General features: G+C 64.3%; 60 protein-coding genes, 1 tRNA gene and 1 pseudogene (2 of these 62 only partly in view). 24 read left to right on the forward strand and 38 right to left on the reverse strand.

Going from position 1 to position 56372, the window contains the following annotated elements; genetic code table 11:
• The 5 genes from AB0O58_RS09400 to AB0O58_RS09420 all read left to right on the forward strand — a co-directional run.
• Positions 1–508: the end of a histidine kinase gene (locus tag AB0O58_RS09400; RefSeq protein WP_032373017.1), read on the forward strand. Its footprint begins 692 nt before the window's first position; only the last 508 of its 1200 coding nucleotides appear in the window; its start codon lies off the left edge, out of view; it ends in the stop codon at positions 506–508.
• Positions 505–1164, forward strand: coding sequence for a response regulator transcription factor (locus tag AB0O58_RS09405; protein ID WP_094714911.1), 660 nt, complete (start codon positions 505–507; stop codon positions 1162–1164). Before AB0O58_RS09400 ends, AB0O58_RS09405 begins: the two co-directional genes overlap by 4 nt.
• A gap of 81 nt (positions 1165–1245) precedes the next feature.
• On the forward strand, positions 1246–2001 hold the full coding sequence (locus tag AB0O58_RS09410; protein ID WP_032371206.1) for an ABC transporter ATP-binding protein: 756 nt from the start codon (positions 1246–1248) through the stop codon (positions 1999–2001).
• Positions 1998–3380, forward strand: coding sequence for an ABC transporter permease (locus AB0O58_RS09415; RefSeq protein WP_027496095.1), 1383 nt, complete (start codon positions 1998–2000; stop codon positions 3378–3380). The genes AB0O58_RS09410 and AB0O58_RS09415 overlap by 4 nt, the downstream gene beginning before the upstream one ends.
• A gap of 197 nt (positions 3381–3577) precedes the next feature.
• Positions 3578–4435: a DUF559 domain-containing protein gene (locus AB0O58_RS09420; RefSeq protein ID WP_057473764.1), complete on the forward strand. Its 858-nt coding sequence runs from the start codon at positions 3578–3580 to the stop codon at positions 4433–4435.
• Positions 4436–4543: 108 nt separating this feature from the next.
• Here the strand turns inward: AB0O58_RS09420 and egtD are convergent, their stop codons facing one another.
• Genes egtD through egtA form a run of 4 tightly spaced genes read right to left on the reverse strand, consistent with a single transcriptional unit; the run spans position 4544 to position 8802 of the window.
• On the reverse strand, positions 4544–5509 hold the full coding sequence (gene egtD, locus AB0O58_RS09425; RefSeq protein WP_032371208.1) for an L-histidine N(alpha)-methyltransferase: 966 nt from the start codon (positions 5507–5509) through the stop codon (positions 4544–4546).
• Positions 5510–5518: 9 nt separating this feature from the next.
• The gene (gene egtC / locus AB0O58_RS09430; protein ID WP_032364113.1) at positions 5519–6259 is read right to left on the reverse strand and encodes an ergothioneine biosynthesis protein EgtC; all 741 of its coding nucleotides are present in this window, start codon (positions 6257–6259) and stop codon (positions 5519–5521) included.
• Positions 6260–7564 carry an ergothioneine biosynthesis protein EgtB gene (gene egtB / locus AB0O58_RS09435; RefSeq protein ID WP_197077494.1) on the reverse strand — a complete coding sequence of 435 codons (1305 nt, stop codon included), beginning with the start codon at positions 7562–7564 and terminating at the stop codon, positions 6260–6262. It abuts the gene before it with no gap.
• Positions 7561–8802, reverse strand: a complete 1242-nt coding sequence (egtA, locus tag AB0O58_RS09440; RefSeq protein WP_032364114.1) for an ergothioneine biosynthesis glutamate--cysteine ligase EgtA — start codon at positions 8800–8802, stop codon at positions 7561–7563. The genes egtB and egtA overlap by 4 nt, the downstream gene beginning before the upstream one ends.
• Before the next feature lie 143 nt (positions 8803–8945).
• On the opposite strand from egtA, the gene AB0O58_RS09445 reads away from it, so the two are divergent.
• Positions 8946–10115: an aminotransferase class V-fold PLP-dependent enzyme gene (locus tag AB0O58_RS09445; protein ID WP_045842128.1), complete on the forward strand. Its 1170-nt coding sequence runs from the start codon at positions 8946–8948 to the stop codon at positions 10113–10115.
• A gap of 45 nt (positions 10116–10160) precedes the next feature.
• On the opposite strand, the pseudogene AB0O58_RS09450 reads toward AB0O58_RS09445, so the two are convergent.
• A pseudogene (locus AB0O58_RS09450) lies at positions 10161–10991 on the reverse strand (DMT family transporter); the annotation flags it as partial.
• 74 nt (positions 10992–11065) lie between these two features.
• Here AB0O58_RS09450 and AB0O58_RS09455 point away from each other — a divergent pair.
• The 3 genes from AB0O58_RS09455 (at position 11066) to pth (ending at position 13197) form a co-directional block, all read left to right on the forward strand.
• On the forward strand, positions 11066–11674 hold the full coding sequence (locus tag AB0O58_RS09455) for a TetR/AcrR family transcriptional regulator (protein WP_167325287.1): 609 nt from the start codon (positions 11066–11068) through the stop codon (positions 11672–11674).
• A gap of 185 nt (positions 11675–11859) precedes the next feature.
• On the forward strand, positions 11860–12522 hold the full coding sequence (locus AB0O58_RS09460; protein WP_027496086.1) for a 50S ribosomal protein L25/general stress protein Ctc: 663 nt from the start codon (positions 11860–11862) through the stop codon (positions 12520–12522).
• Between the two features lie 81 nt (positions 12523–12603).
• On the forward strand, positions 12604–13197 hold the full coding sequence (pth, locus tag AB0O58_RS09465) for an aminoacyl-tRNA hydrolase (RefSeq protein WP_027496085.1): 594 nt from the start codon (positions 12604–12606) through the stop codon (positions 13195–13197).
• On the opposite strand, the gene AB0O58_RS09470 is transcribed toward pth, so the two are convergent.
• Positions 13198–14832, reverse strand: a complete 1635-nt coding sequence (locus AB0O58_RS09470) for a fatty acyl-AMP ligase (protein ID WP_032381751.1) — start codon at positions 14830–14832, stop codon at positions 13198–13200.
• Positions 14833–14961: 129 nt separating this feature from the next.
• Between AB0O58_RS09470 and AB0O58_RS09475 the strand changes: the two genes are divergently transcribed.
• The 3 genes from AB0O58_RS09475 (at position 14962) to AB0O58_RS09485 (ending at position 18066) form a co-directional block, all read left to right on the forward strand.
• Positions 14962–16644 (forward strand): peptide chain release factor 3, encoded by a 1683-nt coding sequence (locus AB0O58_RS09475; RefSeq protein ID WP_167329161.1) that lies wholly within the window; start codon positions 14962–14964, stop codon positions 16642–16644.
• A 9-nt stretch (positions 16645–16653) separates the two neighbouring features.
• The gene (locus AB0O58_RS09480; protein WP_366238139.1) at positions 16654–17307 is read left to right on the forward strand and encodes a nicotinamide mononucleotide transporter family protein; all 654 of its coding nucleotides are present in this window, start codon (positions 16654–16656) and stop codon (positions 17305–17307) included.
• A gap of 147 nt (positions 17308–17454) precedes the next feature.
• On the forward strand, positions 17455–18066 hold the full coding sequence (locus tag AB0O58_RS09485; RefSeq protein WP_027496081.1) for a hypothetical protein: 612 nt from the start codon (positions 17455–17457) through the stop codon (positions 18064–18066).
• An 11-nt stretch (positions 18067–18077) separates the two neighbouring features.
• Here AB0O58_RS09485 and AB0O58_RS09490 read toward each other — a convergent pair whose 3' ends face one another.
• The 4 genes from AB0O58_RS09490 to AB0O58_RS09505 all read right to left on the reverse strand — a co-directional run bounded on the left by AB0O58_RS09490 (position 18078) and on the right by AB0O58_RS09505 (position 22643).
• A complete protein-coding gene (locus AB0O58_RS09490) occupies positions 18078–19076 on the reverse strand; it encodes an enoyl-CoA hydratase/isomerase family protein (protein ID WP_366238140.1) in 999 nt (332 codons plus the stop codon).
• A 45-nt stretch (positions 19077–19121) separates the two neighbouring features.
• Entirely contained in the window at positions 19122–19805 is a 684-nt protein-coding gene (locus tag AB0O58_RS09495; RefSeq protein ID WP_366238141.1) for a DUF4166 domain-containing protein, read from the reverse strand.
• A 106-nt stretch (positions 19806–19911) separates the two neighbouring features.
• Positions 19912–21708 carry an ABC-F family ATP-binding cassette domain-containing protein gene (locus tag AB0O58_RS09500; RefSeq protein WP_366238142.1) on the reverse strand — a complete coding sequence of 599 codons (1797 nt, stop codon included), beginning with the start codon at positions 21706–21708 and terminating at the stop codon, positions 19912–19914.
• Complete coding sequence (locus AB0O58_RS09505) at positions 21708–22643, reverse strand: 4-(cytidine 5'-diphospho)-2-C-methyl-D-erythritol kinase (RefSeq protein WP_032371216.1); 936 nt, start codon at positions 22641–22643, stop codon at positions 21708–21710. Before AB0O58_RS09505 ends, AB0O58_RS09500 begins: the two co-directional genes overlap by 1 nt.
• A gap of 213 nt (positions 22644–22856) precedes the next feature.
• On the opposite strand from AB0O58_RS09505, the gene AB0O58_RS09510 reads away from it, so the two are divergent.
• Both AB0O58_RS09510 and AB0O58_RS09515 read left to right on the forward strand, forming a co-directional pair.
• Positions 22857–23846 carry a YafY family protein gene (locus tag AB0O58_RS09510; RefSeq protein ID WP_094650497.1) on the forward strand — a complete coding sequence of 330 codons (990 nt, stop codon included), beginning with the start codon at positions 22857–22859 and terminating at the stop codon, positions 23844–23846.
• A 12-nt stretch (positions 23847–23858) separates the two neighbouring features.
• Positions 23859–24674, forward strand: coding sequence for a DNA/RNA non-specific endonuclease (locus tag AB0O58_RS09515; protein ID WP_283542394.1), 816 nt, complete (start codon positions 23859–23861; stop codon positions 24672–24674).
• Between the two features lie 10 nt (positions 24675–24684).
• On the opposite strand, the gene rsmA is transcribed toward AB0O58_RS09515, so the two are convergent.
• From rsmA to AB0O58_RS09530, 3 genes are all read right to left on the reverse strand, one after another.
• Positions 24685–25560 (reverse strand): 16S rRNA (adenine(1518)-N(6)/adenine(1519)-N(6))-dimethyltransferase RsmA, encoded by an 876-nt coding sequence (gene rsmA / locus AB0O58_RS09520; RefSeq protein WP_283348318.1) that lies wholly within the window; start codon positions 25558–25560, stop codon positions 24685–24687.
• A 28-nt stretch (positions 25561–25588) separates the two neighbouring features.
• Positions 25589–26716 (reverse strand): resuscitation-promoting factor, encoded by a 1128-nt coding sequence (locus AB0O58_RS09525; protein ID WP_283348317.1) that lies wholly within the window; start codon positions 26714–26716, stop codon positions 25589–25591.
• 102 nt (positions 26717–26818) lie between these two features.
• The gene (locus tag AB0O58_RS09530) at positions 26819–27646 is read right to left on the reverse strand and encodes a TatD family hydrolase (RefSeq protein ID WP_032373031.1); all 828 of its coding nucleotides are present in this window, start codon (positions 27644–27646) and stop codon (positions 26819–26821) included.
• A 21-nt stretch (positions 27647–27667) separates the two neighbouring features.
• On the opposite strand from AB0O58_RS09530, the gene metG reads away from it, so the two are divergent.
• Positions 27668–29218 carry a methionine--tRNA ligase gene (metG, locus tag AB0O58_RS09535; RefSeq protein ID WP_222096090.1) on the forward strand — a complete coding sequence of 517 codons (1551 nt, stop codon included), beginning with the start codon at positions 27668–27670 and terminating at the stop codon, positions 29216–29218.
• A 53-nt stretch (positions 29219–29271) separates the two neighbouring features.
• On the opposite strand, the gene AB0O58_RS09540 is transcribed toward metG, so the two are convergent.
• Entirely contained in the window at positions 29272–30651 is a 1380-nt protein-coding gene (locus AB0O58_RS09540; protein ID WP_283550453.1) for a wax ester/triacylglycerol synthase family O-acyltransferase, read from the reverse strand.
• Positions 30652–30838: 187 nt separating this feature from the next.
• On the opposite strand from AB0O58_RS09540, the gene AB0O58_RS09545 reads away from it, so the two are divergent.
• Positions 30839–31843 (forward strand): alpha/beta hydrolase, encoded by a 1005-nt coding sequence (locus AB0O58_RS09545; protein ID WP_206498316.1) that lies wholly within the window; start codon positions 30839–30841, stop codon positions 31841–31843.
• 14 nt (positions 31844–31857) lie between these two features.
• Entirely contained in the window at positions 31858–32286 is a 429-nt protein-coding gene (locus AB0O58_RS09550) for an SRPBCC family protein (RefSeq protein WP_027496068.1), read from the forward strand.
• Between the two features lie 3 nt (positions 32287–32289).
• On the opposite strand, the gene rsmI is transcribed toward AB0O58_RS09550, so the two are convergent.
• Positions 32290–33114, reverse strand: coding sequence for a 16S rRNA (cytidine(1402)-2'-O)-methyltransferase (rsmI, locus tag AB0O58_RS09555; RefSeq protein ID WP_027496067.1), 825 nt, complete (start codon positions 33112–33114; stop codon positions 32290–32292).
• Positions 33115–33221: 107 nt separating this feature from the next.
• Between rsmI and AB0O58_RS09560 the strand changes: the two genes are divergently transcribed.
• Positions 33222–34733: a phospholipid carrier-dependent glycosyltransferase gene (locus AB0O58_RS09560; RefSeq protein ID WP_027496066.1), complete on the forward strand. Its 1512-nt coding sequence runs from the start codon at positions 33222–33224 to the stop codon at positions 34731–34733.
• 24 nt (positions 34734–34757) lie between these two features.
• Here AB0O58_RS09560 and AB0O58_RS09565 read toward each other — a convergent pair whose 3' ends face one another.
• The 3 genes from AB0O58_RS09565 to AB0O58_RS09575 form a co-directional block, all read right to left on the reverse strand.
• Positions 34758–35180 carry a DoxX family protein gene (locus AB0O58_RS09565; protein WP_027496065.1) on the reverse strand — a complete coding sequence of 141 codons (423 nt, stop codon included), beginning with the start codon at positions 35178–35180 and terminating at the stop codon, positions 34758–34760.
• 69 nt (positions 35181–35249) lie between these two features.
• Positions 35250–35618, reverse strand: coding sequence for a GntR family transcriptional regulator (locus tag AB0O58_RS09570; RefSeq protein ID WP_027496064.1), 369 nt, complete (start codon positions 35616–35618; stop codon positions 35250–35252).
• Between the two features lie 7 nt (positions 35619–35625).
• The gene (locus AB0O58_RS09575) at positions 35626–36294 is read right to left on the reverse strand and encodes an SDR family oxidoreductase (protein WP_032385673.1); all 669 of its coding nucleotides are present in this window, start codon (positions 36292–36294) and stop codon (positions 35626–35628) included.
• Positions 36295–36357: 63 nt separating this feature from the next.
• Between AB0O58_RS09575 and arsC the strand changes: the two genes are divergently transcribed.
• Entirely contained in the window at positions 36358–36705 is a 348-nt protein-coding gene (gene arsC / locus AB0O58_RS09580; RefSeq protein ID WP_201009725.1) for an arsenate reductase (glutaredoxin), read from the forward strand.
• A gap of 13 nt (positions 36706–36718) precedes the next feature.
• Here arsC and AB0O58_RS09585 read toward each other — a convergent pair whose 3' ends face one another.
• Entirely contained in the window at positions 36719–37957 is a 1239-nt protein-coding gene (locus AB0O58_RS09585; RefSeq protein WP_201009726.1) for an arginine deiminase, read from the reverse strand.
• Positions 37958–38021: 64 nt separating this feature from the next.
• On the opposite strand from AB0O58_RS09585, the gene soxR reads away from it, so the two are divergent.
• Positions 38022–38522, forward strand: a complete 501-nt coding sequence (soxR, locus tag AB0O58_RS09590; protein ID WP_135046493.1) for a redox-sensitive transcriptional activator SoxR — start codon at positions 38022–38024, stop codon at positions 38520–38522.
• Here soxR and AB0O58_RS09595 read toward each other — a convergent pair.
• The 15 genes from AB0O58_RS09595 to AB0O58_RS09665 all read right to left on the reverse strand — a co-directional run bounded on the left by AB0O58_RS09595 (position 38438) and on the right by AB0O58_RS09665 (position 50745).
• The gene (locus AB0O58_RS09595; RefSeq protein WP_201009727.1) at positions 38438–39340 is read right to left on the reverse strand and encodes an SDR family oxidoreductase; all 903 of its coding nucleotides are present in this window, start codon (positions 39338–39340) and stop codon (positions 38438–38440) included. The two genes, soxR and AB0O58_RS09595, sit on opposite strands and share 85 nt — an antisense overlap.
• Before the next feature lie 74 nt (positions 39341–39414).
• Positions 39415–39558: a hypothetical protein gene (locus AB0O58_RS09600; RefSeq protein ID WP_201010779.1), complete on the reverse strand. Its 144-nt coding sequence runs from the start codon at positions 39556–39558 to the stop codon at positions 39415–39417.
• Between the two features lie 70 nt (positions 39559–39628).
• Positions 39629–40303 (reverse strand): ScbR family autoregulator-binding transcription factor, encoded by a 675-nt coding sequence (locus AB0O58_RS09605; protein WP_201009728.1) that lies wholly within the window; start codon positions 40301–40303, stop codon positions 39629–39631.
• A 190-nt stretch (positions 40304–40493) separates the two neighbouring features.
• A complete protein-coding gene (locus AB0O58_RS09610; protein WP_228139163.1) occupies positions 40494–40811 on the reverse strand; it encodes a GyrI-like domain-containing protein in 318 nt (105 codons plus the stop codon).
• A 116-nt stretch (positions 40812–40927) separates the two neighbouring features.
• Positions 40928–41380, reverse strand: a complete 453-nt coding sequence (locus tag AB0O58_RS09615; protein WP_027496057.1) for a GyrI-like domain-containing protein — start codon at positions 41378–41380, stop codon at positions 40928–40930.
• A gap of 163 nt (positions 41381–41543) precedes the next feature.
• Entirely contained in the window at positions 41544–42416 is an 873-nt protein-coding gene (locus AB0O58_RS09620; protein WP_201009729.1) for an SGNH/GDSL hydrolase family protein, read from the reverse strand.
• Positions 42417–42638: 222 nt separating this feature from the next.
• The gene (locus tag AB0O58_RS09625) at positions 42639–43523 is read right to left on the reverse strand and encodes a glycosyltransferase family A protein (RefSeq protein ID WP_176458045.1); all 885 of its coding nucleotides are present in this window, start codon (positions 43521–43523) and stop codon (positions 42639–42641) included.
• A gap of 167 nt (positions 43524–43690) precedes the next feature.
• Positions 43691–44311, reverse strand: coding sequence for a DapH/DapD/GlmU-related protein (locus tag AB0O58_RS09630; RefSeq protein WP_235580006.1), 621 nt, complete (start codon positions 44309–44311; stop codon positions 43691–43693).
• Positions 44308–45150, reverse strand: a complete 843-nt coding sequence (locus AB0O58_RS09635) for a glycosyltransferase family 2 protein (protein WP_141214811.1) — start codon at positions 45148–45150, stop codon at positions 44308–44310. The genes AB0O58_RS09630 and AB0O58_RS09635 overlap by 4 nt, the downstream gene beginning before the upstream one ends.
• A 261-nt stretch (positions 45151–45411) precedes the next feature.
• On the reverse strand, positions 45412–46545 hold the full coding sequence (locus AB0O58_RS09640; protein ID WP_366238143.1) for a hypothetical protein: 1134 nt from the start codon (positions 46543–46545) through the stop codon (positions 45412–45414).
• Between the two features lie 111 nt (positions 46546–46656).
• A tRNA-Ala gene (locus AB0O58_RS09645) sits at positions 46657–46729 on the reverse strand.
• A 56-nt stretch (positions 46730–46785) separates the two neighbouring features.
• The gene (gene glpR / locus AB0O58_RS09650) at positions 46786–47658 is read right to left on the reverse strand and encodes a gephyrin-like molybdotransferase receptor GlpR (RefSeq protein WP_032373037.1); all 873 of its coding nucleotides are present in this window, start codon (positions 47656–47658) and stop codon (positions 46786–46788) included.
• 155 nt (positions 47659–47813) lie between these two features.
• Positions 47814–48461, reverse strand: coding sequence for a GNAT family protein (locus AB0O58_RS09655; RefSeq protein WP_032364078.1), 648 nt, complete (start codon positions 48459–48461; stop codon positions 47814–47816).
• A gap of 37 nt (positions 48462–48498) precedes the next feature.
• On the reverse strand, positions 48499–49758 hold the full coding sequence (glp, locus tag AB0O58_RS09660) for a gephyrin-like molybdotransferase Glp (protein ID WP_027496053.1): 1260 nt from the start codon (positions 49756–49758) through the stop codon (positions 48499–48501).
• A 33-nt stretch (positions 49759–49791) separates the two neighbouring features.
• Complete coding sequence (locus AB0O58_RS09665) at positions 49792–50745, reverse strand: UTP--glucose-1-phosphate uridylyltransferase (protein ID WP_027496052.1); 954 nt, start codon at positions 50743–50745, stop codon at positions 49792–49794.
• 106 nt (positions 50746–50851) lie between these two features.
• Here AB0O58_RS09665 and AB0O58_RS09670 point away from each other — a divergent pair, with 106 nt between their 5' ends.
• The 4 genes from AB0O58_RS09670 (at position 50852) to mscL (ending at position 53262) form a co-directional block, all read left to right on the forward strand.
• The gene (locus AB0O58_RS09670; protein WP_045842041.1) at positions 50852–51448 is read left to right on the forward strand and encodes a 5-formyltetrahydrofolate cyclo-ligase; all 597 of its coding nucleotides are present in this window, start codon (positions 50852–50854) and stop codon (positions 51446–51448) included.
• A 143-nt stretch (positions 51449–51591) separates the two neighbouring features.
• Positions 51592–51936: an FmdB family zinc ribbon protein gene (locus tag AB0O58_RS09675; RefSeq protein ID WP_032373126.1), complete on the forward strand. Its 345-nt coding sequence runs from the start codon at positions 51592–51594 to the stop codon at positions 51934–51936.
• Between the two features lie 89 nt (positions 51937–52025).
• A complete protein-coding gene (locus tag AB0O58_RS09680; protein ID WP_032373038.1) occupies positions 52026–52688 on the forward strand; it encodes an RcpC/CpaB family pilus assembly protein in 663 nt (220 codons plus the stop codon).
• Positions 52689–52782: 94 nt separating this feature from the next.
• The gene (gene mscL / locus AB0O58_RS09685) at positions 52783–53262 is read left to right on the forward strand and encodes a large conductance mechanosensitive channel protein MscL (RefSeq protein ID WP_032371230.1); all 480 of its coding nucleotides are present in this window, start codon (positions 52783–52785) and stop codon (positions 53260–53262) included.
• Between the two features lie 109 nt (positions 53263–53371).
• Here the strand turns inward: mscL and AB0O58_RS09690 are convergent, their stop codons facing one another.
• From AB0O58_RS09690 to AB0O58_RS09705, 4 genes are all read right to left on the reverse strand, one after another.
• Positions 53372–53821, reverse strand: coding sequence for a hypothetical protein (locus tag AB0O58_RS09690; protein WP_032373039.1), 450 nt, complete (start codon positions 53819–53821; stop codon positions 53372–53374).
• Positions 53822–53941: 120 nt separating this feature from the next.
• Positions 53942–54739 (reverse strand): MspA family porin, encoded by a 798-nt coding sequence (locus AB0O58_RS09695; RefSeq protein ID WP_032373040.1) that lies wholly within the window; start codon positions 54737–54739, stop codon positions 53942–53944.
• Between the two features lie 764 nt (positions 54740–55503).
• Positions 55504–56001 carry a MogA/MoaB family molybdenum cofactor biosynthesis protein gene (locus tag AB0O58_RS09700; RefSeq protein WP_197077495.1) on the reverse strand — a complete coding sequence of 166 codons (498 nt, stop codon included), beginning with the start codon at positions 55999–56001 and terminating at the stop codon, positions 55504–55506.
• Between the two features lie 89 nt (positions 56002–56090).
• Positions 56091–56372 carry the final stretch of a trypsin-like peptidase domain-containing protein gene (locus AB0O58_RS09705; protein WP_080733202.1) on the reverse strand. 1242 nt of this gene lie beyond the right edge of the window, so 282 of the gene's 1524 nt are visible here — the last part of the coding sequence; the start codon falls outside the window, past its right edge; the stop codon is at positions 56091–56093.

Here is a 56372-nt window from a genome sequence, read left to right on the forward strand (position 1 = left end):
GGACACCGCACTGACCACCATCTCCGATACCGCCCGCGCCGCGCTGTCCGATGTACGGGTGCTACTCGGCCAGCTGCGGCACAGCCAAGGCGACCTGCCGAACCCGACATCGGAGGATCTGGATCGACTGCTCGCCTCGATGCGGGCCACCGGTCTGCAGATCGACGCCACCATCGACACCACCGGCTCGTCGTTGGGGGCCGGAGCGCACCTGGCGCTGTACCGCATCGCACAGGAATCGTTGACCAATGCGCTGCGCCACGGCGACCCGGACGAGCCGGTGTCCGTCACCATCGAATCCGATTCTGCCGGCGTCGAACTGACGGTCCGCAACAGTGTCCGCCCCGGCCGTTCGGTCACCGAATCCTCCGGCCACGGTGTCGCCGGCATGAAGGAGCGTGCCGGCCTCTCGGGCGGTACGTGCATCGCGTCCGGTGACGACTCGTCGTGGACCGTCACTGCGTGGCTGCCTGCCGCGTCCGAAGCCAGCAAGGGAAAAGTGTCATGAGCGAACGCATCAGAGTGGCCCTGGTGGACGACCAGCAACTGTTCCGGGCGGGCATTCGTATGCTCATCTCCTCCCAGTCCGACCTCGAGTTCGTCGGGGAAGCGGGGAACGGCGTCGAGGCCGTTGCACTCGCTGCGTCCGCAACGCCGGACGTGATGCTCATGGACGTACGGATGCCGGTGCTCGACGGTATCGCCGCCACCGAGCAGATCCTGGCAGCATCCGACAATCCGCCGCGGATCCTGGTGTTGACGACGTTCGACCTCGACGAGAGCGCTGCACGTGCAATCCGTTCCGGTGCAAGCGGATTCGTACTCAAGGACGCCGACCCTGAGTTCCTGCTCGCGGCGATCCGCACGGTGCACGCGGGCAACTCGGTCATTGCCGCGTCGGCGACGACCGGCCTGCTCGCGCACTTCACCCCGACTCCCGCTGTACCGAAGGCACCGGCCGAATTCGCCACTCTCACGGCGCGGGAGAAGGAGCTGTTCAGGCTCACCGCACGCGGGTTGAGCAACTCCGAGATCGCCGAGCTGGAGTACCTCAGCGAAGCCACCGTGAAGACACACATCAGCCGCATCTTCGCCAAACTCCACCTGCGTGATCGGGTGCAGTTGGTGGTCTACGCCTTCGAGCACGGACTGACTGGAGACTGACACCGAAGTCATCCTGCAGATGTACGACGCGAAGACTCGCGCCTGATTACTTCGGTCCGGCGAATTCATAGCGTTGTTGCCATGACCATCACAGCAGGCCCTGTTGCACGGGCATTTCAAGTCAGCAAGCATTTCGGCGACTCGTCCAACCCGGTGAGCGCGCTCGACAACGTCTCTCTCGACATTCACGGCGGCCGGTTCACCGCCATCATGGGGCCATCGGGTTCCGGCAAGTCCACCCTCATGCATGTCATGGCAGGGTTGGACACCCCCAGTTCCGGGCAGCTCATGCTGGCCGGAGCCGACATCACGTCGGCGGGCGACGACGCTCTGACGACGTTGCGCCGCAAGCAGGTCGGCTTCATCTTCCAGTCGTTCAATCTCGTTCCGACGCTCGACGTCAGGGGCAACATTCTGCTGCCGTTCGAGCTGGACGGCCGCGCGCCCACCGCTGAGGAGTCGGCCTGGATCGAGCAACTCATCGACACCCTGGGGTTGCAGAGCCGCGTCGGGCACCGGCCCCATCAGCTCTCGGGTGGGCAGCAGCAACGCGTCGCGATCGCTCGCGCTCTGGGTACTCGGCCGCAGCTGATCTTCGCCGACGAGCCCACCGGCAACCTCGATTCCCGCACCGGGCGTGAGGTTCTCGGCCTCCTCGCTGCGGCGGTACATCAGTACGGTCAATCCATCGTGATGGTCACCCACGATCCAGTCGCGGCCAGTTACGCCGATCGCATCGTCTTCCTCGCCGACGGCCGCATCGTCGACGAACTGGGACGTTCGACGCCGGAACAGATCTCGAACTACATGCTGGGAATGGAAGGTGTTCTCCGATGAGCGTGTCCACATCTGCTCGGGCGTCTCGGGAACACGGTGCGAGCATTCTGGTGACGGCGCTCGCGTCGTTCTTCGGCGTCGTGCTGATCCAGGCCACTGCGTTTCTGGTCGACATCTTCGACGACGGCAGCGACAGCACCGGAATCGTGGCGTTGTACTGCGTAGCCCTGGTGTTCATCGGCCTTGCCCTGTATGTCGCGGCTGTCGTCACCTCCAACACGTTCGCGACGATCGTGGCCGGCCGCACCCGCACCATCGCGCTGCTCCGCCTACTGGGTGCCCGGGCTCGCGATCTGCGTCGATCGGTCGCCCGGGAAGGCTTCCTCGTCGGGTTGTTCGGTGGCGCAGTCGGTCTGGTGCTCGGTGTCGGTGTCAGTCACCTGGCCCGCGCCGTCGCGGTATCGGCCCGCCAATTGCCGGACGTGCAGTACACGTCCGTACAACCGCTCGTGGTCCTTCCCGTCGTCACCGTGGTTCTGACGACGACGCTGGCGTCGTACGTCGGATCACGGAAAGTTCTGGACGTCACTCCGATTCAGGCGACCGGCGGTGCCGTCGACACCGGAATCGAGACCCCACGGTCGAGGCGGGTACGGACGGTGTTGTCGATCGTGCTCATCGCGGGCGGTGTCGTGCTGCTCGGCCTCGGTGTGCTGATCGGGATGGTCAACCCCGGCGGAGTACTGGTCGCGTTCTTCGGCGGTGTGGCATCGTTCACCGGCATCATGGTGGGTGCGTACCGCATTCTGCCCGGCGTGCTCCGACTCGTCGGAAGGATGGCGGGCCGCGGGCCGGCCGCACGATTGGCGTCCGCCAACGCAATTCGCTATCCGGATCGCAGCACCCGCACTGCAGTGGGCCTGCTCATCGGGGTGACCTTGGTGGTCACCTTCGCAGTCGCGATGTACAGCTATCGATCGATGCTCGTCGACGAGTACGACGAGGAGACCATCGGTCAAGTGCTGACGGTAACCGTCGGAATCATGACCGGCCTCATCGGTTTCTCCGCCGTCATCGCCGCGGTCGGCATGGTGAACAACCTGCTGCTGAGCATTCTGCAACGTACCCGGGAAATCGGTCTGTTGCGCGCACTCGGATTCACCCGCAAGCAGATTCGTTCCATGATCGTCTCGGAGAGCACCCAGATGGTGGTCGCGTCGATGGGCTTCGGGCTGATCCTCGGAATCGGATACGGTTGGGCCGCAGCACAATCGCTGCTGGGTTCGCTGAGCGGCGGCGGCGTGTCTGCTCCGACACTCCCCTGGGCCGTCATCGCAGGCACGGTACTGTGCGGCGGGCTTCTGGCGCTCGGAGCATCGTTGGCACCGGCGCGGCGGGCGAACAAGATCTCGCCGGTACTCGCGTTGGCGGACACCTGACCTCGAGGCTTCCGGGTTGGCTACCAGGGGCATGGTTGCGCACTACCGACGCCGATCGACGGAAATCCGTCGATCGGCGACCGTAGCGTGCAACCGTGCCCGCTCCGCCGGGCAGTCCTGTGGATAACGTCGTCGAGTTATCCACAATTGCGAGATTGCCACTGTTGCGCGGGCCCGTCAGCCGCAACGGTGTAGCAATGGGGGTTTACACAGTGCAGCAATTGCTCGCACAAGGAATCAGCACGAGCACGATTTCGAGGCGGTCGCGGTCGGGTGAGCTGGTGCGACTGCTGCCGAAGGTCTACGCGACGGAGAAGCCGGACTATTTCGGACTGTGCCTCGGGGCCACCCTGTGGAGACCGGACGCCGCACTGAGTCACGAAAGTGCGGCATGGTTATGGGGACTGATCCAATACGAACCGCGTCTGGTCGACGTCACTGTCGGCCCGACCGGCCAGTCGAGGTCGGTGCCCTGGATCCGAGTTCATCGCCGAGTTCTCGGCGACACCACCACGCGACGCGGCATGCGAGTGGTGTCCCTGGAGCAAACGTTCGTCGATGTCGCGACCTGCTTGTCGACGCCCGATCTCGAGAAGTTCTTCGACAACGCCATAGACAATCACGTGCCGTGGCGTCGGGTCGCTGAACTGTGTGACACGGCAAAAGGCATGGACGGGATGGCTGCAGTGCGCAAGCAGCTTCGAACCTGTTGCCCGAGAACTCTGTCGGAGCCGGAACGGGTGGTGGCGCGGGCATTGAAAGCTCGCCACTTCACAATGGAGATCAATGCGCGCGTAGGTAGGTTCTACGGCGACCTGGTCGACTTTTCCGCACGAGTCATCGTCGAGATCGACGGACGAGAGTTCCACACCGATCCCGCGACGTTCAACAACGATCGTCGACGCCAGAACGAGTTGGTGCTCGACGGATGGTTGGTGCTGCGATACTCGGCGGCCACAGCGCTTGCCGAACTCGATCGCGTCGTGGACGAAATCATCACGGTGGTGCGTCGTCGCCGGAAGTCGGTTGCAGCAACGGGACGTCGACTCCCGTGAATACGCGGCATCGACGGGCAGGGTTGCCCACTACCGACGCCGATCGACGGAATTCCGTCGATCGGCGGTCGTAGCGTGCAGTGGTGCCCGCAATGCCGGCTCTGTCGTTCAGACCCTTCCGGCCAGGATCAGAGCGAAGCGCGAATCTGCGTCGGACCACAGATGGAGGACGTCGAAGCCCGCCATCTTCAATTCACCGGCAATGCCGTCCGGCCGGAACTTCGCGGAGATCTCGGTACGTAGATCTTCTCCGGACTCGAAGTGCACGTGCAGGTCGAGATCCTTCAGATACACCTCTTGCGCGGCTGTGGCCCGCAATCGCATCTCGATCCACTCGTCCTCGGCGTTCCACAGTGCCACGTGCTCGAAGGCCTCGGGTTCGAAATTCGCGCCGAGTCGAGAGTTGAGAACCGACAACACGTTTCGATTGAACTCGGCTGTCACACCGGCTGCGTCGTCGTACGCGGGAACGAGCACGTCCGGATCGATCACCAAGCCCACCCCGAGCAGCAGAAACTCGCCGGGGTCGAGTGCGTCCGCTACGGCCGCCAGGAATTCCTCACGTTCCTGCGGGATGAGGTTCCCCAGAGTGCCGCCGAGGAAGGCGATGGTGCGGCCGGTTCCGGAGGGAAGATTGTGCAGGGTATCGGTGAAATCGCTGACGATGCCGTGCAGTTCCAGCGTCGGGAACTCCTTCGAGATCTGCTCGATAGCACCCTCCAAGGCGGTACTGGACACATCCTGAGGCACATACGTTGTCAGCGAACCGTGTTCGATTCCGGCAGACAACAGCAGCTTGGTCTTCTCCGACGAACCCGAGCCCAGCTCGATCAACATCGACGATTCGGTGGCCCGGGCGATGTCGAGTGCATGCTCCTCGATCAGCGCGCGCTCGGTGCGGGTCGGGTAGTACTCCGGCAGCACCGTGATCTGCTCGAACAGCTCACTGCCGACGGCATCGTAGAAGTACTTGGGCGAGAGCCACTTCGGGTCGGCCGTCAAGCCCTCCCGCACGTCCTTGCGCAATTCGTCCAGCAGCGTCGTGTCGGTCAGATGTACGTCCACCGTGCTCATGACTCTCCTTCATTCTTCCAGGGTCGAAACGGTGACACCGGTCGCTGTCGCGACGACGATGCTGCGGTCGTCGATAGAGATCCATTCGGGATCGTCGTCGACGGGTTCGGAGGCGATCGTGACCGAATCCTCGGTCTGCAGTACCGACAGCGAATGATGCACCGCCGTGGCATACATGGACGTGCCGTCCGAGAGCAGAAAATTCAGGCGCGCCTTGGGCGACCTGGCCAGAACCTCTCGAACCAGCATGCGCAATGCCGACTCGGGATCGTGTGTGCGCAACAGGTTTCGCAGCACGATCCACAATCCGGCGGCGTCGGTAGGGGCCGGCAGCATCAACGCATCGGTCGGCGGAATCTCCGACCACAGCTCCGCCAACGATTCCGGCCAACCGAACACGACGCCGTTGTGGCTGAATGCCCATCGCTCGTCGGTGAACGGGGCACAGGCACTGCGTTCGACCGGCATTCCCACGGTGGCCGATCGGACCGCCGCGATCACCGACGTCGACTGCAGTTGCGGCAGAGCATCGTCGATCGCAGGGTCGGTCCAGATGGGCATCGGATTGCGATAGCTGCGTACGGTGTCGTCGCCGTCCCACCAGGCAACGCCGAACCCGTCGGCGTTGATGGTGCCGCCGCCCCGCATGTCGGTGGGCGCGAACGATTGTGTGCGCAGGGAGTTCTCGCCCCGGGTCAGCAGTGACCCGACCGAGGTAGTTGCTCCGAGGTACCCGAGATGACGGCACATTCAGTGCGACTCGACGTCGCGGGCCAACCGGAACCCACTGAAGATCTGCCGACGAATCGGGTGATCCCAATTTCGGAACGTCCCGCGGCAGGCCACCTCGTCGGTGCCGAAAGAGCCGCCACGCAACACCTTGTAATCGCCGCGCAGAAACACCTCCGAGTACTCGGCATACGGGAATGCCTCGAATCCCGGGTACGCCTCGAAACCCGAGGACGTCCACTCCCACACGTCACCGATGAGCTGATGGACCCCGGCCGAGGACACACCCTGCGGATACGCCCCCACATCGGCCGGTTCGAGATGTCGCTGATTCAGATTGGCATGTGCTGCAGTGGGTTCGGCGTCGCCCCAGGGATAGGCGCGGGAGGTGTTCGACGCCGCGTCGTACCGCGCGGCCTTCTCCCATTCCGCTTCCGTCGGTAGCCGCTTGCCTGCCCAGCGCGCATAGGCGTCGGCCTCGAACCAGCACACGTGCACGACGGGCTGCTGCGGACGCACCGGCCTGCGCACCCCGAAGCTCCGACGCCACCAGGTGCCGTCGGAATCGGACTCCCAGAACTGCGGGGCGGTGAGCTGCGCATCGACGCGGTGCGCCCACCCCTTCTCCGTCCACAACTCGGGACGCTCGTAGCCGCCGTCGGCGATGAAGTTCATGTACTGCGCGTTGGTGATCGGGGCCCGGTCGATGGCGAAGGTCGGCACGTGCACGGCGTGTGCAGGCCGCTCGTTGTCCAGCGCCCACGGGTCCAGGGAAGTTCCCATCGTGAACGGCCCACCGGCGATGATGGCTTCACCCGCGACCGGCATCGTGGACGTCGGCGGTGCAGGAGCGGTGAGAACAGCAGGACCGGAACGCAACTGGTGCGTTGCGAGCATGGTTTCGTCGTGCTGCTGCTCGTGCTGGGCGATCATTCCGAACGCAAACCCGTGCTTCTCGACCGGTCGGCCCTCGAACGTGCTGTGCTGCAACACGTCCCAGGCCTTGTCCCGCACGGTATGCACGTAGGCGCGCGCTTCCTCGGGCGTCAGGAGCGGCAAGGACGTTCGCGACGAACGCGAGTGCTTGAACGCGTCGTACAACTCGTCGATGTCCGGCCGCACAGGATCGCGGCCACCGACGTCGCGCACGAGCCAGAGTTCTTCCTGACTGCCGATGTGTGCCAGGTCCCAGATCAGCGGGCTCATCAACGGCGAATGCTGAGCCATCAGTTCGGTTTCGTCCACGCACTCGGTGAGCGCGGCACTGCGGGACCGGCTCCGAGTCAGCACGGTCTCGATCCTGGTCCTGAGTTCTTCGGCGCTCACACCGATTCCTTTCGGCTCTGCGATGTCGGCGACACCGCATCGAATTCGTGGGGCGAAATACCGGCGCGACATCTCCGAGATGCCGCACGCAACTGCTGGGAGAACTCTCCTCCCGCGGATGATGCGAGATCGAGCAGTTCGCTTGCGGCCCTGCGCAGCTCGCCATCGGCCAGACCTGCCCGGGCCGCATCGAGCCACCGACCAGCTGTGCCTGCGCCGAGTTCGGTGGCCTGGGAAACCAGACCGGGAGTGGACAACAGCGCCTCGAACGCGGCGGCCGGTATCACCCACTGCCCGTCGGGTTGCGCGTCGAGGTAACGGATTTCGAGGTGCCCGCAGGCTCGGACATGCGGGAACAGTGTCGTCAGGTGGTAATCGAGATCGGCGTAGGTTGCGGGGCGACCGACAACGCTCGGATCGTCGAGCCACTGCGCAAAAGTGATGCCGGACGGCGCTTCCCAGTTCTGGGTGGTTCCCCGAATACAGAGGAGCGGAACGTCGAGTGCCCACCGCGCGTAATCGGCGATCGGATCGCCCGTGTTCGGTACTGTGGTCCGGCTGGAATCGAGTTCGAGCCAGGTCCGCATTCGCTGCGATGCCCACGCACCCGTCGGTGCCCCGGCGAGTTCGGGAGAGCGCGCGAACGCGGCGACGAAGGCCGGGCCGATGGCGTGCAGCATCTGCCATCGCGAAGTGACCTCCGCCCGATCACGTCCGGCGTCGACACTGACCTGGGTGGCGGCGGTGTTGCACATCATCAGCTTGCCGAAAGGCCCGATGGTGGTGAAACGGTTTTCCATCGCGCAGTAGCGCGGTAAGACCAGTAGTCGTTCGGGATCTCGCACGGCGTCGGCGGGAACTGCGCTGATGGAGATGCCGTCGCGACCGAGCATGTCGTGCAACAGTCGGGCATCGGCGTCGAGCAGCGGTTCGAGCTGGGAAACGGAAATAGAAGGCGAACTGGACAATTCGACTTGGCCGCCCGGTTCGACGGTGACGATACTTCCGCCCGGCAACGTCAGGGCGGGTGACTCGGGAGCGATACTGCGCGGGGAGTGATCACCGAGCGCAGCGGCCAGAGCTGACAGGGAGGGCCGCGAACCGTCGTCGAGGGCCGTGAGCCATTCGAGTTCGGCACCGATGAGCGACGGTGGCCCAAGCTTGAAACACACCTTCGACACATATGCCTCGATGGCTGGGCGCGTGCTCAGCTCGAGGGACTTCTCGTTGGAGGACACATTTCCTTCTTTCCCACTCACCGCGATCCGACTACGCAATGTACCCAGCTGCCAGGATCGAAAACGCCGAGATCCCGCGTCGTATCGAGGCTACCGATTGTGGAACCCTGATGCCCGAGAGTTCGCTACCGGAAGGACTATCGATGCTCGATCACGACCGCATTCGCCGCGACACCCCTGGTGCGTCGGGCCGGGTATTTCTCGACAGCGCCGGCTCCTCGCTGCCGCCCACCGTCGTCGTCGACACCGCGATCGCCCATCTGCGCCGCGAGGCGGAGATCGGCGGGTACCGGGCCGCGAGCGAACGCCTCGACGATCTCGCGGCCGTCAAGGCATCGATCGGAACCCTGATCGGGGCACCGGCGTCGACCATCGCTCTGAGCGATTCCGCCACTCGCGCGTGGACCGACTTCTTCTACTCGGTGCCGTTGTCGGCCGGGGATCGAATCCTGCTGTGCGAGGCCGAATACGCCAGCAACGCCATTTCCGCGCTGCACCGCGCCGAGGTCTCCGGGGCCACGGTCGAGGTGATTCCGAGCGACGCGTCGGGGTGCATCGACATCGACGCACTCGAACAGATGCTCGACGACCGGGTCAAGGTGGTGTCGGTCGTGCATGCGCCCACCAACGGAGGCTTGATCAACCCGGCCCGCGCAGTGGCCGATCTCGCCCATCGACACGGTGCCCTCGTTCTGCTCGACGCGTGTCAGTCCATCGGCCAGCTGCGGGTGGACGTCGACGAACTCGGCGTCGATGCGCTGTCGGCCACCGGTCGCAAGTGGCTACGCGGGCCCCGAGGTACCGGGTTCCTGTACCTGCGTCCGGAATTGGCCGCGAGCTTGCATCCACCGGCTCTCGATCTGCACAGCGCACAGTGGGAAGACTCTTCGACCTACCGAATGGCCGACGACGCAACACGTTTCGAGTTCTGGGAATGCGACGTCGCAGCCCGCCTCGCCCTCGGCGCGGCCGTCGACTATCTACTCGAACTGGGCATCGACGACGTCGCGGACGCCATCTCCGAGCGCGCCGAGTACCTACGTGCCGGAATGCGACGCATTCCCGGGGTCACCGTCCACGATCTCGGTGACCGCAAGAGCGGCATCGTCTCGTTCACCGTGGACGGTAAGGAGCCGGTTGCCGTCCGCGACCGACTTGCCGACCGAAACGTGACGGTCACGGTGAGCCATCGCGGTTCCACTCGACTGGACATGACAGGCCGGGGACTCGACGCCGTTGTCCGTGCATCCCCGCACTACTTCGTCACCTTCACCGAGTTGGACACGATGCTCGCTGCGCTCGCCGGCGCGTGAGCGGGCTCTACGGTCCGGATGTGCGCTGAGGTAGGCGGCGACCCCGATCCCCGAGACTGCGAGGCCCGCGATACCGAACCACGTGACCGCGTCGCCGAACATCACGAAAGCCCAGAGCATCGTCGTAGGCGGTGTCAGGTAGAGCAGCACGCTGGCACGAGTCGGTCCACTGCGGCGTACGACGAACAGGTACGCGCCGTATGCGCCGAAGGTCGACAGCACCACCGTCCACGCCACCGCAGCCCAGAAACCCGTCGTCATCGGCGGTACCGCGTCACCGGCAAGTGCACTCCACGTCATGAAACCGACTGCGCTGATGCCACATTGGATGGCCATGGCCAGCGCGATGGGTTCTTTCGGATCCAGTAGCCGTTGCCCGATCGTCCCGGCCGACAGCGCCAGCATGCCCGCGGCAGGAAGCAGGTAGACGGGCCACGCGAGATCGGCACCGGACAGGTCACCGATGACGACGAGCGTCACTCCGGCGATGCCGACGAGGAGGCCGAGGATTCCTCTCGATCCGACGCGTTCGCCGAAGATCCTGCTCGAGGCCAGCGCGACCACCAACGGCTGCAAAGCAGCGATCAGGGCGGCGACGCCCGGAGGGACGCCCATGCCGATGCCGGTGATGGTGGCACCGAGGTAGAGGAACTGGCAGAAGAGGCCGAGGACTGCGTGGATACGCAGCGCGTGCCACGTCGGGGTGAGTCGTCGCCATCGGCACCACGCGACGAGGAGCACGACTGCCACCAGGTACCTCCAGGCCAGCAGCGTGTGGGCCGGAGCTTCGGCGGTGCCGAATTCTGCTCCGATGAAGCCCGAACTCCACAGAATCACCAGAGCTGTACCGGCGAGAACATCGATGCGTGAGGTCATGAGAGCGATGTAAACATACAGGTCTGTATACTCGCAGTGCACCCCACTCCGAACAGCGCTTTCGAAAGGTCGCCATGCACGACAAGCCACTGACCCCCGCAGCGGAACGAATTCTCACCGTTGCGAGCGAGCTCTTCTACGACCGCGGAATCCGCGCCGTCGGCGTCGACCTGATCGCCGAGGAAGCCGGCACGACCAAGAAGACCCTGTACGACCGCTTCGGCTCCAAGGACGGCCTGGTGCAGCGCTACCTGAAGCGTCGATACGACCTCTGGTGTGCGCACGTGACGCAGTACGTCGACTCCCTCGACCAGGGTGAGCAGCGTGTACTCGGGGTCTACGACGCACTCGACCTGTGGATGCGCGACAACCATCGCGGCTGCGGATTCGTCAACGCATTCGCCGAGTTCGGCGGCACCGACAGCCCGGTGTTGGCCATCATCGAGTCGGAGAAGGCGTGGACGCGATCGCTGTTCGCACGCCTGGCCGCCGATGCCGGATACCCCGATTCAGAAGAACTCGGGACTCGATTGTCACTGTTGCACGAAGGTGCGGTGGTCATGGGAACCGCAGGCGGTCGGGACGACGCCATCGCCGTCGCCCGGTCGGTGGCCGCCGAGTTGCTCGCTGCGCTCGCACGTGAGCGGAAGTTCGTAGCAGGGGTCGAACTTCCGCGCACGTGACCTGGTCGTGTATTGTCTTCCAGGTTGTCTCGGCGAGGGTAGATCCGGCTCATCAGGATCCACCGTTATCGACGCGGCTCGGCCCCGTTGGCCGCGCTCGTTCGTGTCCGCCCCGACGAGTTTGACAGTCCGACGAAGTACGCCGCACGAACCACAGATCACAGTTATCAGGAGCATGTAGCACCATGGCATCGAAGGTAAACAACCTCACCGCACAGGTCCGCACCGAATTCGGCAAGGGTGCCGCACGCCGCGCTCGTCGCGACGGCCTCGTTCCCGCCGTTCTGTACGGACACGCAACCGACCCCCAGCACCTGGCACTCGACGCCCGCGCATTCGCTGCCGTGCTGCGTAACGACGGCACCAACGCTGTGCTCACCCTCGACATCGCCGGCAAGTCGCAGCTGGCACTGACCAAGTCGATCGTCGTGCACCCGATCCGTCGCAGCATCGAGCACGCCGACCTCCTCGTCCTGAACAAGGGCGAGCGCGTCACCGTCGAGGTCAACATCATCGTCGAGGGCGACGCCGCACCGGGCACCCTCGTCACCACCGACTCGACCGCCGTCGAGATCGAAGCCGACGCGCTCGAGATCCCGGAGAACTTCGTCGTCTCCGTCGAGGGTGCCGAGATCGGCACGCAGATCACCGCGGCGGACCTGGATCTGCCGTCCGATGTCACCCTCATCTCCGACGGCGAGACCCTCCTGGTCAACGTCGTCGAGGCACCGTCCGAGGAAGACCTCGAGGCCGACGGCGAAGGCACCGAGCCGATCTCCGAGACCGGCGAGGCCGAGACTCAGGAAGAAGCAGCTTCCGAGGACGAAGACAGCTCCGACGAGAGCTGATTCTCTCCCCTGCATCTCGAGCGGCGCGCTGTTCTCCTTCGGGAGACGGCGCGCCGTTCGTTTCGAACCATCGATGGAAGAATGACGCCCGTGAGCACCGAAAACGGCCCCGCCCTGATAGTCGGGCTCGGCAACCCCGGTCCGCAGTACGACAAGACTCGGCACAACGTGGGCTTCATGGTCGCCGACGCACTCGCCGGGCGCGTCGGCTCGTCGTTCTCGTCGCACAAGAAGTCCAATTCCGACATCGTGCAGGCCCGGCTCGACGGCCGTTCGGTCGTCGTCGCGAAGCCGCGAACGTTCATGAACCTCTCGGGCCAGCCGGTGGCGGCACTGGCTCGGTTCTTCTCCGTCGACCCCGCGAACATCGTGGTGGTGCACGACGAACTGGACATCGACTTCGGCGCACTGCGACTCAAGCTCGGCGGCGGTGAGGGCGGGCACAACGGTCTGCGCTCGATTTCTCAGCACCTCGGCACCAAGGACTACCTGCGGGTCCGCGTGGGCGTCGGACGGCCGCCGGGACGGATGGACCCGGCGTCGTTCGTGCTCAAGCCCTTCTCGACGCCCGAACGCAAGGACCTCGGCGTCGTGATCGAAGAAGCCGCCGACGCCGCCGAGCTACTGCTGAAGGTCGGTCTCGAGGCCGCCCAGAATCGGGTGCACCCGCGCTGATCAGTTCAGCAGCGACACCGAATTGGCCCGTCGCAGTTTGCCGCTCGACGTCTTCGGGATGCTGCCCGGCCCCAGGACTGCCACCGTGCGCGGGCGCACTCCTACCTCCGAATGCACCGCGTGGATCACTTCACGCTCGATGCGCTTGACCTCGTCGGGGTTGTCGATATCGTTCGTTTCGACTGCAACAGCGAAGCTTTCGCGTTTGTCGCCGGCGTCGAGGCGGATCGCGACGGCGTTACCGGGCCGAACTCCCGCGACGGTGCCCGCGGCTCGTTCGATGTCGGTGGGATAGATGTTGCGGCCGCCCATGATGATGACGTCCTTGACCCGGCCGCAGACGACCACCAGTTCGTCCTCGGTGATGTAGCCGACGTCGCCGGTATCGAGCCAGCCGTCGGCGTCCTGTGTCGGCACGGGGCCGTCGACGGTGATGTATCCGGGCGTGACGGCCTTGCCGCGGACCTCGATGATGCCGACACCGCGCGCGGTGAGCACCTGCCCTTCCTTGTCCACGACGCGGCCCTCGAGACCGGGAACGAACTTTCCGAGAGTCGCCAGGGATCGGGTGTTGCCGCGGGTGGACGGGACTGCGCGGCCGAGCGTTTCGAGTAGATCCGCGTCGACGACGTCGATCACCTGCCCTTGGCCGGGGTCCGGAATCGACACGGCGAGAGTCGTTTCCGCCATTCCGTACACGGGCGCGAGGGCCGCCGGATCGAGTTTGTACGGCGCACCCGCTTCTGCCAATGCGATCATCGTGTCGGGGTCGACGGGTTCGGCACCGTTCCACGCGTAACGCAGCGTGGACAGATCCAGATCCAGATCGTCCTCCGCCTGACGCAGCCGACGCGCCAACAGCGAATACGCGAAATTGGGTGCAGCAGTGACTGTTCCGCGATACTTGTCGATGAGCTTGGCCCACAACAGCGGCGAGCGCAGGAAGTCCAACGGCGTGATGCTCACGACCTCGGCACCCACCTGCATCGGCACCGACAGAAAGCCCACCATGCCCATGTCGTGGAAGAGCGGCAACCAACTGACCATGACGTCGGAATTCACGTCGAACTCGATGCGATCGATCATCGCGTACGCATTGACGTAGAAGTTCTCGTGCGTGATGCGCACGGCCTTGGGCGACCCGGTGGAGCCGGACGTGAGCTGCTGCAGCGCGATGTCGGTCTCGGCCGTCGGCACCGGATCGATGTCGCGACCGGACTTCATCTCGTCGATCTTCAGCACTGTGATGCCGCGCTCGACGAGCACCGGTGCGGCGATGTCGAACGGAGCTCCCAGAATCACCGCCTTCGCGTCGATCATCCGGACGACGGTTTCGGTGTCCTCGCCCCAGACGGCCAGATCTGTCCGCGGGGTGGGCTGATGCAACATCGTCACCGACGCTCCGCGCATCCACGTGGCCTGGCAGGCAGGTGCGATGTCGACGGGCTGGCCGGCGAGAATGCCGATCGCGTCGCCGTGTTCGACCCCCGCGTCGGCCAGCGCGCCCGCCATTCGCCGCGCCTGCTCGTGGATCTCACCCCACGACTGGCGCAACGCCGCCTCGGGCTCCCCGGTGACCAAACCACGTTTGCTGCTGCTTGCGGTCTCGAACATCTCGTCGGTGAACTTGCTCAACGCGTCATCTCCTCGTTCGACGGTCCTTCCGCGTCCCTCACCCTAAGCAATCCCGCGATGACCGGTGACCGTTACCGGCCGCGTATCCTTGACCTTTGCCGTTGCCGTGACTACGAGATAGAGGCCTTCGTGAGTACCCCGCCCAGTTCCCCCGACGTCGATGCAGCACTCGACGGGTCAGGACCGAACTCCGGCCCCGCTCGACACTCGGCCAGGGAACTCGATTTCGAGGTCGCGAGGCGTCGAACATTCGCGGTGATCTCACACCCCGATGCCGGTAAGTCGACGCTCACCGAGGCCCTCGCCCTGCACGCGCGCGTCATCTCCGAGGCCGGTGCCATTCACGGCAAGGCCGGCCGCCGCTCCACCGTCTCGGACTGGATGGAGATGGAGAAGGCGCGCGGCATTTCGGTGAGTTCGACTGCGCTGCAGTTCAATTACCAGACCTCCCCCGACGCCGAGGTCACCAACGTGATCAACCTCGTCGACACCCCCGGCCACGCCGATTTCTCCGAGGACACCTACCGCGTCCTGACGGCGGTCGACGCGGCCGTCATGCTCATCGACGCCGCGAAGGGCCTCGAGCCGCAGACCCTCAAGCTGTTCCAGGTGTGCCGCCAGTTCGGCATCCCGGTCATCACCGTCATCAACAAGTGGGACCGCCCGGGTCAGTCCCCGCTCGAACTGCTCGACGAGATCGAGTCACGCATCGGCCTGACGCCGACGCCTCTGTATTGGCCCGTCGGCATCGCGGGTGACTTCCGTGGCCTGCTCGATGTGCAGGACGGCAGTTACATCCGCTTCACCCGAACTGCGGGTGGTGCCACGATCGCGCCCGAGGATTTCATGACGGCCGAGGCCGCCGCGCAGCGTGAGGGCGTCGACTGGGACACCGCCGTCGAGGAGAGCGATCTGCTGATCTCGAGCGGCCAGCAACACGACCAGGAGATGTTCCTCGCCGGCCAGACGTCACCGGTGATCTTCGGATCGGCGATGCTGAACTTCGGCGTGCGCCAGATCCTCGACACCCTGGTGGCGCTGGCCCCCGCACCCGGCCCCCGCACCGACGTCTCCGACGGGGTGCGCGCGGTGACCGATCCCTTCAGTGCCGTCGTGTTCAAGGTGCAGGCCGGCATGGACACCGCGCACCGAGACCGCCTGGCCTTCATGCGCGTCGTCTCGGGTGTGTTCGAGCGGGGCATGGTCGTCACGCACGCACAGACCAAGAAGCCGTTCACCACCAAGTACGCGCTCACCGTCTTCGGCCGTGACCGGACAACGGTCGAGAACGCCTACCCCGGCGACATCGTCGGCCTCGTCAACGCCACCGCGCTCGCGCCCGGCCACACGCTCTACACCGACAAGAAGGTCGAGTTCCCACCGATCCCGTCGTTCGCACCCGAGCACTTCTCGGCACTGCGCGTCGACAGCGCCGACAAGTACAAGAAGTTCCGCCGAGCCGTCGAACAACTCGACTCCGAGGGCGTGGTTCAGGTGCTGCGCAACGACATTCGCGGCGACGCCTCCCCGGTTCTCGCGGCCGTCGGCCCGATGCAGTTCGAGGTGGTCACCGCACGAATGAAGACCGAATTCGGCGTCGACGCTCGGATGGAACCGTTGGGTTACTCACTTGCTCGGCGCACCGACGCGGCGTCGGCCGTCGAATTGGGCCGTCAGCGCGGCGTCGAGGTCTTCACCCGGACCGACGGCGCCCTGCTGGCTCTCGTCAGCGACAAATGGCGACTGCAGTACATCCAGAAGGAGATGCCCGAGCTCACCCTCGAGCCCCTCGTCGCCGCAGGCGATCAGTAGCCTGTCGCGGTGCTGACAGATCTGCTCGACGCCGAATTCAGCGTGCTGGGCCACCCGGTGCTGTGGCGCGAGGTGATCGGGAACGGCTTCGGACTGCTCTCCGCGGTCGGCGGGATGCGTCGAGTCGTGTGGACGTGGCCGGTGGGAATCATCGGAAATGCGCTGCTGTTCACCGTCTTCATGGGCGGGGTGTTCCACACTCCGCAGGCGTTGGATCTGTACGGACAAGCCGGACGGCAGCTGATGTTCATTGCCGTCAGCGCCTACGGGCTGGCCCGGTGGATGCGCGGCTCGAAGAACTCGGGGACCGCCGTCGTTCCACGCTGGGGCACTGCCCGTGAGCGACTGGTGATGATCACTGTCGCAGTCGTCGGAACGATCGTGTTCGCGCAGCTGTTCGGGTACCTCGGTTCGTTCGGCAAGTGGGCCGATGCGTGGATCTTCACCGGCTCGATGCTCGCGACGTTCGGCATGGCCCGCGGGCTCACCGAATTCTGGCTCATCTGGATCGCGGTGGACATCGTGGGCGTCCCGCTGCTGGTGATCGCCGGTTTCTACCCGTCCGCTGTCCTCTACTTGGTATACGCCGGGTTTGTGACCTGGGGTTTCGTGGTGTGGTTCAGGATCCAGAACAAGCCTTTGGATCAAAAAATGGCGATCTAAACAATCGTGATGCTACTCTCAGGCGGTCCGAACAAACTTCGAGTACGTTTTGGCGTGCTCGACGCCGAGTTGGGCGTCATGTGAGTTCTCCGATCATGGCGTCTCGGCGCGGAACCACCCGAGAATCACGATGAAGTGGAAAACGACATGACTAAGGGAACGAACTACCCATTGGCCGGGATCAAGGTCGGTGGCGCTCCCGCGCATCGTTTGGCGACGCCGCCGAAGTCCGATTCCACTCCGTCCAACGGTGCCCGCACCGACAGTTCGGTAGCTGCACCCGCCGAGAAGGCGGCCGAAACCACCACCGATTTCCCGGCGGCAGTGGTCACGTCCACCGACACGGCATCCGCTCCACAGCCCGCAGCATCAGAGAAGCCCGCCACGGAATCGAACGAGGTTGAAGTGACCACCAGCGATCAGATCTCAGAACACGGCCTGCCCACCAACGGCCGTTCCACCGCTCACGCCTCCAGCGGCAGCACGTCGCCGTCTCTCGGCCGCGGCCAGGCACCCGACCGTCGTACCGCCATGGGCGTCGCCTCGGTTCGTATCGCGGGTCGGCTGACCCAGAACGAACTCGGCAGCCGCACCGGCGACATCCGCACCCCCGACACCTCCGTCGGCCCCGACGAGTTGCTTCAGCTCCTCGGCGAATACCTCGTCTCCGGTGGTCTGCAGAACCCGGAGATCCACGTGCGTTCCAACGGCCAGACCATCGTGCTGGACCTGCAGAACCCCGCCAAGGGTTACCGCTGACCCACTGACGGTCACAGCAGCTGCTGGAAGGCCTCTGGTCGCACCATCTCGAGCACCAGAGGCTTCCACTGCGGCGCGCGGTCCTTGTCGACCAGCACTGCGCGCACCCCCTCGGCGAAGTCCGGTTCCGTGATGATCCATGTCGCCAGCCGCAACTCGCGATCGAGGCACTCCCGCAACGTACTGTCCGCAGCCCGCTCGATCAGGGCATCGGTGGCCATCAAGGACGTCGGCGACAGCGTTGCCAACTGAGTCTTGGTCGTGCGAGACCACGGGGTATCGCACTCCAAAGCATCGATGATGTCGACGAGCGACGTCTTCTCGAACACCGTGGCCACCGCCTTCGCGTCGAACGACAATTCCGTCGTCGGCGGCGGGGTCGTGTGTCGCTCGAGCGCTGCACCGAGATCGGTGCCGCCGAGAATGTCGTCCTTCAGCGCCTGGACGGATTCGCTGGGACAAAAGTGTGTCGCCAATCCCAGTGTTACAGCGTCGGATCCGGTGATCCGGGTGCCTGTCAGCGCCAAGTAGCGTCCGATGTGATCGGGCAGCCGGGACAGGAAATAGCTCGAACCCACGTCGGGAACGAATCCGATCGCCGTCTCCGGCATCGCCAGAAGAGCGTTCTCGGTCACGATCCGAACGCTGCCGTGCACCGAGATTCCCAGCCCTCCCCCGAACGCCGCGGCCTCGATGACCGCCACATACGGCTTGGGGTACGTCGCAATGATCTCGTCGAGGTCGTACTCGGCAGAGAAGTAGCAAGGCCCGGCTTCTCGGTCGCCGTCGATCACGGCCTGCCTGATGGCCTTGATGTCTCCGCCGGCGCAGAACGCGCGCGGTGAACTGCTCGTCACCAGAACCGCACCGACGGTGTCGTCGTCCCGCCACGCATCGAGTGCCGCGCGAATGCCGTGGATCATGGCCTCGTTCAACGAGTTCAGGGCCTCCGGCCGGTTCAGGACGATATGCCCGACACCACCGACTACCTCGGCTTCGACTACGGCCACTGCGGACCCCCTTTCACCTGCTTCGATCGACGCGTAACAGTAGCGCTATTCGCGTGATTCGATCGAGCGCGGCCGCGCGTCGGACGGAATGTCGGCGGGACGACACTCGCGCTCCTCGGCGGTGAACCACCCGCGATACAGGAACAACTGGCCGAGCACCGGGCTCTTGACTTCGATCTCGATGCGGTGCCGTTCCTCAGCCGCGTCCCACCATTCCCGGCCGATCGTGACCGCAGAGGCCACCTTCGGCAACTTCGGCGCAATGGGACCGAGCAGAAACCGCGGCACCTCGCTCTCGAGCACCAACCCACCGTCGGAGTCGACCGCACACGCGGTGTGCACCACCATGTCCGACGAGAACCCCAGGTAGTCGAGCGCATACGCGTCGGATTCGGCGGACGACACCATCACCGAATTCATCCCCTGCGGACGCGCGGCGAACGCGAAGCGACGCACGAAAGACATTGTCTCGCGGCCCAATTCGTCGACGTACGCATAGTTGGCAATGGTGAAGGGCACATCCTTGCCCACCCCAGCAGGAAACAGGCCTCGCTTACGACCGGCCCACAGCAGCGGCGGCGGAACGAGACGAGAGTGAGTCATCTCCTCCATCACACCGACCCCGAACTGAGCCCGATGATCCGAGGACTGCAAACCGAAACGCCATTGGACCTTGGGATGCAGACGAGCGAAATCCGAACCCATCACTTCTGCGACGACCGATGCCATGACCACAGTATGCGCTGCGCGCATGTGCATGAAACTTCGTAGCAGGTTACGAGTTACCACTCACATGGCGCAGGCTCTACTCAACCACTCACATGGGCGAAGCCCTCTACTCCAACTCGGCGGCCAATTCCATCCAACGTTCCTCGGCGACGTCCTTGTCGGCGAGAACCTGCTTGAGTTCGGTGTCGAGGGCCACGAGCTTGTCCGGTGCAGTGGCAGCCTCGGCGAGTTCGGCGTGCAGTTCGGTCTCCCGCTTGGACAGGCGAATGACGAGCTTCTCGAGCTTGCTGAGTTCCTTACGGGCCGCACGCTCCGAAGCCGCATCACGGGTTGCCTTCCGCGGCACCCCACCGGTGGTCAACGAGTCCGGCGTCGCGTCGGCGGCGAGGACGGCCCGCCTGCGCAGGTAATCCTCGATGCCGCCGGGCAGGTTGGTGAGCTTGCCGTCACCGAACAGTGCCCACGTCGAGTCGCAGATGCGCTCGATGAGGTACCGGTCGTGACTGATGACGACGAGCGTGCCCGCCCAGCCGTCCAGGATGTCCTCGAGCTGCTGCAGGGTGTCGATGTCCAGATCGTTGGTCGGCTCGTCGAGCAACAGCACGTTCGGCTCGGCCATCAGGACTCGCGTCAACTGCAGGCGGCGTCGTTCGCCACCGGACAGGTCTCCGACGGGCGTGCGTTGGCGGGCGGGGGTGAAGCCCAGCCGCTCCGCGAGCTGCCCAGCAGAAATCTCTTTGTCGCCCAACGTGATCCGCTCGGCAACTTCCTTGACCGCGTCGAGGACACGCAGCTTCTTGGGTAGGTCGTCCAATTCCTGCTTCAGCCAACCGATCTTGACGGTCTGGCCCTGGATGCGCTTGCCCGCAGCGGGCTGCAGTTCACCGGCGAGCGTACGCAACATCGTCGTCTTACCCGAGCCGTTGACGCCGACGAGACCGACGCGCTCGCCGGGAGCCAGACGCCACGTGAAGTCCTTGACCCGCTCACGGCCGTCGGGAGTTTCCAGGCGGGCGTCCTCGAGTTCGATGACGACCTTGCCCAGACGGCGCTGCGCAAAGGAGGACAGCGCGACGGAGTCACGAGGCGGCGGTACGTCGGCGATCAATGCCTCGGCGGCCTCGATGCGGTATTTGGGCTTGGACGTTCGCGCGGGAGCACCGCGGCGCAGCCATGCGAGTTCCTTGCGAGCGAGGTTGCGACGCCGCTCCTCGGATGCGTCGGCCTGACGGGAGCGCTCTGCCCGCGCGAAGACCCAATCGTTGTAGCCACCCTCGTAGGTTTCGATACCACCCCCGACGACCTCCCACGTCTGATTGGCGACGGTGTCGAGGAACCACCGATCGTGCGTGACGACCAGTAGCGCGCTCCGACGGCTCACCAGGTGCGCGGCCAGCCACTGCACGCCCTCGACGTCGAGGTGGTTGGTGGGCTCGTCGAGCACCAACAGATCCAGATCTTGAACGAGGGCTGCTGCCAACGCGACTCGTCGACGCTCGCCACCGGAGAGGTTGTCGATCGGCGCGTCCAGTCCGGAGCTACCGGCCGGACCCAGATCGGCAATACCGATGCCGGTCAAGATGTTTCGTACCCGCGAATCGCCGGCCCACTCGTGCTCGGCCATCCCGAGCGGATCGAGTACCACCTGACCGACCGTCGACCCGGGCGGCAACACACCACGCTGAGTGACGACGGCCATCCGCAGTCCGTTCACTCGGCTGACGCGTCCCGAATCGGGGGGTTCGATGCCGGCGAGAACCTCGAGGGTGGTGGTCTTGCCACCGCCGTTGAGGCCGACCATGCCGATGCGTTCGCCCTCCTGCACACCGAGCGAGACGCCGTCGAGCAGAGGCTTGACGCCGAAGGACTTACTGACGTTTTCGAGATTGACGAGATTGACCATCAGGAAAAACCATTCGATTCACTAGTGACCACACGAGCACCGGGAACCGGTCCACTCGCAACACGGACGGTGCGGCACACGCCTGCACCGGACAATTCTGCGCTCACCGACACCGCCGCATCGGCGTCGGCGCACAGGAACGCACACGTGGGGCCCGAGCCGGACACGATGCCGGCCAACGCACCCGCAGTGACACCCGCTCTCAGTGTGCGACGCAACTGCGGCATCAGCGAGACCGCAGCGGCTTGCAGATCGTTGCCCAACAGCGGGGCGAGGGCCCGCGCATCACCCGACGCGAGGGCATGCATCAAATCCTCGGTGCCGCCGAGCCTGGGCGGATCGCCCTTGGCCCGTAACTGATCGAGCTCGCCGTACACGGCGGGGGTCTGCAGACCACCCTTCGCCAATGCCAGAACCCAATGAAAGTTGTTACGCGAGAGCACCGGAAGCAACTTCTCACCGCGGCCGGTACCGACGGCAGTCCCGCCGTGCAACGAGAACGGCACATCGCTACCGAGTTCGGCCGCCACCTCGTCGAGCTCGTCACGCGAGAGTTCGAGATGCCACATCGCGTTGAGCGCAACCAACGTCGCGGCAGCATCGGCACTACCGCCCGCCATGCCGCCGGCGACCGGAATGCCCTTGTCGATGGTGATCTCCACCGACGGCTCGCGCCCGACCCGACGGCCCAACAACTCGGCGGCCTTCCAGACCAGGTTCCGCGAATCCGTCGGAACGACCTTCGCGTCGTCGCCGCGCACCCGAACCGACAACGCCTTCGCCGGAACGACCGACAACTCGTCGGAGAGCGACAGCGCCTGGAACACCGTCGTCAACTCGTGAAAGCCGTCGGGACGCAGGTCACCGACCGAAAGATGCAGATTCACCTTCGACGGGGCCCGAACGACAACGGGCGTGGGAACGACAGACAGCACGTTTAACCACAGTAGTGGAGAAACAGGGGCCGGGTTCACCATCAGACGGCCCACCTGGGGGTACTCAATGTCACGTTCGGTGGACTTTTCGGGTGTCAATGTCACGTTGAGTGGACTTTTCGGGGGTCAATGTCACGTTGAGTGGACTTCGGTGGCGGGGTCGGGTCGGTAAAGAGGACCGAAGGTGTCCGCATTCGGTGGCATTGTGTGGATATGAAGGAAACCTCGGCCCGGCTGTTGCGGCTGTTGTCGCTTCTGCAGACCCGGCGCGATTGGGCGGGTGCAGAGCTGGCGGAACGGCTGGACGTGACGCCTCGCACGCTGCGGCGCGATGTCGACAAGTTGCGCGATATCGGTTATCCGGTCAATGCGACGCCGGGTGTCGGCGGCGGCTATCAGTTGGGGCCGGGTGCCGAGATGCCCCCGTTGTTGCTCGACGACGACGAGGCGTTGGCGGTGGCGTTCGGCCTGCAGTCGGCGGCCGGTGGGTCGGTCGCGGGGATCGGCGAGGCGTCGTTGCGTGCGTTGACGAAGCTCCGGCAGGTGATGCCGTCGCGCATCCGGCATCGGCTCGACGCCCTCCGGATCGACGTGGTGGAGCACACGCCGCGGTCTGCGGTGGATGCGGCGGTGTTGTCGACGGTGGCTGCGGTGTGCCACGGTCACGAGCGACTGAGATTCGACTACCGCAAGCACGACGGTTCGGAGTCTCGGCGCGAGGTGGAGCCCTACAGCTTGGTTCGGGCGGGAGCGCGGTGGTATCTGCTGGGTTGGGATGTGCTGCGCCAGGATTGGCGATCGTATCGGGTGGATCGGCTCACTCCGAAGATTCCCACCGGCCCACGGTTCACGCCGCGGGAGTTACCTGCGGGGGGCGCGGCGGCCTACGTCTCGCAGGGAATCGACCGCGCGTTCACCCAGGTTCAGGCGCGCATTCGCTTGCATGCGCCGATCGAGACGATCGCCCCGATGGTCGACGAGCACTGGGGCACACTCGAATCCATCGACGACACCTCGTGTGCGGTGGTGCTCTCGGGAGACTCACTGCCGTCGATCGCCCGCTGGCTGGCGGCGTTCGACACCGACTTCACCGTGCTCGACCCGCCGGAACTGAAAGAGGAATGCCGCGTGGTCGCCGCGCGTCATGCGGCCCTCGAACGGCGATACCTCGCCGCGGTTCACCCTCCGGTAACCGACGCGTGAGTCAATGGGTCCATGACGACCCCACTCGGTTTCGACCCGACCTTCCTGGCCGACATCGACGTTCCGCTGCCGGATCGAGCAGGCCTGGTGGTTCTTCCGTACACGCATTTCTCGGTGTCGATCGATCCCGTCCGACGCCTGGCGGCGGTCACCGGCGTGAACATCGACGGCGCGAGCCTCAAAGATGTCGAGCGAGGCGATGATTGGCGCCTGGACGAGCGACTTCCGGCGTCGCAGCAGGCGGGCAACGAGTTGTACTCGAACAACGACCTCGACCGTGGACATCTCGTTCGCCGACGAGATCCGGTGTGGGGCGAGCTGTCGGTCGCGACGCGTGCCAATGCGGATACCTTCCACTACACGGTGTGCGCTCCGCAGACGGCCACTCTGAACCAATCGAAAACTCTGTGGCTGGGGCTCGAGGATTACGTACTGGGCCATGCCGAGCAGTACGGGCAACGACTCTCGGTGTTCAGTGGCTGCATCTTCGCCGACGACGATCCGATCTACCGAGGCATTGCCATACCGCGTCGCTTCTTCAAGATTGCCGCATGGTCCCAGGATTCGGCACCGGCATGCACCGGATACGTGCTCGATCAGTCGCCGTCACTCGACCCGATTCTCGACAAACCGCTTCGGGTCGAGACCGATCCCCCACCGCTCGGCCCGTACCGCACGTATCAGGTTCCGGTAGCAGACATCGCGTCGGCGACCGGCTTGGAGCTGGGAAGTCTCACCGAGGCCGACCGGTACGCACCTGTCGCGGCGGCACGCGCCGAGGCGTCGAAGTGGACCGAACTGACCCGACTGTCGGACATTCACCTGTAAGGACGAGACGTCAGGCCTCGGTAGCCGCCAGGCGAACGAACGCTGCCGCGTCGATCGTTTCGCCGCGGGCCGTGGGATCGATTCCGGCCTCGCGGAGTCTGCGCTCGGCGGCGACGGGTGAACCTGCCCACCCTGCGAGGGCGGCTCGTAATGTCTTGCGGCGCTGGGCGAATGCGGCGTCGATGACGGCGAAGACCGACTTCCGGTGTGCAGTGTCGGTCGGCCACGGCGGCTCGGCGTATCGATCGATGCGCACCAGCCCCGATTCCACTTTGGGAACCGGCCAGAACACCGAACGGCCTACTGCCCCGGCCCGTTTGACGTCCCCGAAGAATCGGGCCTTGACGCTGGGAATGCCGTAGATCTTGCTTCCCGGTACTGCGGCGAGGCGATCGGCGACCTCGGCCTGGACCATCACCACGGCGACTCGAAGGCTGGGTAGCTCCGAGAACAGGTGGATCAGCACCGGCACCGCGACGTTGTACGGCAGGTTCGCCACCAATGCCGTCGGGTGTCCAGGAATGTACTCGGCCCGTACGCGCAACGCGTCGGCTTCGATGACCGTCAACCGTTCGGCAAGGGTGGGGGCGCGGTCGGCCACTGTGATGGGCAAGCGGGTCGCGAGCTTGGGGTCGATCTCGACCGCGACGACCCCGTCGGCCACATCGAGCAGAGCGAGAGTCAACGATCCGAGGCCGGGACCGACTTCGAGGACGGTGTCCTGAGGTCCGACACCGGCGGAGGCGACGATGCGTCGCACGGTGTTGGCGTCGTGCACGAAGTTCTGGCCGAGTTGTTTGGTGGGTCGCACGTCGAGCTCGGCAGCGAGAGAGCGGACTTCGGCAGGACCGAGCAGAGCCGCAGCTCCCCTCACATGTTCGGACACGGTGCGAACTCTACGGGCGGGCAGGTGATCAGCGGTAACCCAGACGCGAGGTGCATGCCGGCCATGCGCCCCAGCCCTGCGACTTCTGCGTCACCGATGCGATGGCGATCTGTTCTTCGCGGGTGGCGAGATCGGCGCGCGGTGCGTATTTGAGACCGCCCTGGCGTTCCCAGGTGTTCTGGTCGAACTGCACGCCGCCGTAGAAACCGTTGCCGGTGTTGATGGCCCAGTTGCCGGTTGCCTCACACTGAGCAAGCGCGTCCCAGATCGCACCGTTCTCCACGGGTGGGACCTCGGTGCCGGGCTTGGCTCCGACGCGAACGGTCTTGGGCTGCGCGGGCACCTTGATCAATTCGTCGACCTTCTCGCGTCCGGCCTCGACCCCGTTGACCATGTTGATCTTCCAGGTGATGTCGGAGATACCGGGAGCGCCGGGGTTCTCGACGACGGTCTTGCTCATGTTCATCGTCGGATCCTCGATGCGCTGTTCCGGGGCATCGGTGTCGGTGGTCTCGGTCTTGGTGACGGTTCGGTCGCGCGTGACGACGATCTCGGCACCGTCGGTGACGGCGGCATCCGGATCCGGCGACACGGTGTCGGCCTCTTCCAACGGCTTGCCCGCTGCTTCGAGGAATTCGCGCACGGTCGGAGCGGCGAGCGTCACCGGCGTTGCCGGACTGCCTCCGTCGACCAGCGAGACCTGCTTGGGCAGGGCCACGTCCAGTTCGGTGCCGTCGAGGGGCAACCGCTCGGAACGAGACGCCGACACGTGGACGTCCTCGGCGAGGCCCGTCTGCTGCAGAGCCTCCTCGACGGTCAACGCGGTGGTCCAGATCTCCTCCGGCTTGCCGTCAACGTTCAGGGTGATCTCGCGAGCGCGGCGCAGCACGACGGTGTCGCCGTCACTCAGCCCGGAGTCGGGCGCGGGAACGACCAGGTCCTTGTCCGACGGCGTGTAGCCGGCATCGACGAGAGCGCTGTTGACGTCGGTCTTCATCGTGCTCAGCGAAATCATGTCGCCGTCGACGTCGATGGTCACGGTTTTGTGACGGCTCACCGCCATCACGCCCCCGGCGACCAGCGTCATCAACAGGGCCGCGATGACCAGGTAGAGCGTGGTCGAACGAGCGGAGTTGAGGCGTCTGATAGTCGACAAGTTTCGTATTCCTGGCGGTTGCAAGCGTGACTTCGGGGTCGAAACGCCCGAGTTCGGTCACGGTACGGTAACGAATTAGTACCTCCGCCGCAACCCAAGGAGCTAGAGCCCGTACACCCGCTCGGCATTCGCCGTGGCATGCGCCGCCAGTTCGGCCGGGTCCTGGCCACGAACCTCGGCCAGCGCCCGGGCGGTGTACGGCAGGCAGTACGGCTCGTTGGGTGCACCGCGAAACGGATGCGGAGTGAGAAACGGAGCATCCGTTTCCACCAGCACCAGCTCGTCGGGCACCAGCACTGCGGCCTCACGCAGCGCATGCGCGTTCTTGAAACTGACCGTCCCCGAGAAGCTGAGAACGTAACCGGCGTCGACGCAGGCCTTGGCGGTCTCGGGACCGCCGGAGAAGCAGTGGAAGATCACCGTCTCCGGAGCGCCCTCGGCGACCAGGACCGCGAGCAGATCCTCGTCGGCCTCGCGGTTGTGAATCATCAGCGGCTTCCCGAGACGCTTGGCGAGATCGATGTGCCAGCGAAATCCCTCGTGCTGCTCCGGGACCGTCGCACAGTCGTCGAGCTTGCCGGGCCAGTAGTAGTCCAGACCCGTTTCGCCGATGGCGACGACGCGGGGATCGGCCGCGAGTCGTTCGATCTCGGCCTTCGCTGCGTCGTCGAGCACGTTCGCGCGGGTGGGATGGATCGCGACCGCCGCCCACACCCGTGGATCCCAGGATGCAGCGTCGACGGCGAAGCGCGCGGCGTCGAGGTCGTCGGCGATCGTGACAACCCGGGTGACCCCCACCGACTCGGCGCGATCGACGATCGCGGCCACGCTCGCGGCATCGGTCGCTCCGCAGGCATCGAGGTGGGTGTGTGCGTCGACGAGGGTGCCGACGGCATCGGGCAGCGGTGGCGCGGGACGTTCTCTACTCACGCTGGATAGAGTAGGCGCACCATGACTGCGCCAGCTGATGCCTCACGGCCACCCTTCTACGTCACCACGGCAATCGCGTACCCCAACGGAGCACCCCACATCGGGCACGCGTACGAATACATCGCCACCGACACGATCGCGCGCTTCAAGCGCCTCGATGGCTACGACGTGCGTTTTCTGACGGGAACCGACGAGCACGGCCTCAAGATGCAGCAGACCGCGCAGAACGAGGGCATCGACGTCCGCGAGCTCGCGGCGCGCAATTCCGACGCCTTCCAGGCGGCGCACGATCTGCTGCAGAGCTCCTACGGCCGCTTCATCCGCACCACCGATGCCGACCACCATGCCGCCAGCCAGGAACTGTGGCGACGGATGGAGGCGAACGGCGACATCTACCTCGACTCCTACTCCGGCTGGTACTCGGTCCGCGACGAGGCGTTCTACACCGAGGCCGAGACCACCCTGACCGAGGACGGGTCCCGCGTCGCGACCGAGTCGAACACACCCGTCGAGTGGACCGAGGAGTCGTCGTACTTCTTCCGGCTCTCGCAGTACCAGGACAAACTGCTCGAGATGTACGACGCGTCGCCCGATTTCATCGCGCCGAACACGCGCCGCAACGAGATCGTGAACTTCGTCAAGGGCGGTCTGCGCGACCTGTCGATCTCCCGGACCACATTCGACTGGGGTGTGCCGGTACCCGGCGATCCCGCGCACGTGATGTACGTGTGGGTCGACGCGTTGACCAACTACCTCACCGGTGCAGGTTTCCCCGAGACCGACTCGGAGGCGTATCGGAAGTTCTGGCCCGCCGATCTGCATGTCATCGGCAAGGACATCACGAGATTCCACACCGTCTACTGGCCGGCATTCCTGATGTCCGCAGGCATCGAGCTACCCAAGCGGGTCTTCGTGCACGGGTTCTTGAATGTCAAGGGCGAGAAGATGTCCAAGTCTCTGGGCAACGTGCTGACTCCCGACTCGTTGGTGGAGAACTACGGCCTCGATCCGGTGCGCTTCTTCTTCCTTCGCGAGGTCTCCTTCGGGCAGGACGGCAGCTACAGCCACGAGGCAATCGTCGCCCGCGTCAATGCCGACCTGTCCAACGAACTGGGCAACCTCGCGCAGCGTTCGCTGACGATGGTGGCGAAGAACCTCGAAGGACAGCTTCCGACACCGGGTGACTTCACCGCCGAGGACGAGGCGATGCTGGCCCGCGCGGACGCGCTGCTGGAGATCTGCCGCCGCGAATTCGACGTGCAGGCAATCCATTCCGCGCTCGAAGCGATCTGGTCGGTACTCGGCGAGACCAACCGCTACTTCTCGCTGCAGCAGCCATGGGTGCTGCGCAAGACCGACCCCGATCGCATGGCCACCGTGCTGTACGTGACGATCGAGGTGTTGCGCATCGTGAGCATCCTGGCCCAGCCCGTCATGCCCGATTCCGCGTCGCGCATTCTCGACCTACTCGGGGCGTCGAACCGCGAATTCGCCGACATTGCAACACGTTCGGTTCCCGGCACCGCTCTCCCGGCCCCGACGCCGGTGTTCCCGAAGTACGAAGAGAAGTAAAGCCCTCGTGAGTGGAACTTCGTAGCCCACTACGAGGTTCCACTCACATGGGGCTACGCCGCCTTTTCGAGTTCCTCCAGCGTGTTCTCCAGATGCGTGAGCATCCGCTGCAGGTGCGGCACACTGCGTCGGCACCCGATGAGCCCGAAGTTCAGCGAATCGCCGTTGCTGGCGACGGTGATGTTCAGCGCCTGTCCGTCGCACACGATGGACGCCGGGTAGATGCCATCGAGTTTCGCGCCGTTCCAGTAGAGGTCTTCTTTGGAACCCGGCACGTTGGAGATGATCACGTTGAACGGCGGTGGGGTGTAGTCGACGAATCCCGGCACCGGCCCGAACAACAACGGGGCCATGGTGATTGCACCGACGGCAAGCGCTTCGAGGGTGTTGAGCTCCCCCATCATCTGCTTACCCCGAACAGTGGACTCCTTGATGCGTTCGAGGCGAAGCAGCGGATCGGACTCTTCGGTCCCCAGGTTGCACAGAATGGTCGTCACGGAGTTACCGGCGTCCTTGCTGTCACCCTCCTTGCGCAGCGAGACCGGCACCATGGCGATCAGTGGCTCCTCGGGGAGCGCGTTCTGATCGATGAGGTAGGCACGCAACGCACCGGCGCACATCGCGAGCACCATGTCGTTCAGCGTTGCATCGAGGGCGGTACCGACCTTACGAATTCGCTCGATCGACCAGCTCTCCGCCGCGAAGCGTCGAGCGCCGCCGATGGGCACGTTGAACATCGTCCGCGGTGCCCGCAGCGGTAGCTGTGCGCCTTCTTTCTTCAACGCGCGCAACCCTATTCGCGCGGAGGCAGGGGCGAAGTCCACCAGGTCGCCGGCAATCTTGCGTCCCATGGACAGGCCGCTGCCCAGTTGCGCCAGCCGCCCGGGCTCGGCCTTGTCGACCTTCTTTCTGCCGCGACCGAACAACGACGGGTCCCAGGTCGCCACTCCGCTGCGATCCTCGGGGTCCGTCGAGAGTGTGCGCTGCATGAGCTTCAGCGCGCTGACGCCGTCGACCAGCGAGTGATGCACCTTGGTGTACAACGCAACTCGGCCGTCGGCCAGACCCTCGATGATGTGCAGTTCCCACATCGGCCGGTAGCGATCGAGCGGGGCACTGTGATTGAGCGAGAGAAACTGGAACAGCTCGCGGATGCGTCCCGGCGAGGGCAAGACAGCGCGCCTGACGTGGTACTCGAAGTCGACGTCCTGATCGAAAGCCCACGCGAGAGTTCCCATGATCTGCACCGGGCGGGCCGGCCGCTTGCGGAACAGCTCGTGCACTTCACCAGTGGTGAACTTGCGATGCACTTCCTGTGCGAACTCGTGCGGATCGCCGGGCGGTACGAACAACTCCAGTCCGCCCACGTGCATCGGGTGCTCCCGCGATTCGGCGATCAGAAACATCGATTCGGTGATGGGCATGAGTGCCATGAGCTGTCCTTTTTCCATTTGTTTTATGTCACGGTACGGCACCGAATGTGACTCAGAACACGACCTTACGTGCGCTCACGAAATCCCACCCGCTATTGTCCGTTACCAGGGGTTCCAAACAGAACGGGGATCCGACGCACGGCGCACACGCGCCCTGCAACAGCCAACGGGGATGGAGGCGACGGCTATGAATCCGGCGCTCACCGTAGTGAAAACGTCCGACGCGGCAGCCACTGCGCGCCGCCGCGATATCCGCGGAGCAAGCCTGCAGTCGCAGATCCTGTCCAAATACCTGCAGTTCACCGTGCGCCCGTTCCTGACGGTGTGGGCGCAGGCACCGTCACTGCCGTGGCCGATGGGTTTGGTCGATTACGCGGGTCTGCTCGTCCCCCAGATCAGCGGCACCACCCGCAGTCGCGTCATGCTCTCCGAATGCGAGGCCGAATGGATTCGGGCCGAAGGCAGTGGAAACGACCGTGTCGTCCTGTACATGCACGGCGGCGCGTTCGTGTGCTGCGGACTGAGAACGCACCGGCGGATGACCTCGCGGGTCTCCAAGAGCGTCGACGGCCCGGTGCTGTCGGTGAACTACCGCATGATGCCGCGCAACCCGATCGCACACGCCGTCGAGGACGGGGTCGACGCCTACCGCTTCCTCCTCGATTCCGGCTATCGCCCGGACCAGATCATCATGGGCGGGGATTCGGCGGGCGGATATCTCGCTTTCATGGTCACCTTGGCTCTGCGTACCGTCGGCCTTCAGGCACCTGCCGGCATCTTCACGATGTCGCCGCTGACCGACATGGATCCCACCGGCAAGCTGACTCACGAGAACGCCAAGAAGTGTTCGGTGTTTCCGTCCAACGCCGTTCCCGCACTGACCGCCCTCGCCGATCGGGTCGACGCACGGATCGTCATCGAAGGTGAACGCGGCCCTCGGGTCTCACCGGTCGACGGTGATCTCGCCGGCCTGCCGCCGGTGCTGATCCAGGTCGGATCGACCGAAATGGTCTATGCCGACGCCGAACTCATGGCGGAGCGCCTCGCCGTCGCCGGCGTCGACTGCGAACTACAGGTCTTCGAGGATCAGGTGCACGTGTTCCAGGCCGCCGATTTCGTTCCCGAAGCGCGTCGCGCACTACGCGCCATCGGCGAGTTCGCCCGTAACGTCAGCCCCCGTACAGAAAGCTGAGATACCTTCTCCCCATGGCAGTCACAGTGAACAAGTCCGTCGACATCGAGGCGGACGCAGCGACAATTCTCGACGTCCTCGCCGATGTCGAAGGCATCCCCTCGTGGTCTCCCGTGCACAAGAAGTGCGAGGTGGTCGACCGCTTCGACGACGGTCGGCCGAACCACGTCAAGATGAAGGTCTCGATCATCGGTATCAACGACGAGCAATTGGTCCAGTACACCTGGAGCGAGAACGAGGTGTCGTGGAGCTTGGTGGAGAGCACCCAGCAGAAGGCCCAGGAAGGCCGATACACGTTGACGCCCAAGGGTAACGGGACGCACGTCGAATTCGAGCTGACCGTCGACCCGAAGGCTCCCCTGCCTGGCTTCCTTGTCAAGAAGGGCACCAAGACCATCCTCGAAGCAGCGACCGAAGGGCTACGCCAGCACGTGGTGGGCTGAGCGTCACTGATCCTTGCGGGCGGCGAGAACGGCCTCGTACACCTCGCGCTTGGACACGCCTGCGACGGCCACCTGAGCGCAGGCGTCCTTCAATCGCATGCCCGACGCCACGAGCGATTCCACCTCGGCCACGAGATCCTCGGGCTCCTCGGCGACGGCGACCGCTCCTTCGAGTACGACGGTGATCTCACCGCGGACTCCGTCACGTGCCCAGTCGAGCAGCTCCCCCAGTCCGCCACGGCGGACCTCCTCGTAGGTCTTGGTGAGCTCTCGGCACACCGCAGCGCGGCGGTCTGGGCCGAGAACGTGCACCGCGTCCTCGAGACATGCGACGAGCCGATGCGGGGCCTCGAAGAAGACGATGGCACGCGGTTCGGCGAGCACCGACTGGAAATACGTGCGCCGCTGTCCCTGCTTGCGCGGGGCGAATCCGTCGAAGCAGAAGCGCTCCACCGGCAGCCCCGACAGTGCGAGGGCGGTCGTGACGGCCGACGGTCCGGGCAGGCAGGTCACCGGTAGGTCGGCGTCGACGCAGGCCGCGACCAACCGGTAGCCCGGATCGCTCACCGACGGCATGCCCGCGTCGGTCACCAGCAGTACGGTCTTTCCCTCGGCGACGGCCTCGACCAGTGCGGGTAGCCGCGCCGTTTCGACCTGGTCGTAGAAACTGACGACCCTGCCCCCGATCGTCACGCCGAGGGAGGACGCCAGTTGTTTGGTGCGTCGGGTGTCTTCGGCGGCCACGACATCGGCACTACCGAGGGCATCACGCAGGCGCTGCGAGGCATCTCCGACGTCGCCCATCGGGGTGGCAGCAAGAATGAGCATGTCTCCAGTGTCTCCCATGCGGTGCAGCGGCCTGCCGCCCACTCCGGAACACCGCCTACGATCGGTACGTGACCTTGCTGACCTCTGAGCGCTCCGGCGACCGGTCGATGGTCAGTCCCGGGCCCACTGTTGCCGCGCGCGACTGGTTCCACGACACCGATGTACGACGCGGCTGGATCGTCACCCTCGTCGTCACCGCCATCTGTGCGATCACCCGCTTCACGATGTTGCGGTACCCCACCGACGCCGGAACGCCGGTGTTCGACGAGAAGCACTACGCACCGCAGGGTTATCAGGTGCTCACCGGCGGCGGGCTCGAGGACAATCCGGCCTACGGACTGGTGGTGCACCCGCCTGTCGGCAAGCAGCTGATCGCCGTCGGCGAGGCGTTGTTCGGCTACAACGGTTGGGGATGGCGTTTTTCGTCCGCAGTCGCCGGAACGCTGTTGGTACTGCTGGTGATTCGCATCGTCCGACGCCTCACCCACTCGACGCTCATCGGTGCGATCGCAGGCATTCTGCTCATCGTCGACGGCGTCACGTTCGTCAGCAGCCGCATCGGCATGCTGGACATCTTTCTGGCCCTGTTCGTCACCGCTGCTCTGGGTTGCCTGGTCGTCGACCGCGACGACGTGCGAAAGCGACTGTGGACGGTCCGAGCCGAGGGCCGCATGGACGTCAGCGATCTCGGCCCTCGAATGGGTGTGCGGTGGTGGCGTTTCGGGGCCGGCATCATGCTGGGTCTCGCATGTGGCACCAAGTGGTCGGGTCTGTATTTCATCGCGTTCTTCGGCTTGCTGAGCGTGGCGTTCGACCTGGCTGCTCGTCGCTCGTACGGGGTTCGCCGACCGTGGCGCGGAACTGCGGTGCGCGACATCGGACCCGCGCTGTACGCGCTGGTGATCGTTCCGATCGCCGTGTACCTGATGACGTACTGGGCGTGGTTCACCTCCGAGACCGGTGTCGACCGGCACGAGGTGGGCAACGGAATCGGATTCGGCGGGCCGTTCTCCTTCGTTCCCGGTGCCCTGCGGTCGCTCTGGTACTACAGCGGCAGTGTGCTCGATTTCCATGAGGGACTGACCAATTCGGCAGGTAATCGGCACCCGTGGGAATCCAAGCCGTGGACGTGGCCGATGGGCCTACGCCCCATGCTGTACTACTTCGCCGACGGCGAGAGCGTGTCGGGTTGTTCGGCGTCGTCGTGCGTGAAGGCGATCATGCTGATCGGTACGCCCGCGATGTGGTGGTTGGCCTTGCCTATGCTCGCCTGGACGCTGTGGTCCGTTCTCGTACGACGAGATTGGCGTTACGCCACTGTTCTCGTCGGTTACGGTGCCGCACTGTTGCCCTGGTTCGCGACCCTCGACCGGCAGATGTACTACTTCTATGCGGTGGCGCTCGCGCCGTTCATGGTGATGGGCTTCGCGCTGGTACTGGGCGACATCATCGGAAAAGCGAGCGCCTCGGCCGAGAGACGCGGCACCGGACTGCTTCTGGTGTGCCTGTACATCGCGGTGGTGATCGCCAACTTCGTGTGGCTGTGGCCGATCCTCACCGCGATGCCGATCACCCCGCAGATGTGGCAGGAACAATTGTGGTTACCGAGTTGGCGCTGAGCGCCCCACTCGGCTCGCTACCGACTACTGCAGAATTGCGGTCTTGCCCTTGGTGATTCCGTCGATGCTGATGCGACCGGCACCGAACGCCGCGAGCATCAGTGCGCCGACGCCGAGGGCGACGACGAGCTCGTAGCCGTTTTCGGTGGCGAACACCCCGTTCTCGAAGTGGACGAGGAATGCAGCTCCCAACATGTCGGCGAACAGCAGCAGACCGGCGATCGGGGTGAAGATGCCGAGAACCAATGCGCCGCCGCCGATGAGCTCGACGAACGTTGCGAAGTAGGCAGACGCCGTGGGTACCGGAATGTTCATCGCCTCGAAGCTGGCAGCAGTGCCGTCGAGGCCGAAGGTGTTGAGCTTCTGCCACCCGTGGGCGATGAAGACGACTCCCAGGCCGATACGGGCTACGAGGGCGACGGCGTCACGGACGAGTGTGGAGTTCATTGATAGGCATCCTTCTGGCGCGGCTGAATGGGCAGCACCACCCTGACAGAAGGAGGTTGAAGCGTCAACTTACCGGCCGCCTGCCCCTTTCAGAGCAGCTTCGAGAAACGTTCGCGCCTGGTCGTCGTCGAGACCGATAGATCTGACGGCCCGGACGAATTCCGTTGCGGCCCTGGCTGCGATGTCCCGTGACGGATCACCGCCGGACGCCACGAACGATCCGGACCTACCCCGCGTCTCGATGATTCCCTGCTGTTCGAGCTCCCGGTAGGTCTTCGCCACCGTGTTCGGCGCGATCTTCAGCTCTTCGGCAAGCCCACGTACCGTGGGGATCTTTGTGCCAGCGATGAGATCCCCGGACCGCACCAATCCCAGAATCTGCATCCGCAATTGCTCGAACACCGGGGTCGTGTTCGACGGATCGATGCTTACGCGCACGATCGCCTCATCGAACCGCGTCGACAGCGTCAGCGATGGACGTCGATCCAGATGTGAGCATCAGCGTTTTGCCGATGGCACTGCCGGTGTCGATCAGACGGGCGACGACCGCTGCCACGTCGGCACGGGTCACCTCGCCGGGGTCGAGTGGAGGCTCGGTGAGCGAAACCGAGTCCGTCGCATCCTCGTCGGTCAGCTTGCCGGGACGGAGAACGGTCCAGTCCAAGCCCGTGCGGGACGAAACATCTTCTTCCGCAGCAGTTTTGGCCCGGATGTATGCTTTCCATCCCTCGTCGAGGTCGTCCGCGACCGGCTCACCGGCCCCGAAGGAACTGATCAGCACGTAGCGGCGAACGCCGGCCTTCTCAGCGGCATCGGCCAACAACACCGCACCGGCCCGGTCGACGGTGTCCTTGCGCTCGGGACCGCTGTTGGGACCTGCACCGGCCGCGAACACCACTGCGTCGGCACCGGAGAGAACGTCGGCCAACTCGTCGACGGACGCAGACTCCAGATCGATGACCTGAGGCAGCGCACCGAGGGCCGTGACGGCATCGACGTGATCGCTGTTGCGGATGAGCGACACAGCGCGGTCACCGTGCGCCGTGAGAACCTGCGTGAGATGTTGGGCGATCTGGCCGTGCCCACCTGCAATGACAATGCGCTTGTCGGTCATGCGACTACTCCCGTTCCTGGCGTGATCTGTCGCGTTGGCTACCCGCGTGACAGGATTGCAAACATGACCCGGGCCGCAACCATCTATCACAACCCACGCTGCAACACCTCCCGCACCGTTCTGAAGATGATCGAGGATGCAGGCATCGTCCCCCAGGTCGTCAAGTACCTCGAGACGCCGCCGACCGAAGACGAACTCCGCACGCTGCTCGCCGACGCGGGACTCGAACCACGTCAGGCTGTTCGCACCCGCGAGAGCATCTACAAGGAACTCGAACTGGCGGTGGCCGACGACGAGACCTTGATCGCGGCGATGGCGGCGCACCCCATTCTGATCGAACGCCCGATCGTGGTCACCGACAGGGGAACCGTGTTGGCTCGCCCCGCCGACAAGGTCCTCGCCGTCCTGTAGAAACGCCTGTCCGTCACAGCCTTTCGCGCGACACCGGGCACGACATACACCGAGGGCCACCCCGGCCCGAGCCCAACTCGGACCCGGAGATTCGCAACACCTCGATGCCCGACGCCTCGAGCCGCGCATTGGTCTCGACGTTGCGCTCGTAGGCGACGACCACCCCCGGGGAGATGGCGAGGGTGTTGTTGCCGTCGTCCCATTGCTCGCGTTCGGCGGTCACATGATCGAGTCCGGTGTCGATCAACCGGAGTTTGCCGATTCCCATCGCATCGGCAGCGGCTTCGAGGAACGGGTCGGCGCCGCGAATACTGACGCCGGCATCCTCGCGGTGAATCGTGAACGCGGACAACGTGTCCTGAATAGCCGGATACATCACGACCGCGTCGGTGTCGACCATGGTGCAGACGGTGTCCAGATGCATGGACGCACGCTCCTGCGCGATCGGCACCACCAACACGCTCTGCGCCAGATCGTCCTCGAACAGACTGCGTGCCAACGCTTCTGCGCCCGCAGGGGTGGTGCGCTCCCCCACACCCACCGCGACCACTCCAGGAGCGAGCAGCAACACGTCACCGCCTTCGACCGGAGCGGTACGGGATTCGTACGCACGTCGCACGCCTTTGAACATGGGATGGAATGCGTAGATCAAGTCGGTCAGCGACGTTTCCCGTACTCGCGCAGGCAAGGCGAGGGAGGTGATCGCCACTCGGTTGTCGATCCAGAACGACGAGTCACGGGTGAACAGCAGATTGGGCAGCGGATCGATGACGAAGTCGCCCCCGTGATGCATGCGGCGAACCAGCGAGGCACCACTGGGCTCGGCCTCATCCGACTCGGCTTCGAGCAACTCGTCGAACGTCATGCCCGCCATCAGGATCTGGGCCAGTTCGGCTGCCGGGATACCGCGCAGGTACTGCGCGAGATCCTCGGCGAGCGCCCGTCCCAGCCGGCGGGCGTCGACGGCAGCCGAGATGCCCTGCATCCGAGCGGCACCGCTGACCGTCATCGCTTTGGTGAGGAGTTCGCCGAGCAGCAGCACCGTCACGCCGCGGCTCCGGAGCAACTCCGCGAACGCATCGTGCTCGTCCTGTGCCCGGTCCACCCACGGCAATCCGTCGAACAGCAGCTGGTCGTTGTTTCTCGGAGTCAGGCGCCGCAGCTCGTCGCCCGGGCGGTGCAGCATCACAGTGCGGAGCACACCTACCTCGGAATTGGCTCCCAACGGGCCCGCAGCGGAGTCGACGCTCATGAACGAACGGTAAACCCATTCGTCGTTCAGCGCTGGCATCCGGACCTGAAGTAATGTCGAGGTCGTGCCGATGCCCGAGTGGAACGTCCGTGAATTGACCCCAGGCCAGCTGTCGGAGCGCAGCGGCGTCGCCGTGTCCGCGTTGCATTTCTACGAGAAGCAGGGCCTGATCAGCAGTCGACGAACATCGGGCAACCAGCGCAGGTTTCACCGCGAGACTTTGCGCAGAGTGGCATTCATTCGTATCTCACAGAAGGTGGGAATCCCTCTCGCGACCATCCGTCAGGCGTTGAGCGAACTTCCCGACGAGCGAACGCCCACCCGCGAGGACTGGGCCAGACTGTCGACGCGGTGGCATCGCGAACTGGACTCGCGCATCGAGCAACTGGTTCGCTTACGGGACGACCTGACCGGGTGCATCGGCTGTGGTTGTCTGTCGTTGGCCGGCTGCGCTCTGGCCAACCCACACGACCGGCTCTCCTACTCCGGCCCCGGTGCCCGCACACTGGACGTCGACTTCGACGCCCCGTCGGCGCGACGCGGCTCGAGCAGCTTGGAGAACTGATCGTTCGCTCGTTGCAGTACGAACTCGTACGGTGGCGCAAACTTTCGCGAAATCCAGTAACCGAAGCGAATGTCGTTGGAGGAGTAGACGAGGTACTTACGCTTGGCAATGCCGGCGAGAATCGCATCGGCCACCACCGACGGTTCGACGGCACGCTTCTCGAACCGGTGCTGCAGCTTCTGCACGCGAGGATCGTCTCGATCGATGCCGGCTATCTGCAGTGTCTGCACCAGACCGGTCTTGACGCCACCGGGCACGACGAGGCTGACGCCGATTCCGTGGCGCTTGAGGTCGTATCGAAGAACTTCGGACACGCCACGAAGGCCGTACTTGCTGGCGCTGTATGCAGCGTGCCAGGGCAGAGGGATCAATCCCGCCGCGGACGAGACGTTGACCAGATGCCCACCGCGGCCCGCCTCGATCATCGGCGGCATGAATTTCTCGATGACGTGGATGGGACCCATGAGGTTGACGTCGACCATCGACTTCCAATGCCGATGTTCCAGATTCTCCACAGTGCCCCACGCCGAGATGCCCGCGACGTTCATCACAACGTCCAGGCTGCCGAACTCGGCGTGAATATCATCTGCGAAGGCGGTCACCGCGTCGAAGTCGGAGACGTCGAACGGTAAGGAGTGACTCACCGTTCCGCCCGCACGCCCGACCAGGTCGACGGTCTGGGCAAGCCCGGAGGCATTGATATCGGTGAGGAACAGTTCTGCTCCCACGGCCGCAGCCGCGATGGCCGTCGCCCGGCCGATTCCGCTGCCCGCTCCCGTGATCAACGTCTTCTTGCCGCGCAGATCGTATGTAGCCATCGAAGCTTGTTCCCCCACCGGTTGCCACGTGTCAGGTCCATTCCGACCCTACGCGGTGACGACCGACAGGGCCGTCACAATCTTTGCGACATCTCGTCTCGGTAATCGGCGACGGTGCTTTCGATACGCGTCGCCTCGTCGTCGGCACCTCGTTTTCGCGCATCGTCCGCGCGGTGCTGCAAGGTGCCGATTGCTTTCCGTAGCTCAGTGTCCGACATCCTGTGTTCCATGTCACACAGTGTGCGCCTCACGCCGGCGTGCAGCAAGCACCCCGGGCGAGAAGGAAAGTCAGACGGTGACCGAGCTCGAGTCGATGTTCTCGCGCACGAAGCTCGAGAGGCTGCGAGCTGCGAATTCACGGAAGTAGGCCAGCTTGTCGGCGGGCACCAACGATGGCAGCACGGTGTTCCACACCTTCTCCATACGCGACGGCGCATCCCCCAGACGCGACTGCGCCTCGGACACCATCAGTACTCCGGCCAGCATTTCGCACACCAGCAGTGCCGCGTTTCCGGCGTCCAGGTGGTGGGCGACGTCGCCGTGCTCGATGGCCCGTTCGAATAGGTGCTCGAAGATGTTGCCCCACGTGCCGAACACGCTTCCGCGAGCGGTATCGGACCCGTCGATCTCCATCTGCAACCGGTACATCACACGAACGAGCGGATCCGACGCTGCCAGTTCGAGAACCGAGTACGAGATTCCGATGACGGACTCGAGGGCTGGGCTGCGGCTGTCCACCAGCCCCGCGCAGGCCGTGGACACGCGCTCGTGACCTTCGTCGACGATGGCGCGAGCGAGTTCTTCCTTGGACGCGAAATGGAAGTACAGCGCGCCCTTGGTCACGCCGGACTGCGCCGACACCTGACTCAGCGTGGCATTGGCATGCCCGACGTCGAGGAAGAGATCTGCTGCAGCGCGCAGCGCCGCCGCGCGAGTGGCTTCTGCCCTGAGTTGTCTCACCATGTTGCTACACCCCTGCTCAGTCGATCGTGCGATGACATCGACACCTTGTGGTCCGCGCTGGCTCCCGGGTGCTGAACCCACGAACTCGAATTCACGTTCCCTATACGGGCTTGTCAGCGCTTGCCAATAGTAACCGGTTCGTCGGCGATTTTGTGATTCGAAAGTGACAAAAACATGAAGAAGACCTCGTTTACAAAACGATCGAAACGAAAAGTTCCACTTCTCCAGCATTCGTAACGACTTCTACTTCCTCGGCGTAAGCACGGAATAGCGTCCCGGATCGAACGCACTCGTCGACTTGCGCCCAGACGTCTTCGATCGGATCCGCGAGACCACCACTGGGCACGAACACTGCAAACACACCAGTCGGTATGGATACGAACACATCTCCCACAGCGACGTCACTCGGCGAGTCCAGCGGGACACCGACGAGTGCATTGACGGTGCCGTGCGCATCGGGGACATACACGGTGGTCACCTCCGTGGCGTCGATGTTCTTCTCGCGCACACGATCTCGGAGGAATCCCATCCATTCGCTGCAACTGGCCTCGGCACCGGGCTCCACCCGCGGTGCCACCAACCCACCGAACAATTCGGCACTGCGCGCGGTGATCCGAAAGCTCATCACGAACCGCCGGGCTGCGTGATGGCCAAATACAGGTCGACTTTGTAGGCGTGCGGGTAGCACTCGTAATCACCGGTGAACGATCGCACTATCTCCCCGTTCTCCTCGGCGTGATCGATCTGATTCCACAATCGAGTGAGAACGTCGGGAAAATAACCCACCGCGGAGAATCGGGCATATTTTGCAGACGGCACTTTTGCGATCAAATGCCCACGCGTCACCTGCCCGAGCGACGAGCACTGGTAACCGACTATCTGTGTATTGTACGATCCGATTCCAGGGGCGAAGTCCGTGTAGATCGACGCGAGCGGTCCGGCAGTCTCCTGATTGAGCACTGCGGACCACGCCTGGTTGAGGGCAGGATCGTTCAACCGCCCGAGTGCTCGTTTGGGACTGCGAACGGGGAGACCGGCGACCCACGTTTCGGGGAGGTCGACGATCTCGAACGACATTCACACTCCGTATGGAAGTTGCAGGGGCAGATCCAGCGCTCGGATCGTCGGTTCACGATATAACCCGTCAATCTACCGGGCCGACCGGTACGCAGATGATCGTTTGTTCAACAGGATGTGTCACCGGGCGTTGTCCCCGCGCATTGTCACCGACGACGCGACATCACCGACCGATTGCGTCGAGCACCAATCCCGCCATCGCAGCGCTGCCCAGCGGGGTCGGATGCAAGAACGGTGTCGGACCGAACGTCATCGAGCCCGTGAACCAGCGCTCGGAAATCGGTGCGCATGCGTCGTGGCCGACGGCCGGCCCCGCCACATCGACGAACGTCGCCCCATGCCTGACGGCACTGTCTCGAAGCACGGAATCGAACCGGACGAAGAAATCCTGCACGAACGCCGCGTCGGCACCGTGCAGATTCGAGTCCGGGAAACAGCCCTGATGGTCGAAGTAACCACCGTGACCGACCAGCACGACGACGGCGAGTGGTGAACGCTGCGTAATGGCGTCGAGTACCCCGTCCAACACCGGCCCCAGCTGCCCGAGCCTCTGATCGATCTCCTGGAGGACCACGGGGTTGTTCCGGCACCGAGGATCTTCCTGCGGCACAGGTTGCAGGCACGGCCCGATCAACTGCGCCCAATTCAGGTCGTTGCCGCCTATCGAGAGGGTCACCAGCGTCGTATGAGGCCGCAGCGCATCGATCTGAACCGGGACACGATGAGGCAGTGGCGTGTACGTGCTCTGCGGCGTGGACACGACGTGTGCGCTCGTCGCCCCACTGCACGCCACGCTGGCGAAGGACACAGGGTGCAGTGCGCTCGCGATCATGGCCGGATACGCCGCGTCGGATCGTCCACAACCGTCTCCGCCGGCATAGGACAACCACGCGGGCCCGGCAGCCCTGGAGTCGCCCAGAGCGACGTAGTGGACGGGGTTGTCGACGACGACGTCCGCCGACGCTGTCCCGACGAGCTGTCCCGTCAGCAGAGACACGGCAAGACCGACGACGAACGTCCGAACATCGAAGCGCACGACACGCCCCCGCCTGCTACACGGCCGCCCGACCGGCCCACCCCGACTCGACTCTCGGATGCCCGCGGGTCGAAGAACTACGAGACAGTAACACCGCGTCGGCGATCACGCGGGCCTGTATCGGAACCGTGGGACCGGTTCCGGGGGCGGCAGCAGATACAAGGAGTAGATCGGCGCTACCGATCGGACAATTGTCGCGTACCGCTCGAATCAGCCGTGAATTTACTCGGCCGACGCCGTGGTGGCATATTCGCCATCGCGAACAGGTGACGAATATTGTTGCGATGTCACGCCCTCGTTCGAATGCGACACCGGCAGAATTCGCGACTCGCATCCGGACAAAATTCGAGTCAACGGCCAATGCACGGTATGCAGAATCATGTCCGCGATCAACAGTCGACGCAGCGCCTTGTTCGCCAAATCGTGGTGGGCCCATGTTCGGTAGGAACTCAGCACATAATGACGATATTCGAGGGGCGGAGTCAGCAGCCGCCGACCGGACACCTCGACGCACATCGTTTTGATCAGAGCGATCTGTAGACCGACGCGGTACAGGCACAGCGAGAGATCGATATCCTCGTGCAGGTCGGTACGCAGACTCACGCGGTCGCGGGCGGCTTCCCAAGCGGAGCGGCGAATGGCGAAGTTGTTACCCGAGGCCGCCGAGACCCGTAACTCGTCGGGTTTGCGCTTGGTGGAGTAGTCCACGTACGCGCCGTACGGTGCAGCCCACGGGGAGTCGTACAGGTAGATCGGCCCGGTCACCGCCGCGTAGTCCAGTCTGCGGTCGAAGAAATCCAGAATCGACTCGGCCCAATCCGGAGCTACCCGAGTGTCCGCATCGATACGTCCGATGATCGATCCTTCGGCCCGATCGAAACCGGCGTTGCGCGCATGAACGACGCCTCGCTTCGACTCCCGGACCAGAACTATCTCCGGAAACCGTCGGCTGTAGCTCGCTACCACGCCGGCGGTATCGTCGGTGGAATTGTTGTCCACCACGATTATTTCGTGAATGTGTTCACGTTGCGCCAATAAAGCGTCCAGGCATCCACCCAAATGCGCCTGTTCGTCGAATGCGGGCACAACAACAGAAAGAGTGTTCACAACGCCAACCCCTGACACCTTTTTGGCAATGCGTAGCTCGACAATTTCCGAAGCGAATGCAAAGAGTGCCGAGCCTCTGACGCTGATGATGCTACATCATCAATTAGACGAAATAAGTCGTCCAATTTCGGATCGATAATAGTCTTTTGTCGATATCGGCAAGTGCTTTATCGATCGTTCGTCAGAGTATTGCTCTCGAAATCAGGCGTCGCGCCCGCTATGGCTCGCGCGTCGGGTAGATCGTTCAACTCCCGGCGACGAGCGGCTGGGCTGCCGACGTACACCGCGTCCGGTTCGCAATCCTTGGTCACCAACGAGTTCGCCCCGATGATGCATCCCTCACCGATGCGGACCCCGGGCATGATCACCACACCGGACCCGATCCACGTGCCTCGCCCGATGGTGACCGACTCGCCCCTCAGCAAGCCTGCCCGTCGCCACGACGGTCCGACGTCATGGGTACTGGTGATGATCCGAACGTGGTCCGCCAGGAACACATCGTCACCGATCACGATGTCGGCAACAGTGTCGAAGTGGCACCCGAAATTCACGAAGACCCCGGTGCCCATCCGTACCGACCCGCGACCCTGGATCATCGCGCCGCCGTATATCAAGCACGGCCCGTCCGTCCGGACCCCCGCCGGCCGCAGCAAGGTCGCCCGCAGAACCGCCGGAACGAACGGCAGGTTCGCCACCGACACGAGGGTTGCCTGACGCATTTGAAAGAGGGCCCACTTGACGTTCGATGAGTCGCTCGCCCAGGTCGGGATCAGGGAGCGCAGGTTCACGCGGCCTCTCGCATCCGTTCGTCGGACAGCGCACGGTCGTCGACGGGCAGTGCGCGCGAGGGCACCGCCGAGAACATTCTCGAGATGGGCCAGCGCAGCGTGTGCAGGAGCCAATCCATCGCAACGATCCGGGCCAGCTTGGCCGATGCGAGCCCATGCTCCTTGTAGGAACGGTAGCCCGCGATCGCGTAGTTCACGTACTTCACCGGAGACGTAGCCGATCGCCGGCCGGATACCGCAGCCTTCATACGGCCGTTCAGAGCAAGCGGCAACTTCTGGCCGACCAACGACAAGCACAGATCGATGTCCTCGTGCACGCAGGTCTTGTCGCTGACCACATCCCGAACCTGGTGCCAGGCAGATGCGCGGATCGCGAAATTGTTGCCCGATACCGCCAAGGCGCTGCGCACCGACGGGTCACGCTGCTCCGCTCGTGCATGTTGCCACGCCAGAGGCCGGGCCCACGGCGACTCGTACAAGTAGGTTCGCCCGCCCGCTGCCGCAACCGTGGAGTGCTCTCCGAAGAATTCGATGATGGAGCGGGCCCACCCGGGCCGGACGCGCGTATCGGCGTCTATGCGCCCGATGATGGACGACTGCACGAGATCGAAGCCTGTGTTCCGGGCATGCACGACGCCCCGATTCGGCTCGTGCACCAACTGGACCTTGTCATTGACCTCGCACAGGGTCTCGACCAGATCGAGCGTCCCGTCGGTCGAGCCGTTGTCCACCACGACGATACGGTCTATGTAGTTTCCCTGATCGAGCAGCAAATTCAAGCATTCGCCGATGTGGTCGACCTCGTCGAGCACCGGAATTACCACACTGAGAGTGTTCATTTCGATCCCCTGATTGAATTCGACACCTACCGAACGCGCAGGCACGCGTATAAAGATACGACATCAGCCACGCGAACACTAAAGTCAGCCGAAGAAGCAGCCCCAGCTCAGAGCACCGAAAACTGCAACGTGACGCGGTTACAGGCGCTAAGCAATCCAAAAGACCGTTTCAAGTCAATGGTGCTCATAAGACGTTCGAAAGAATTCGATTCTCGTTAATGATCGAATGTTGTCCGAATACGCCATATTGCCGGAAATGCCTCAGCTCACGCGACGACGTATGAGGCCGATGGATATCGATCGTGATCGTCGTAAATACGACACGGCCTGTCGCCAGTGTCTTCGGCGGATCGCCGTGTCCACTGCCGCAACCACACCATCGTCGGTCACGCCTGCCTCTTCCATGGCAGCAAGCCCGTTTCGCAGGTGGTGGCACTGACGGTTCGTCAACGTCAAGGACCTGACCGCATGGAGATCGATGGGTCCAGGAAGGGCCTCGCTCTCCGCACCTGCAGCGGCCAACCCGATCTTCGTCCTGATGCACTTGAAGCACACTCCGCAGTTGAATCGACCGTCGCGATTCTCCCAGCACACCCGTAGATGCTTCATCGCCGTCTCGTCCAGACCTATCCGCCGGAGCTTGCCGAGCCGATTCACCTCCAACTCGTGGTGATCGAACGTGACACTGCTACTCGACCAGAGCGGGTCCAGATCGGGATGGGAACCCCACGGCAGCAGATCCCAGCGACTGTTGGACGACGGAATCATGACGGTGCTCAGGTGACCGGACAACGCCAGCCCGACATGGGCCAAGGCGGCTCCGTGAAGGTCGTATCCCCAATCGAGCGGCAACCGGTCTCCGAACGCCGACCTCAACGTGGTCTTGACCTCGATCAGCGGCTTGCCGAGCTCCGCGGCCGCGTCTCGGGCACTGGCCAGTGCTCGACCCGCCAATTCCTCGTTCCCGGCGGAGATGTCGAAACCGTGAACAAATATCAAATGGGTGATGCGATCGGATTCGGTGATTGCCGAATAGAAGCTGTCCACGCCTCCACTGAAGAAGCAACCCACCCCTCGGCCGTCGGACAATGCGTCGGAAGGGTCAGCCGATACCGATATCCCATGAAACCGTCTGGGATACCAGTCGAGAAACACTCTCTGCGCCTCGGGAGCGCCTCGAAGTGCCATCGAATCCACCGGACTGTCGAAAGCGATACTCCAGTTCTTTCGCATTCCCGCTACCAGCATCGGAGGAAGCCACGGAGTCGCCGAATGGTCCAACTCGTAATTCGACGCGGTGGTCACCACAGCCTCTTTGCCGAAAGGCGTCACTATCCGGGCCGCAATTCGATGAGCCTCGGTGTCCTCGACATGCACGGTCATCTGGCTGGTCACCGTATGAAGTGTGACACATGCGCCGGCGACGTAACGCCGCTCCGAGCTCTGTATTGCCTTGATTCACAACGAAAGCCGCCACTCGAGGTGAGTGGCGGCTTTCGTTTCGGGTGGAGCTGAGGGGAATCGAACCCCTGACCTTCTCGATGCGAACGAGACGCGCTACCAACTGCGCCACAGCCCCGTTTGCCGTCGTCTCGACCGGCTGGGCAACTCTAGCAAAGCCCCTCGGGACTGCTGTTACGCGCCCTGTGCCCGACGGAAATCGCCGTCATCGTCGCGGCGTGCCTGGAACGGCTCCTCGTAATGATCGAGATGCTCGAACTCCGGATCCTCGTCGTCGATCTCGAGCACCACAGCTCCGGGTCGACGCAGACGCTGCGGCACGAGTTCGAGCTCTTCGTCGGTCTCCGATTCCACACCGAGGCGCGAGCGACCCATGCGGGTGAGTCGTCGTCGACGAATCTCTTCTTCGATCTGCACCTGCCTGCGCAGGTAGTACAGGTACCCGACGAGGACTGCGACGGACAACCCGCACAGCCACCACACCGTCGGGGAGATGATGAACGCCAGTGCCGCGGTCGTGATAGCGGCGAACACCAAGCCGAGAACCGCGCGCTGACGGAAGGCGTATCGGGCGGCCCGGGCGATGGCGTCGGCCTCGGGATCGAATCCGCCGCGGCCGCGTCGGCGAGGCACGAAGTCGTCGTCGACGACTCCCGGCTCGTGTGCGGGAGAGCTCGCGCGAGGTGCGTCGTGGACCGGTTCGTCGTGTTCGAGGTCGTTTTCTTCTTCAGCGTGAGTGTCCATGGGGTCCTCCGCGGTACCGGGTAGATCGGGTGAGTCCGAACGAATCGACGCGAATTTCGGGCCGAAGATCTCGCTGGCGGGCGCGGAGACCCGCAGGTCGTCCTCCGGCCGCCAGTCGGGATCACTGCGGTGGCCGGTCGCGGGGCCGCGCTGCTTGCGCTTGGTGCCACCCCGATGCAACACGCGCGTGGCGAGTGCTGCGTCCGTGGTCTGCATGATCTGCGGACGCTTGGTCATCAGCATGGGAAGAAGAACGAAGAGCCAGACGGCCACGAGACCGATCCAGATGATCGAGTTCGGCATCGGCGATGTTCTCCTTCCTCAGGCGACGGCGACAGCGACAGTCGAGACGCCCTCAGGTTATGTGGAGCAGGTGCGAGAACCCCGCAGACGCGCCGACTCGAATTACACTCCTGTCACTTTGACAACATCTGCAACCGAACACTGTGGAGTGAGCGCTATGCCCACGCAGCCCTGCCCGCGCGGACCAATCGATCGACGACCGAACCCTGCACCTCTCCCGAGGTGATCGCGACGAGTTTGTGGTCGCGCCACTCGCCGTCGACGTCGAGGTACTTGTAGAGCAGGCCCTCTTCGCGGAAACCGACGTTGCGCAGCACGGCCTGGCTGGCGAGGTTCTCCGGACGCACCGTTGCCTCGACGCGGTGCAACCCGACCGGTCCGAAACAATGATCGAGTCCGAGCGCCAGCGCCGCGGTGGCGACGCCTTTGCCGTTGACTTCCTTGGACACCCAGTACCCGATCCACGCCGACCGGAGCGCGCCGCGCACGATGTTTCCGGTGGTGATCTGCCCGCAGAATTCGCCGTCGACCTCGATCACCATAGGCAGCATGTGTCCCTTGCGTGCCTCGGACTTCAGGCCCGAGCACAGTGTGGGCCACGAGGAGATGTGGTGTCGGGAATTCCAACTGCCCTCACCGCTCGGCTCCCACGGCTCGAGGTGTGCGCGGTCCTGGGTGCGGATTCGACTCCAGGAGGCTGCGTCGCGCATGCGGACGGGCCGGACGGTCACCGTTCCCCCGGCCACTCGCACTGGACCCAATTTCGCCGGCCAACCCGGGTGGCTCGACCACGTTCGCGGCATCAGTCGATCGTATGCGCTGCGCGTGTGAGCGCGTGCGTCAGCCGCGCTGAGCGAGGAACGAGACCTTCACTTCTTCGCCGGTGCGGATCTCGGTGACGTCGGGATCGATCACGACCAGGCAGTTCGCCTCCGCGAGTGTCGCGAGCAGATGCGACGACGAGCCCGGTGCACCGCCGAGAGCCTGGACGAGATATTCGCCGGTGCCCTCGTCGCGCATCAGCTGTCCTCGCAGGAATCCCTTGCGGTCCTCGATCGATGTGATGGGTGCGACGGTCCGCGCGGTGACGGTCCGGCGCAGCGGCTGGCGACGGCCGAGTGCAATGCGAATGAGCGGACGGACCATCACCTCGAACACCACGAGCGCGCTGACGGGGTTGGCAGGCAACAGGAACGTGGGCACCTCGTCGCGTCCGAGCTGACCGAATCCCTGCACCGAGCCAGGGTGCATGGCTACCCGCTCGACTTCCATGTCGCCGAGTTCGCCCAGAGCCTCACGGACGCCATCGGACGCACCTCCGCCGACCGCGCCTGCGATGACGACGATCTCGGAGCGGATCAACTGGCCTTCGACCACTTCACGCAGTCGCTTGGGGTCGGTGCTCACGATGCCGACGCGGTTCACGTCGGCTCCGGCATCGCGCGCTGCAGCAGCGAGCGCGTAGGAGTTGACGTCGTACACCTGGCCGGGCCCGGGAGTCCGATCGGTATCGACCAGTTCCCCGCCCACCGAGATGACGGACAATCGCGGACGCGGATGCACCAGCACCTTGTCGCGTCCGACGGCGGCCAACAAGCCGACCTGCGCGGCACCGATGATCGTTCCCGCCCGCACGGCGACGTCGCCGGGTTGGACGTCGTCGCCGATCTTGCGCACATAGTCGCCCGAGCGCACCGGACGGAACACCTTGACCCGGGCGCGGCCGTTGTCGGTGCGATCCAGCGGCAGGACCGCGTCGGCCAACGTGGGCAGCGGCGCGCCGGTATCGACCCGCACGGCCTGACGCGGCTGCAGCCGGATGGGCTGACGCGAACCCGCGGAGACCTCGCCGACGACGGGCAGCGTCAGGTCGATGCGCTCGTCTTCCTCGTTACGCAGGTCGGTACCTGCGGAAGCGACGTCGACACTGCGTACGGCGTAACCGTCGATCGCGGCTTGGTCGAAGCCGGGAAGGGGACGCTCGGTGACCACTTCCTCGGCGCAGAGCAGACCCTGCGCTTCCGAGATGGCGACCCGAACAGGCCGTGGAGCCACCGCCGCTGCGGTCACCCTGGTCTGTTGATCTTCGACCGAGCGCATCTGGCCCTTCCTCTATGGCATCGACCCGCGATGCTATTCGTACGTCGTCAGTTCCGGTGCCCAGCTGTCGCTCAAGCGTTCGTTCAGCCATTCACGCAGCGCGGGACCGTAGTCGTCGCGCTGCAAAGCAAAGTCAACCGCAGCGCGTAGGTATCCCCCGGGATTTCCGAGGTCGTGTCTCGATCCACGATGCACGACCACGTGAACGGGATGGCCCTCCTCGATCAGAAGTGCGATGGCGTCGGTCAGCTGCAATTCGCCGCCGGCACCGGGCTCGATCCGTCGCAACGCGTCGAAGATCGCGCGGTCGAGCAGATAGCGGCCCGCGGCAGCCAAGTTGGACGGTGCCTCTTCCTTCTTCGGCTTTTCGACCATGCCGGTGACTTTGAGGACGTTCGGATTGACGGCATCGGGCACGATTTCGACGGAGAAGACGCCGTAGGACGAGACCTTGTCGTCGGGAACCTCGATGGCGCACAGCACCGAGCCGCCGCGCTTGGCGCGCACCCGGGCCATGACGTCCAGCACACCACGCGGCATCACCAGATCGTCGGGCAGCAGCACCGCGACCGAATCCTCGTCGTCGTCGAGTGCTTCCTCGGCACATGCGACGGCGTGGCCGAGTCCGAGCGGTTCGTGCTGAATGACCGATTGCACGTCCAGAAGCTTGGGGGCGACGCGTACCTTCTCGAGCATTTCGAGCTTTCCGCTCGCTTCGAGCTTCTTTTCCAGAACGAGGTCCTCGACGAAGTGGGCGACGACGCCGTCCTTGCCGGGAGAGGTGACGATGACCAACCGTTGTGCACCGGAATCTGCCGCTTCTCCGGCGACGAGTTCGATACCGGGAGTGTCGACGACCGGAAGTAGTTCCTTCGGAACGGTTTTCGTGGCCGGCAGGAACCGGGTACCCATGCCTGCGGCGGGGACGATGGCCGTGCGGAAGTGCACAGGCGTGGCGGCGGTCGTCGCTGAAGCGGCTTCTGTCATGGTGCTCACCCTATCCGTGGTTTCTGGAGATTGGCTCGGCGTGTGCCCCGTTCGACCCCCGAGTGCATATCGTTGAACGACAGCACGAGAGGGAGAGTGAACCGTTGTGAGCGTTCCCGAATTTTCGGAGAACACGCCGAAGGATCTGTGGCGGGAGCATGTCCTCGCCGAACGCCGACTGCTCGACGATGCGCAACGCGCGATGGAGTCCTCCGCACTCTGCCATGCCGTCGGCGAATTGGCGGCCGAACACTCGGTCGTGGCGGCGTACGTTCCGATCGGCCGGGAGCCGGGGTCGATCGAGATGCTCGACGCGATGGCCGCGGCCGGAGCCACGGTTCTGCTGCCGAGTGCCCATGAGCCGGGGCCGCTGAAGTGGGCGCGTTACGCGGGTCGCGATGCGTTGGTGCGGGCACCGTACGGGCTGCTCGAGCCGTCGGGTCCACTACTCGAGCCCGACGCCGTCGGGCAATGCTCGGTGGTGCTGCTACCTGCGCTGGCCGTCGATCGCCGCGGTGTCCGGCTGGGCCGCGGAGCCGGGTTCTACGACCGGACTCTCGACCTGTGCGGTCCCGAGGCCATGCTGGTCGCCATCGTGCGCGACGAGGAGCTGTTCTCCCGGCTACCGGCCGAACCGCACGACCGCCGCGTGACGCACGCGCTGACTCCCGGGGGCGGGCTCGTACGCTTGAGTACGGAATAACGCTACGATTCGATTCGTTGGCACTCCTGACTGTAGAGTGCTAATGCTCTCCCCAGTTTCGACGAACAGACAAGACACCGGCGGTGTTCGGCCTCGGCCAGCAGAGCGCGAACCTCCTCGGTGACCAGCGCGGAGGAAACACGATGCCCACCTACTCATACGCCTGCACCGAGTGCGACAACCGCTTCGACATCGTCCAGTCCTTCACCGACGACACGTTGACGGTATGCCCGGCATGCTCCGGCAAGCTCCGCAAGTTGTTCAATTCGGTCGGCATCGTCTTCAAGGGCAGCGGCTTCTACCGCACCGACAGTCGGGGCAACTCCGGCACCGCCAGCGAAGGCGCGAGCGAGAAGAAGTCCGACGCCGCGGCCACGAAGTCGGAGACCAAGAGCGACTCGAAGCCGGCCGAGAAGAAGTCGTCGGATTCGTCCTCGTCGAGCAGCTCCTCCTCGTCCTCCTCCACGAAAGCTGCTGCCAGCCAGTAGTTTTCGGATCCATCCACAGGCCGGTCTGTTATCCACAGGCCGGCCTTTTCGGTCTATTCAGGCCAGTTGGGACCGCTACCGTTCCGGTCATGGCTGCCCGCAAGAACCGACTGGACTCGACGCTGCTCGACCGCTTCGCTCAGCGTCCCGCGTGGGTGGGATCGGTGAAAGTTCGACGCATCGCAGCGGGCATTCTGGTGGCCGTCGCAGTCCTGCTGTTCGTCGACGACGCCGCAGGCGACGATCGCGTCCGCGTCGTCACGGCCGGCCGCGACCTGACGCCGGGAACGATACTGACGCCGGCCGATGTTGCCGTCGCCGAATGGGATTCGGCCACGGTGCCCAACGGCGCAGTGCTCGATTCCGCCGACGTGGACGGACGGACACTGACCGGACCGGTTCGAGCAGGCGAATTGCTCACCGACGTCCGGCTGTTGGGCTCGCGAACAGCCTCCGCGGCGCTGGGGGCCGAGGCACGCGTCGTACCGGTCCATCTCGCCGATGCGGGCGTGACCGACCTACTCAGAGAAGGCGATCGGGTGGACGTCCTGACCGTCGAGACTCAGGAGAATCCCGACGCCCCACCTGCGGCTCGGATACTGGCATCGGGGGCGATGGTGGTGCTCGTCTCCGCCGAGGCCGGTGGAGGTCGGCAACGAGATCGGGTGGTGCTGCTCGCCCTACCGACCGAGGATGCGACGACGGTGGCAGCCGCGTCGCTGGTGAGCGCTTTGACGGTGACATTGCATTGAGCCGGTGCCCGGGCGGTTCACGGAGTCCGAAGTCGATCGATCTGGGTTAACGTCTGGCGAGACCGAAACATACCAAGAGATCGGAGAGCGGCTCATGCTGAAGGGATTCAAGGACTTTTTGTTGCGAGGCAACGTGGTCGACCTCGCGGTCGCTGTCGTCGTCGGCGCAGCATTCACTGCGATCGTCACGGCGTTCACCACGAACATCATCAACCCGTTGGTCGCCGCTGTCGGTGGCAGCAACGAACTCGGGTGGGGAATCAAGATCCTCAGTAGTAACGACGCCACGTTCATCAATATCGGCGCGGTCATCACGGCGATCATCAACTTCATCATCATCGCCGCGGTCGTGTACTTCGTGCTGATCCTGCCGGTGAACACCGCGAAGAAGCGCTTCGTCAGCCAGCCGGAGAAGGAACTGAGCGACGTCGACGTGCTGGTGCAGATCCGCGACATTCTCGCGGGTGGAACCACTGCAGGACAGAAGCTTTCGACCGCGGCCGACACCACCGGCGGCAGCGGCGAAGCAATCGATTCCTCCTCCCCCGACCTCGGCAAGCACTCGAAGGACTGACACCGGTCTGCTTCAACGAATGAATGCGCCATTCACGCTGTCTGACAGCGTGGATGGCGCATTCATTCGTTGTGGGGCGTGCGACAGGCCGAGAGGGCCCGTCAGGCGATCAGTTGGTGAACGTGGTCAGCGGTAGCTCGTCGAGCGTGATCGAGGTGCCATCCGCCTCGCAGGCGGACTTCACTGCTGCGCCGTTGTCGACGAACGCCTTGCCCGACTCGCTGTCGGGTTCCGACAGTTCGAGCGTGTCAGCCGGAATGGCGTCCGCGAACGTCGTCATCGCGCTGGCGACGTCACCGGACGCGGTGCCGGACAGTGACTTCACCTTGTCGACGGCCGCCTGCTTGTCCGCAGTCCACTGCTCGATGTTGGCTGCCGACCCCGGGCCCGCCTTCACCAGACCGACGAACGCATTGTGGTCGGCGGCGAAAGAGTTGCACACGTCGGTGTTCTGATCGGTGGCTGCCGAGTCGTCACCACCACTGCAACCGGTGAGCAACCCGAGAGCAACGACGGCTCCGGCGGCGAACACTGTGAAACGGGCTTTCGGGTAAGTCACTGCTTCTGCGCCTCTCTACATGTCGAACTGCGTTCGAGCCGAACATAGTTCAGGCCCGCACGGAGAATCCGTGCGGGCCTGAACCGGAAGAACTAGGAAACCAGAATCAACCGATCGAGATCAGTTGAGGCGAGTTGCCGGGCCGTACGTGGTGATCGAGTCACCCTTTGCGCTGAGCAGGGTGACGTACGGACGAACCGTGACGTTGCCCAGGATGCCCGTAGCGGTGCCGTGGACGCCGGCGAGCTGGATGGAGCCCTGAGCGCCTGCAGCGTCACCCTCGGTCTTGGAGATGTTCGCCTCTTCGTTGAAGGTGGCGATTGCACTCTCGGACTGAACGACGCCGCCGCCGGGAGCGAGATCGATGGTCGCAGTTGCCTGCGGGATCAGCTGAACGCCGACGTCGAGGTTGGACTTGCTCTCTGCAACGCCTGTCAGCGGGACGTCAGCGAGACCCTCGAGAGCGCCCGTGGGGTCGAGCAGGTCGCCCGCAGTCGTCGCGAGCGTTCCGGTGGTCGTGTTCTTCGAGCCGATGCCGAAGTTGGCCGAAGGCGAAGCCCACTCGACCGACACGCCGCCATCGAGGCTCAACGGGTAGCCGATCTGCAGGCCGGCGGTGAGGGTGCCCTCGAAGTCGTCAGCCGTGGGTCCCTGAACGTCGAAGGATGCGCGGCCGTCGTAGAACCACTCACGGGTGAGCGGGTTTCCGTCGAGAGGCGCAACGCCGCTGACGAAGGAGTCGGACAGCGTCAACGTCACGGTGTTGCCATCGGCGTCGACGATGGACTTCGCGCTGTCGACAGCGGCAGAAGCGGTCCCGGTACCGAGCACCAGGCCGACTACCGAAGCGCTGGCAGCAACTGCGACGCTCATGGACTTGAGTCCCCGGCTGCGCCGCGACTTCTGGATCTCCGTCATTTATTCCTCATCATGTTCAGTCCCAGCGCGGTGTCGCACGGGGAAGCTTGTGGCTTTCACCCTCGAACTGAATCGCACGCGTCAGTGTGTGCGAGCCCGAGCCGGATGGAGCCTGAAGGCCACATCCTCGTTTGTTCAGTTCCGAGATGAAGGGCGCGGCACCGGTTGGTCCCACGCCCTGATCCCTTGGAAGCTGAGGGGAACATTAGAGGAGATGCCTGACCGTGACAATCCCTACGATCGACGCTCAAACGTTGCCATCTCGTGATGTGTTTCGTCGGCGTGAACATCTTTCACATCCGTGTTAGCGATAACCTGCGTCACAGCATCTCCCGAGAAGTCGAAACCGTTACAGGTGCCGATCAGGAGTAAAACGACCCTGATATGGGAAGACGTGACGAGAGCCCTGTCCGGATTGCGCGATAAGCCCGGCCCACACCCGGTCTGTGGTGTCCGTTTTCGGCGGCTTCGCCCAGCGATACCGCCCGGTAGGTCGCTAACGACAGGTAAACGACTAACTAACAGAGCTGTCATTCCAGGCAGCGAAATGTGTTGTGGATCACACTAAAAGTAATGGGGTGGTCGCTGCTGCTTCAACCAATCGACCGACAAAGAGTCGCCATCGGGACCGTCGCCCCGGTCGTCTCCCGTCGCGTCCGGCAACACGTCTCCGAAGATACGAGCGAGCCGGGCCCGTTCTGCTCGGGCCCGGCTCGCTTCGTCGTCCGGTCGATTCTCGATCGGCTCGTCGTTCATCGCAGTGACTACGCGTCCAATCCCGACAGCTCGGCAATGACCTGACTCGCCAGCGGAGTCAGCGTCGCCATGCCGTCACGGATGGCCGCACGGGACGACGCAAGGTTGACCACCAGCGTGCTGCCCGATACTCCGACCAGTCCCCGAGACAGGCCCGCGTCCAACGATCCGGCTGCCAGGCCGGAAGAGCGCAGCGCCTCACTGATTCCCGGTATCTCGCGATCGAGCACCTCGGCCGTGACGTCGGGAGTGACGTCGCGAGGCGAGACACCCGTGCCGCCGACGGACACCACCAGATCGACACCGCCGATCACCGCGGTGTTCAGCGCGTTCCGCACGTCCACTTCGTCGGCCGTCACTGCCACCACACCGTCGACCAAGAATCCGGCCTCGGTCAACAGTTCGGTCACCAGCGGACCCGTCGAATCCTTCTCGTTGCTGTGAGCTGTCCGGTCGTCCACGATGACGACCAACGCGCGGCCGGCCAAGGGTGCGTCGAGTTCCATACCGCTCACCGTAGTAGTAAGGCCCGTACCCGGCTCACGCTGTGCGTAAATAGTTGCAATGGTGCCGTGCCTGCCGGCTTCCCTGAGCATCAGCGACCGCCCGGGAACGACGGGATCTGCAGTGAAGGAACCTGCGCAGCCGGTGCCGCAGCCGGCTCGGCCGTGCCCAGCGTCACGTCGACGGTCTTCTCGCTGCCGCCGTCCGTGTAGGTGATCTTCACCGAATCGCCGGGTGCGTGCGAACGCACGGCGGCGATCAACGCGTCACCACTGGCAACGATCCGATCGTCGACCTTGGTGATGACCGCGCCCTTCGGAATGCCTGCCGACGCAGCCGGGCCACCCTCGGTGACCTCGACGACGGTTGCGCC

This window comes from Rhodococcus sp. NPDC080181 (genome assembly GCF_040702225.1).
Lineage (GTDB): Bacteria > Actinomycetota > Actinomycetes > Mycobacteriales > Mycobacteriaceae > Rhodococcoides > Rhodococcoides fascians.

Excerpts from the sequence above, each read along its gene's own strand:
- AB0O58_RS09515 (WP_283542394.1), top strand. The coding sequence starts at position 23,859 with ATGACGACCCCACTCGGTTTCGACCCGACCTTCCTGGCCGACATCGAC.
- AB0O58_RS09680 (WP_032373038.1), top strand. The coding sequence starts at position 52,026 with ATGGCTGCCCGCAAGAACCGACTGGACTCGACGCTGCTCGACCGCTTC.
- AB0O58_RS09700 (WP_197077495.1), bottom strand. The coding sequence starts at position 56,001 with ATGGAACTCGACGCACCCTTGGCCGGCCGCGCGTTGGTCGTCATCGTG.
- AB0O58_RS09575 (WP_032385673.1), bottom strand. The coding sequence starts at position 36,294 with ATGACCGACAAGCGCATTGTCATTGCAGGTGGGCACGGCCAGATCGCC.
- pth (WP_027496085.1), top strand. The coding sequence starts at position 12,604 with ATGACGCCCGTGAGCACCGAAAACGGCCCCGCCCTGATAGTCGGGCTC.
- AB0O58_RS09595 (WP_201009727.1), bottom strand. The coding sequence starts at position 39,340 with ATGGCTACATACGATCTGCGCGGCAAGAAGACGTTGATCACGGGAGCG.
- AB0O58_RS09635 (WP_141214811.1), bottom strand. The coding sequence starts at position 45,150 with ATGAACACTCTCAGTGTGGTAATTCCGGTGCTCGACGAGGTCGACCAC.
- AB0O58_RS09445 (WP_045842128.1), top strand. The coding sequence starts at position 8,946 with ATGCTCGATCACGACCGCATTCGCCGCGACACCCCTGGTGCGTCGGGC.
- AB0O58_RS09695 (WP_032373040.1), bottom strand. The coding sequence starts at position 54,739 with ATGACGGAGATCCAGAAGTCGCGGCGCAGCCGGGGACTCAAGTCCATG.
- glpR (WP_032373037.1), bottom strand. The coding sequence starts at position 47,658 with ATGCCGAACTCGATCATCTGGATCGGTCTCGTGGCCGTCTGGCTCTTC.
- AB0O58_RS09540 (WP_283550453.1), bottom strand. The coding sequence starts at position 30,651 with ATGGCACTCATGCCCATCACCGAATCGATGTTTCTGATCGCCGAATCG.
- AB0O58_RS09455 (WP_167325287.1), top strand. The coding sequence starts at position 11,066 with ATGCACGACAAGCCACTGACCCCCGCAGCGGAACGAATTCTCACCGTT.
- AB0O58_RS09410 (WP_032371206.1), top strand. The coding sequence starts at position 1,246 with ATGACCATCACAGCAGGCCCTGTTGCACGGGCATTTCAAGTCAGCAAG.
- AB0O58_RS09560 (WP_027496066.1), top strand. The coding sequence starts at position 33,222 with ATGGTCAGTCCCGGGCCCACTGTTGCCGCGCGCGACTGGTTCCACGAC.
- AB0O58_RS09605 (WP_201009728.1), bottom strand. The coding sequence starts at position 40,303 with ATGGTGAGACAACTCAGGGCAGAAGCCACTCGCGCGGCGGCGCTGCGC.
- AB0O58_RS09405 (WP_094714911.1), top strand. The coding sequence starts at position 505 with ATGAGCGAACGCATCAGAGTGGCCCTGGTGGACGACCAGCAACTGTTC.
- AB0O58_RS09600 (WP_201010779.1), bottom strand. The coding sequence starts at position 39,558 with ATGTCGGACACTGAGCTACGGAAAGCAATCGGCACCTTGCAGCACCGC.
- AB0O58_RS09510 (WP_094650497.1), top strand. The coding sequence starts at position 22,857 with ATGAAGGAAACCTCGGCCCGGCTGTTGCGGCTGTTGTCGCTTCTGCAG.
- AB0O58_RS09615 (WP_027496057.1), bottom strand. The coding sequence starts at position 41,380 with ATGTCGTTCGAGATCGTCGACCTCCCCGAAACGTGGGTCGCCGGTCTC.
- AB0O58_RS09665 (WP_027496052.1), bottom strand. The coding sequence starts at position 50,745 with ATGACAGAAGCCGCTTCAGCGACGACCGCCGCCACGCCTGTGCACTTC.
- AB0O58_RS09550 (WP_027496068.1), top strand. The coding sequence starts at position 31,858 with ATGGCAGTCACAGTGAACAAGTCCGTCGACATCGAGGCGGACGCAGCG.
- AB0O58_RS09485 (WP_027496081.1), top strand. The coding sequence starts at position 17,455 with ATGACTAAGGGAACGAACTACCCATTGGCCGGGATCAAGGTCGGTGGC.
- AB0O58_RS09415 (WP_027496095.1), top strand. The coding sequence starts at position 1,998 with ATGAGCGTGTCCACATCTGCTCGGGCGTCTCGGGAACACGGTGCGAGC.
- AB0O58_RS09545 (WP_206498316.1), top strand. The coding sequence starts at position 30,839 with ATGAATCCGGCGCTCACCGTAGTGAAAACGTCCGACGCGGCAGCCACT.
- AB0O58_RS09565 (WP_027496065.1), bottom strand. The coding sequence starts at position 35,180 with ATGAACTCCACACTCGTCCGTGACGCCGTCGCCCTCGTAGCCCGTATC.
- glp (WP_027496053.1), bottom strand. The coding sequence starts at position 49,758 with ATGCGCTCGGTCGAAGATCAACAGACCAGGGTGACCGCAGCGGCGGTG.
- metG (WP_222096090.1), top strand. The coding sequence starts at position 27,668 with ATGACTGCGCCAGCTGATGCCTCACGGCCACCCTTCTACGTCACCACG.
- rsmI (WP_027496067.1), bottom strand. The coding sequence starts at position 33,114 with ATGCTCATTCTTGCTGCCACCCCGATGGGCGACGTCGGAGATGCCTCG.
- AB0O58_RS09675 (WP_032373126.1), top strand. The coding sequence starts at position 51,592 with ATGCCCACCTACTCATACGCCTGCACCGAGTGCGACAACCGCTTCGAC.
- mscL (WP_032371230.1), top strand. The coding sequence starts at position 52,783 with ATGCTGAAGGGATTCAAGGACTTTTTGTTGCGAGGCAACGTGGTCGAC.
- AB0O58_RS09460 (WP_027496086.1), top strand. The coding sequence starts at position 11,860 with ATGGCATCGAAGGTAAACAACCTCACCGCACAGGTCCGCACCGAATTC.
- egtD (WP_032371208.1), bottom strand. The coding sequence starts at position 5,509 with ATGAGCACGGTGGACGTACATCTGACCGACACGACGCTGCTGGACGAA.
- AB0O58_RS09500 (WP_366238142.1), bottom strand. The coding sequence starts at position 21,708 with ATGGTCAATCTCGTCAATCTCGAAAACGTCAGTAAGTCCTTCGGCGTC.
- arsC (WP_201009725.1), top strand. The coding sequence starts at position 36,358 with ATGACCCGGGCCGCAACCATCTATCACAACCCACGCTGCAACACCTCC.
- AB0O58_RS09585 (WP_201009726.1), bottom strand. The coding sequence starts at position 37,957 with ATGAGCGTCGACTCCGCTGCGGGCCCGTTGGGAGCCAATTCCGAGGTA.
- AB0O58_RS09655 (WP_032364078.1), bottom strand. The coding sequence starts at position 48,461 with ATGCCGCGAACGTGGTCGAGCCACCCGGGTTGGCCGGCGAAATTGGGT.
- egtC (WP_032364113.1), bottom strand. The coding sequence starts at position 6,259 with ATGTGCCGTCATCTCGGGTACCTCGGAGCAACTACCTCGGTCGGGTCA.
- AB0O58_RS09420 (WP_057473764.1), top strand. The coding sequence starts at position 3,578 with ATGGGGGTTTACACAGTGCAGCAATTGCTCGCACAAGGAATCAGCACG.
- AB0O58_RS09495 (WP_366238141.1), bottom strand. The coding sequence starts at position 19,805 with ATGGCATCGGTCGTCGCAGAAGTGATGGGTTCGGATTTCGCTCGTCTG.